Origin of the sequence: Erwinia sp. HDF1-3R, from assembly GCF_039621855.1 — a bacterium.
GTDB lineage: Bacteria > Pseudomonadota > Gammaproteobacteria > Enterobacterales > Enterobacteriaceae > Erwinia.
In genome coordinates this window covers 632,622-688,619 of sequence record NZ_CP155071.1, presented here as the reverse complement: position 1 = coordinate 688,619, position 55,998 = coordinate 632,622, and the positions used below count along the sequence as shown (strand labels likewise).

Sequence of the window (55,998 nt, the reverse complement as noted above, 5' to 3'; positions counted from 1 at the left end):
CAGCGCCTGATGCAGGGAAGCCTGGTTACACAGATTATGATTGGCCTGTTCGCTGGAATGGCGCTGGCGTGGTTTTCGAAGGAGAATGCGCTGGCTGTGGGTCTGTTTGGCGAGCTGTTCGTTAGCGCACTCAAGGCCGTCGCCCCCATCCTGGTGATGGTGCTGGTGATCGCCTCGATTGCGAACCATCAGCAGGGGCAAAAAACCAATATCCGCCCCATTATTGTGCTTTATCTGCTGAGCACTTTCTTCGCCGCCGTCGTGGCGGTCGTCTTTAGCCATCTGTTTCCACAGACGCTCACGCTGGCTGACCAGGGACAGACCATCGCCCCGCCTTCCGGCATTCTTGCCGTGCTGCACAGCCTGCTGATGAGCATGGTGGCTAATCCCATTGATGCACTCATGCACGCCAACTATATCGGCATTCTGGTCTGGGCCATAGGTCTGGGCTTTGCCTTTCGCCACAGCAGCGATACCACGCGCGCCTTTCTTAACGATGCGTCAGAAGCGGTTACCGGGCTGGTGCGTATCGTTATCCGTTTTGCGCCGCTGGGGATTTTTGGCCTGGTGGCCTCAATCCTTGCCTCGACCGGCTTTGCCGCACTGTGGGATTATGCCCACCTGCTGGCGCTGCTTTTGGGCTGTATGGTACTGATGGCGCTGGTGTTTAATCCGCTCCTGGTATGGTGGAAAATCCGCCGCAATCCTTATCCTCTGGTATTTACCTGCCTGCGCGAAAGCGGGGTGACCGCATTCTTCACCCGCAGCTCGGCGGCCAATATTCCGGTGAATATGGCCCTGGCGAAAAGGCTACAGCTGGATGAGGACACCTATTCCGTTTCCATTCCCATTGGGGCGAATATCAGCATGGCTGGCGCCTCCATCACCATTACCGTGCTGACGCTGGCAGCGGTCCATACGCTGGGGATCCACGTTGATAGCGGAACGGCCATTCTGCTTAGCCTGGTCGCGTCAATTTGTGCCTGTGGCGCATCTGGCGTGGCGGGGGGGTCTCTGCTGCTGATCCCGGTGGCCTGCAATATGTTCGGTATTCCTAATGATGTCGCCATGCAGGTGGTGGCCGTTGGCTTCATTATTGGCGTGCTACAGGATTCTGCCGAAACGGCGCTGAACTCCTCCGCCGATATTCTGTTTACCGCCGCCGCCTGTATGGCAGAAGATCGTCGGGAACAGCAAAAGAGCCTTTAATCTCGCCAGCGCGGTCGGGTATCTGTCCCGACCGCTTCACCTCTTTCGCGTCAACGTAGCAGCAGCCACGTAAGAGACTCTTCTTAAGTGTCAGTCTGTGTAAAGCGCCTTTCCGCTCACCGCCCACCCCTGTAAAACATTCTGGCAGAGAGTTTCTGCTGTCTCACCTGTCGGGATTTTGTTACATTTAGCGGCATTTTCTTACCGTCAGGCAGGAACGCAATACCTCATCCCCTTGCCAGATTTCGGAGATTAACGCCTTTGTTCAGCGCAGTTCTGCACTCAATATTATAATAATAAACTCGTTGTGACGGACACCGCCCGAACACGGCTAACAATGATGTTCAGGAATACCTTATGGATATTTTTAAAGCACTGATACAGGCTCTCTGGCAGCAGGATTATGATTCCCTGGCCGATCCGACGCTGGTATGGGCGATTTACGCCGTGCTGTTTATGATTTTATTCCTCGAAAATGGTCTGCTCCCCGCGGCATTCCTGCCGGGCGACAGCCTGCTGATTCTGGTCGGGGTGCTGATCGCCAAGGGCACCATGACCTTCCCCATGACGCTATTTATTCTGACCACTGCCGCCAGTCTGGGGTGCTGGGTAAGCTATATTCAGGGCCGGTGGCTGGGCAATACGGCGACCGTACAAAAGTGGCTGTCGCATCTTCCCGCTCAGTACCATCAGCGCGCGCACAGCCTGTTTCATCGCCACGGTCTTTCCGCGCTGCTGGTTGGTCGCTTTATTGCCTTTGTCCGTACGCTGCTGCCCACCATTGCCGGCCTGTCCGGCCTGAGCAATGCGCGCTTTCAGTTATTTAACTGGATGAGCGGGCTGCTGTGGGTCTTAATCCTCACCGTTATGGGCTTCGCGCTCGGCAAAACGCCACTTTTTCTCAAATACGAAGATCAGCTGATGTTCTGTCTGATGCTGCTGCCCCTGGTGCTGCTGGTTTTCGGACTGGCGGGATCGCTGTACGTACTGTGGCGGAAAAAAAATAGCTCTGATGCTAATAAGGGATAATCCGGATGCGCAAATTTCTCAGGTCCTGCGCTACTACGCGGATATTTTCGATACTTTTACTGGGCGCGGCTGCGCTGGTGGCGATCTTTTTTCTGCCCACGCTGTTTCACAGCGAAAGTGCGCTGCAAATTCGCGCTTCACGGCAGGGCATCACGCTGCCCGATGGCTTCTACGTTTATCAGCGGCTCAATGCGGAGGGCATACATATCAAAAGTATTACTCCGGATAACAACGCGTTATTGATAAAGTTTGACTCCGTTGAGCAGAGCAACGCTGCGGAAAAGGTGCTTCATGAGCTGTTACCCTATGGTTTCAGTATTGGCCGACCAGACGCGCCAGGCACGATTGAGTGGATGCACCGCCTCAGCCAGAATAAACAGGCCGTCGGCTAACATTAACGCCCTGTCTTCGGCAATTTTTGCAGGCTATCTCTAAGAATATTCTCTCTTTTTGAGCTTTTCAGGATTTCTGACTATGCTTAGTAAGCCAGACTAACCCGGATAGCCATGACAGGATCATGGGTGTCGTTCCTGCGGCCCCAAAATTAGAAAGGAAAATCTGATATGAAATACCGCACGATTCTCGGCTTAAGCCTGTTAACTCTGACCACTTTCTCCCATGCGGCTGCTTCCCTTTGCCAGCAAAAAGAGCAGGCCATTCAGCATGAAATCGATCTGGCCCGCCAGCATGACAATCAACGTCGCGTTAACGGACTGGAACGGGCTCTGACTGAAGCCCGCGCTGGCTGCACGGATGAGAAACTGAAATCGCTCCATCAGGAGAAGATCAAAGAACATCAGCAGAAAGTGGAAGAGCGGCAGAAAGAGCTGGATAAGGAAAAGGCGGATGGCGATGACCGTAAAAAAATCACCCGGCGTGAACAGAAACTGGCAGAAGCAAAGCGCGAATTAAAGGAAGTTCAGGCGGCTCGCTATTAAGCGCTGCATGACTCTCACAACAAAATTTAAAGGAGTTTGTTATGTCTAAAGACACCACATCTGAGCATCTGCGTGCGGAACTGAAAACCCTGGCGGATACGCTGGAAGAAGTCCTGAGCCACACTGGCGAAAAATCAAAATCCGAACTGGATAAGCTTCGCAGCAAAGCGCAGAGCGCGCTAAAAGATACGCGTGCACGTCTTGGCGACTCCGGCGAGCGTATTGCACAAACCTCACGTGAAGTAGCCGACCAGGCCGACGTTTACGTGCGTGAAAATCCATGGACCAGCGTGGGTATCGGTGCCGCAATTGGTGTGGTACTCGGTGTCCTGCTGACGCGTCGTTAAGATGGCGAATCTTCAGCAAAGCCAGGGCCCCGGCAAAGGGGTCATTAACATTGGCCAGCGTCTGATCACCACGCTGGTAGGCCTCGTAGAAACGCGCGTCCGGCTGGCGGTCGTCGAGCTTGAAGAAGAGAAAGCGAATCTCATTCAAATGCTCCTGATGACCGGCCTGACCATGCTTTTTACCGCATTTGGCCTGATGAGCCTGATGATCCTCATTATCTGGGCGGTGAGCCCGCAGTATCGACTGATGGCTGTGGCGATCACCACTGGCGTGCTGTTTGGACTGGCGGTTATTTTCGGCCTGTGGACGCTGGCCAAATCACGCCGCTCGACGCTGCTGAATGCCACTCGTAAAGAGCTGAAATCCGATCGTAAGCTGCTGGAGGAAGAAAAATGAGCAGCAGCCGGGAACGTGCCGAACATAAAGCGGAGCTGCTGCGTCTGGTACAGCAACAGCGGCTCGATTTAAGCGCTGAAAAAAAGCTGTTTCTGGAAGCCACCGCTCGCTACGACCGTGGCTGGCTTAAGCTGGTCAGCCTGCGTCGCTTTGCCGTAGTCGGCAGTGGCCTGATGGCCATCTGGTCCGTACGCCATCCCCGCCGCATTACCCGCTGGGCAAAGCGCGGCCTGGGCTTATGGAGCACCTGGCGCGTCGTACGCAATTATCTTCCTAATCGCTGATTCTGCGCTTTCACCCTGATTCATCCTGCCGTTTTGACGTCTGTGGCCCAGTAATCACTGGGCCTGCGTCACATTCAATTTTACTGATAAACTCCGACAATTTATCTCGCTTACAATAGTTTCGCCTGGCGAATATTATCTTCAGTGACAAAGGTGGGTCAGGGCTAATCTCCTGACAGGCCTGAACTTAATGCGGCGAACCGGTGTTCGTTGAGATAATTCCTGTTGGGGTGATTGATGAAAAAATTAGAAGACTTTGGCTTTCTGCTGGCACGGATCCTGATGCCAGTGCTGTTTATCGTGGCGGGCTGGGGCAAAATTAACGGCTACTCCGCCACGCAGCAATATATGGAACATATGCACGTACCCGGCTTTCTGCTGCCGCTCACTGTCCTTCTGGAGTTCGGGGGTGGCCTGGCCATTCTGTTTGGTTTCCTGACCCGTTTTACCGCAATCATTACCGCCATCTTCGCGATTATTACCGCGCTGATTTTCCATAGCGATGCGTCAGTGGCGGGCAGTTCTATCAACTTTATGAAAAACCTGTCTATATCTGGCGGCTATCTGCTGCTGTTTATTACCGGTCCGGGCGCGTACAGCCTCGATCGTCTGCTCAACAAAAAGTGGTAAAAACGTTGTCTGCCTCTGACGCCCGAGTGCAGGGGCAGATAACGATCCGACACGCAGTAAGGCGCTATACTCTTAGGCATTTACAGCAAGGGGGATGACACAATGGGCCAACTGATAGATGGCGTCTGGCACGATAACTGGTATGACACGGCATCCACAGGCGGTCGTTTTCGCCGCTCTGAGTCTGCCTTTCGCAACTGGGTGACCGCCAGCGGTGACGCCGGGCCAACCGGGAAGGGAGGATTTCGCGCCGAAGCGGGCCGCTATCATCTCTATGTTTCCCTTGCCTGCCCCTGGGCGCACCGCACCCTGATTATGCGTAAGCTGAAAGGCCTGGAGTCGCTGATTTCCGTCTCTGTTGTTCACCCTCTGATGCTGGAGAACGGCTGGACCTTTGATAAGTCCTTTCCGGGTGCCACGGGCGATGATCTTTACCAGCACGACTATCTCTACCAGCTTTATCTCCAGGCCGATCAATCCTACACCGGACGAGTCACCGTCCCGGTTCTGTGGGACAAACAGCAAAACACCCTGGTCAGCAATGAGTCAGCCGATATTCTGCGGATGTTAAACAGCGCTTTTGACGCCGCTGGCGCACGGGCGGGAGACTATTATCCAGCGGATCTGCGGGATAAAATTAACCAGGTTAACGGCTGGATTTACGACACGGTCAATAATGGCGTTTATAAATCTGGCTTCGCCACCACGCAGGACGCCTATGACGAAGCCGTAACGGCTCTGTTTAATTCCCTCGAGAGGCTTGAACAGATGCTGGGGCAGCACCGTTATCTGACGGGCGACCGCCTGACCGAGGCCGATCTGCGCCTGTGGACCACCCTGGTGCGCTTCGATCCCGTTTACGTTACTCACTTCAAATGCGATAAGTATCGCATCAGCGACTATCTGAATCTGAATGGGTTCCTGCGTGAGATCTATCAGATGCCCGGCCTGGACGAGACGGTAGACCTGGCGCACATTCGTCATCATTACTATTGCAGCCACAAGACCATCAACCCCAGCGGGATCATTTCACTGGGGCCGGCCTTTGACTGGGATGAACCGCACGGACGTGATGAGCGCTTTCGTTAATCGCTAACATGCGCAGCTCCCCAGACCAGTTATCCCTGCCGCTTCGCCAGTAGCTTAGGGATTTCCCGCAGGCACCAGGCTTTCGCTTCGCCCATGCTGTCGCGACGCCATGCCATAATAATGTCCACCTCCCGGGTATATTCCGGGCTGACCACCCGCAGGCGTCCTTCGGCAATATCCTTTTCCACCAGGGGATAGGGCATTGAAGCCACGCCCAGCCCGGCCAGCAGCGCCCGGTGTTTATCCGCAATTGAGCTGACGGTCAGCCGCTGCTGCTTGTCCAGCAGCTGTACGGTGAGCACCGGACGCTCGCGGGCAGTATCCGCCACCGCGATACCGCGATACTTCACCCGCGTCACCTCAGAGAGCGGTTCAGGCTCGTCATGAATAGGGTGCTCGGGACTGGCAACAATCACGCTAATCATGCTGTACAGTTTGCGGGTATTAATTTCCGACGAGGCACGAAAGTGCATATCCGGCGCGATGACGATGTCTGCCCTGCCCTGCTCCAGCCGCTCCCAGGCCCCCGCCAGCACTTCTGTTATCAGCGATATTTGGGTATTCGCTTTCGCGGCGAGCTTATCGATCAGGGGAAAGAGCGATTCACAGGGAACCAGCGCCTCATTGACAATAGTCAGATGCGTTTCCCACCCCCGCGCCAGCGCCTCTGCATCGGTGGTAAGCTTATCGGCCGCCTCCAGCAAGACCCGCCCTCGTTCCAGCAGCATGCGGCCAACGTTGGTGAATTTTGTGCGGTGTCCGGAGCGGTCAAACAGCACCACGTCCAGCTCCTCCTCCAGCTTTTGCATGGTGTAGCTGAGCGCAGAAGGCACCCGGCCCAGCTCATCCGCCGCCGCCGCAAAACTGCCCCGGCGATCGATAGCATCCATGACTCGTAACGCTTCCAGCGTCAGAGCGCGATCTTTAGCCATCTCAATTCTCTGTCAGGAATTTTGAATGTAGTAAGCAGATTAACTGGCTAACAATCCGGCGTCCAGAAACTTACCATAGCAGCATTGTCGGGGCAGCAGACCGACTGTTGAGGAGAGTCACATGATTACCCGTCGCATAGCGAAAGCCTGTGGCAAAGCAGATTACGGTTGGCTACAGGCGCGCTACAGCTTTTCTTTTGGTCACTACTTCGATCCTGATCTGCTGGGATACGCATCGCTACGCGTGCTTAATCAGGAGGTGCTGACGCCCGGGGCCGCTTTTCAGCCCAGAACCTATCCGAAAGTCGATGTTTTAAACCTGATCCTACAGGGTGAAGCGGAATATCGTGATAGCGAGGGGAATCATCATCGCGCGCGAGCGGGGGAAGCCTTACTGCTCGCGACCCAGCCTCATATCAGCTACAGCGAACATAACGTCAGTAAAGAGGCGGCGCTGACGCGCATGCAGCTCTGGCTGGATGCCTGCCCGTCCCGGGAGATCTCGCCGATTCAGCGCCTAAGCCTCTCCGACGGTGACTGCACGCAGCTGCTTGCCTCACCGGACGGCGCTGAGGGCAGTCTTCAGCTTCGTCAGCAGATCTGGATACATCATCTGGATCTGGCACCGGGTGAAACGCACACCGTCCGGCTTAATGGTCCCCGCGCCTATTTGCAGTCCATTCACGGCGCGCTGCATGCCGATACGGGCTCGCGGGCCAGAGAAGACCTGGTTTGTGGCGATGGTGCCTTTATACATCAGGAAGGGAGCGTGACGCTTACCGCCGCCACGCCGCTGCGGGCGCTGGTCATTGATCTGCCGGTCTGAACCGGGCACAGGGCCCGGAACGGAACGAAACGGAACGGAACGGAACGGAACGGAACGGAACAGGTTAGTGTAATGTGTCCGTTCGCTGTGCAAACCAGTATTGAAAAAGACGAAGCGCAGCGGGACCGATGGCAGCCTGACTGTGGTCATACGCCTCCTGCGTCATCTGCTCCAGTACCGAAAGATTATCGTCCTCACCGTGCAGGGCAATGGCGTCCAGCGCGGGTTGCAGGCTTTCAGGCAGTGCGGACCAGTCACCCAGCGCGACTCCACGCAGATAGCCGATACACCACTCCTCCACAACGAGATACTCCTTCCCCTCAATTTCATTGAAGCCAAACAGGGGATCGAACTGCTCGGGCGCATGGCGCAGCCGCTCTCCAATGTCGTTCATATGCTGAAAAGTTAGCTCGGTAAAGCGCGTGAACTCCTGTTCAGACGCCCACTCGGGAAGGTGTTCCTTACCGCCCCATATCATTGGCATCCATTGGGAAGGCATGATGACATCAGGGCCGGAAAGAAGGGCCGTCGTCATGCCGTCCAGTTCAGAGACGTCCAATACAGAGGCATCATTGCCATACTTAAGCAGGATATCATCCAGCCATTCCAGATCGTCTTCTGAGAGCGGTCCGTTTTCCATGCTGCGGTCTCCTGTGGCATGTAGCAAAATCATCAAGCTATATCTTAGCGCGTTTAAAAATGAAAAACCCAGGGGTTCAACACAGATGCTGGCGACAGTGCCCGCTGGCTGGCTGGATACCGTGCCGACGACTGACTGTGCCATACCAACTGGTTAGCCCACTGGCGTGCGTCTGGCGTCTGGCGTCTGGCGTCTGGCGTCTGGCGGGCGCATCTTCGTCATCCGCTTGCAAAATTCAATTGTGAATAATCACGCACCTTATATTGTGGCATATCGTCATCACCGCGATACTGATAATATTCACATGGCATTAAAAACAGTATTGACTCTTATTTTATAATGCGTAAAGTGGATTTCAACGGCACGAGAGAAGTTTTCGCCCGTTAAGTTGAAAGAGTTAATAAGTTGGATTTTTTAATATATTGCGATAAAGGCCACGAAGTTTGTTGTATGGGTTAGTCGCTGTGAATATTTTTTTCATTCACAGGACAATGCTTTCAGGCCATGCAGTGAGCATCACCAATCGCAACGGGTGTAAATAAGCGCGATGATGTAAGGCTATGATTTAAAAAGTAAATATCTTTGCTAACAGTGTTTTATCGTTACCTGTTTTGCAATGAAAGTAAAGCCACGCATCAAAGAGTCTATATCGCGAGGGGAGTGTACTTGTTTAACCTGCCGTGACTCATGGTTCAAAAGGTTAGCAGGCTATTATTAACCGGTAAATATATGGGAGGTTCCACTGGATTTCTTAATCCCTAATATTATCTTTAATAAACATGTGCATTTAGAGTAGTACCAATAGCAGTAAAAACGTAATTAAGCCCATTAATGTTAAAGTTTGATTCTGTAGTACCTTAAAAGCCCTGACCGTTTCTGTCAGGGCTTTTATCATTGTGGCGTACCTGACCCGGCCGTTGCGCGACCCGATCGTTTTCCTCCCTTTATAGCTACCTTTATAGCAACCTTCCGTTACGTGCTTTCCCGCTCGAAAAATAAAAAAAATTAACCCTTGCTTAATCAACCCGATTGGGGCTAGTATCTGGTCATCGGTTTGGTACACAGACCTTATGAAAGCAGTTTTAGTAAAGCAGTCCTCAGTTCAAGTGTTATCTTAGATACCCTTCATCGTGAGCCTCCTCCTAAGTGCCCAATAAGTTTAATTCTGCTAAGCAGACCATCTTCGCCACAGTAAGTGGCTCAAAAAATGATAGGAAATATCTATGTCTAACAAAATGACTGGTTTAGTAAAATGGTTTAACGCTGATAAAGGTTTCGGCTTCATCTCTCCAGAAGATGGCAGCAAAGATGTATTCGTACATTTCTCTGCAATCCAGAGCAGCGATTTCAAAACCTTAGATGAAGGCCAGAAAGTTGAGTTCTCTATCGAGAACGGCGCTAAAGGTCCATCAGCTGTAAACGTTGTCGCGTTATAATTCGCGAAACACACTAAAAATTACGATAGCGATGACGGCATTTGCCTGAGCAGTTGAAATTTAGTGATAAAAAAACCGCCCTGTGCGGTTTTTTTTTGCCTGAAATTTGAGTAAAAGATCGCCTCCCCTGCATTTGTCATAACTGACGCCTGAATCACCCCCGCTCCAGCCATCCACAGCGTTGACTGCTCTTCCAGTCCCCGCCTACGCTATCCGTTACTTTCTCAATGGCTTTGCCAAAGCGTAGGGAGCAAAACCCGAGTGAATAAAGCGTATTGAACGTGTGGAGCGTTGGAGGGTAAAGCGTGATGCCCCGAGTGCCAGCCGATGTGGCTATCGCAAGCCGGGGTGGCTAACGTAAGCGGAAGTGGCTATCGCAAGTCGAGGTGGCTAACGTAAGCGGAAGTGGCTATCGCAAGTCGAGGTGGCTGTCTTAAGTCGAAGTGGCTAACGTAAAGCGATGTGCGGAATTAAAAGACAGCCGCTGATGCATCCCGTTACCAGCCTCACATTTAATGTGAGCGACGGGGATACACCAGCGCCTTGTTTCTGAATGAGTTGAAGCTGACCGGTAAGCCGGGTTCTGTCGTGGACAGTCATTCATCTAGGCCAGCAATCGCTCACTGGCTCAAGCAGCCTACCCGGGTTCAGTACGGGCCGTACCTGGTGAACCCCTATTTGGCCTTGCTCCGGGTGGAGTTTACCGTGCCGCGAACTGTTGCCAGCCGCGCGGTGCGCTCTTACCGCACCCTTTCACCCTTACCTGATCCCATATCCCCTTTGTCTTTCAAGCTGCGGCTATTGCTGCATCCTGAAATCTGCCGGGGGGGCCATCGGCGGTTTGCTCTCTGTTGCACTGGTCGTGGGCTTGCGCCCCCCAGGCGTTACCTGGCACCCTGCCCTATGGAGCCCGGACTTTCCTCCCCTCTGTCTGTCTCCCCCGAAGGAGGACGGCAACAAAGCGGCGACTGTCTGGTCAGCTTCGGCGCGGATAATAGGGCATTCGGCGCGGTTTGTCACCCCTCTTGCTGATCCAGTGCGTACTTATAGAGCGCATTCTTTTTAACACCGTGAATTTCGGCGGTCAGCTGCGCGGCTTTTTTCAGCGGCAGCTCTTTTTGCAGCAGGCCCAGCGTGCGGAGCGCTTCAGGCGGTAGCGCATCCTCTTCAGCGTGAAAACCTTCCACGATCAGCACCATCTCGCCCTTACGCCGGTTCTCATCCTCGCGCACCCACGCCAGCAGTTCTCCTACCGGCGCGCCGTGAATGCTTTCCCATGTTTTAGTAATTTCACGGGCCAGCACCACATAGCGATCCATTCCCCATACCGTCACCATATCCTGTAGACTCTCCAGCAGGCGGTGGGTGGATTCGTAAAAAATCAGCGTGCGCGGCTCCTGCTCAAGAGCACGAAGCGTATCGCAGCGCCCTTTGCTTTTGGCGGGCAGAAACCCCTCGTAACAGAATCGATCGGACGGAAGTCCGGCCGCGCTTAATGCTGTAATGGCTGCGCAGGCACCCGGCAGGGGTACAACACGAATGCCTGCTTCACGGCACAGGCGAACCAGGTGATAACCCGGATCGTTGATGAGTGGCGTACCCGCGTCGGAAACCAGCGCAATGCTCTGCCCTTCCCGCAGCTTAGCCAGCAGCGATTCTGCTTTGTGCTGTTCATTATGATCGTGCAATGCGAACAGGCGCGCATTGATGGCGAAATGTTGTAGCAACAGCCCGGTATGACGTGTATCTTCCGCTGCGATCAGATCGACGCCCGCGAGTACCATCAGGGCACGCTGGGTAATGTCACCCAGGTTACCGATCGGTGTGGGAACAATATAGAGCGTGCTGGCAGAAATATCTGCCCGATCGTGTTGTTTCATTGTGAGATCCGAATTGCCGATTTAATATTGAGCATCTTGAAAAAAACATCACTGGATACAGTATGCTTCCTTCGAAAGTCATTCATAACAAAGCAGGACGCTGCATGCCTGTTCTGCTGGCCGCCCTGATTTTTGCCGGATGTACCGGTCAGGCGCCGCAATCACCGACGGCAAACGTGCAGGGCAGCGCCCAGGGCACGTCCGACTACTACCTTCAGCAGATGCAGCAAAGCTCAGATGATAACAAGGTTGACTGGCAATTACTCGCAATCAGGGCGTTGTTGAAAGAAGGGAAGCTGCCCCAGGCTAAGGACCAGATTGGCCAGCTGCCGCAAAAGCTCAGCGATAAGCAGCGTCAGGAGAGCCTGCTGCTTCAGGCAGAACTGCAAATAACCCAGCAGGACGCCAACGGCGCCAGCGCACGGCTGAAGCAGATTGACGCGGGCTCATTGTCAAAAGACCAGCAGGTTCGCTACTACCAACTGCAAATTGCCGCGGCCCAGGGGCATCCATCGCTGGATCTGCTGCGCGCCTTAATCGCGCAGGAGCCGCTGCTGACAAATGCCGACAGACAAAAAAATATTGATGCAACCTGGCAGGCGCTGGTACAGCTCACGCCTGAACAGCTCAGCAACATGGTGATCAATGCTAACGAAAATATCCTTCAGGGGTGGTTGGATCTGCTGAGCGTCTACCGGACTAACGGCAGCAACCCGGATATGCTCAAAGCGGGTATCAGCGACTGGCAGAAGCGCTACCCCTATAACCCGGCGGCTAAAATGCTACCATCGCCCCTGAGCCAGGTGCAGAATTTCCAGCAGTCGTCTACCGGTAAAATCGCCCTGCTCCTGCCGCTGAGCGGGCAGGCACAGGTGTTCGCTAATGCCATTCAGCGCGGCTTTAACGACGCAAAAAATGGCGTACTGTCGCAGTCGCAGGCACCTGCTCAATCCTCAGCGCAGCCAGCGGCACCGTCAGCCTCCTCTGCGCCAGCCAATACCCCTGCCGTACAGACAGCCGCAGGTACATCAGCGCCGGCCAATCAGGCTGCTGTCAGTACTTCTGCCGCTCAGGCTAATCAGCCAGCCGCCAACCCGTCGGGTGCGTCGGTTCAGACGCCAGCCGGAAATGCAGACAATGCTGCTGCTCAGGGCCAGCCTGCTCAGCAGAGCAGCCTTGCCGCACAGACCGCTCCGCCTTCCAGCGCGACGCAGGTTCAGGTTTACGACACCAGTTCTCAGCCCATTGACCAGGTGCTGGCAAAAGCCCAGCAGGATGGCGCAACGCTGGTGGTCGGTCCGCTGCTGAAAAGCAACGTAGAGCAGTTAGCTAACGTGCAGACTCCACTGAACATTCTCGCCCTGAACGAACCTGAGTCTGTCCAGAACCATCCGAATCTCTGTTACTTTGCGCTTTCTCCTGAAGACGAAGCCCGCGCTGCCGCCCATCATATGTGGGACCAGGGCAAACGTGCTCCGCTATTGATGGTGCCACGCAGCTCGCTGGGTGACCGCGTAAGCAAAGCCTTCGCAACTGAATGGCAGAAGCTGGGCGGGAACACCGTTCTGCAACAGCAGTTTGGTTCAACGGGAGAACTGAAGCAGGGTATTAACAGCGGAGCAGGCCTGCGCCTGAGCGGTACGCCGATTACGACTCAGCCGCAGCAGCCGCAGGGCGTGACCATTGCCGGTCTGACCATTCCTGCCCCGGTGCAGGATACTTCGCCCTCTTCTGCCGACGGCGGCAGCGTAGATTCGGTGTATATCGTCGCGACGCAGGGGGAGATGGCGCTGATCAAGCCGATGATTTCAATGCGCACCAGCAGCCGCAGCATGGTACAGCTCTATGCCAGCTCACGCAGCAACCAGGCCGGTGCCGGTCCGGACTATCGTCTTGAAATGGAGGGTGTGCAGTTTAGCGACGCGCCGCTGCTTTCAGGCAGCAATCCGGCGCTAATGCAGCAGGCAGCGAAAACATTTAACAATGACTACTCGCTGGTTCGCCTGTATGCCATGGGCGTTGATGCCTGGACGCTGGCTAACCATTTTAATGAGATGCGTCAGCTGCCCGGCTTCCAGATCAAAGGAGAAACCGGTAGCCTGAACGCGTCACAGGACTGCGTGATCAACAGGAAGTTGATATGGAACCAGTATCGCCAGGGGCAAATCGTTCCGGCATCCTGAGTCGCCAGCAGACAGGGGCGGGCTTTGAACAACAGGCCCGCCGCCTGCTGGAGAATGCAGGATTAACGTTTGTTTCAGCCAACGTTCGCTTTCGCTGCGGGGAAATTGACCTGATCATGCGGGATGCGCATACGTGGGTTTTTGTGGAAGTACGCTACCGTCGCAACGCGCTGTATGGCGGCGCAGCGGCAAGCGTGACGCGAAGCAAACAGCAAAAGCTGCTGCGCACTGCCGCGCTGTGGCTACGCGGGCATGGAGCCAGCCTCGATACCACTGACTGCCGCTTTGACGTGGTGGCGATGACCGGGACACAGGTCGAGTGGTTGCCCAATGCATTTACGGCAGCGTAGCTGTCCGCCAATACGAGCCAGGTGAAAGAAGTGCTGGAAAGAATAAAAGTCTGTTTTACCGAGAGTATTCAAACACAGATTGCTGCAGCAGAAGCGCTGCCGGATGCGATCTCCCACGCGGCTATGGCTATCGTTCAGTCGCTGTTAAATGGCAACAAAATTTTGAGCTGCGGCAATGGCACCTCAAGCGCAAACGCCCAGCACTTTGCCGCCAGCATGATTAACCGTTTTGAAACCGAACGTCCAAGCCTGCCTGCGATTGCACTCAGTGCTGATAATATCCTGCTGACGGCTATCGGTAACGATCGTCTGCACGATGAAGTTTACGCCAAGCAGGTTCGGGCGTTGGGCCACACTGGCGATATCCTGCTGGCTATTTCAACGCGCGGCAACGGCCGTGATATTGTGAAAGCCGTAGAGGCCGCCGTAACGCGGGATATGACAATAGTGGCGCTTACCGGCTATGACGGCGGCGAGCTGGCCGGGTTACTGGGGCCACAGGATGTAGAAATTCGTATTCCCTCGCACAGAAGCGCGAGGATCCAGGAAATGCATATGTTAACCGTAAATTGCCTGTGTGATTTAATCGATAACACGCTTTTTCCCCAGCAGGACGTTTAAAGGAGCTTAAATGAAGGCATTCTCTGCACTTGCCGTTATTCTTACCGCGCTGATGCTTCAGGGCTGCGTGGCCGCCGTAGTAGGCAGCGCAGCGGTTGCAACTAAAACCGCAACCGATCCCCGCACCGTGGGCACCCAGGTGGATGACGGCACCTTAGAGTTGCGCGTAAGCAACGCGCTGTCCAAAGATCAGCAGATCAAAAACGATGCGCATATTTCCGCTACCGCATACCAGGGCAAGGTTCTCCTCAGCGGGCAGGCACCCACTGCTGACGTTGCCAGCCGGGCCAAACAGATCGCCATGGGCGTAGATGGCGCAACGGAGGTCTATAACGAGATCCGTACCGGCGATAAAGCCACCTTCGGCACCGCCTCTTCGGATACGTGGATAACCACCAAAGTGCGTTCGCAGCTGCTGTCGAGCGATCAGGTGAAGTCTTCTAACGTTAAGGTGACCACCGAAAATGGCGAAGTTTTCCTGCTGGGTCTGGTAACAGAGAGTGAAGCCAAAGCGGCAGCAGATATTGCCAGCCGCGTTGGCGGCGTGAAACACGTCACGACGGCTTTTACAATTCTTAAATAGCCTGACAGCCGCCCGTGTAGCGTTTTACACGGGCGGCCACGCTGCCGCTGCGCTTTATAACCGACTCAAACAGTCCATTGCCACCGCCTTGAAACTGTCGAAATCCGTGCTGTCCCGCAGCCGCACCATCGCCCTTTCGCGCATAAACGTCACAAACAGATCGTATATGGCCATCGCCTCTTCATATTCCGTCTTGCTGATCGCCAGCAGAAAAATGACGCAGGCCGTTTCATCCCCCCAGCTAATTCCCTGCGGAGCCAGCACGGTGTAAACCACCGTTTTCTTGGCTAACAATCCTAACGCGTGCGGCAGGGCGATCCCCTCGCCCAGCATGGTGCTGACGATGGCCTCACGCTCCTCCACCGAGGGGAAGAACGCTGCATCCACCACGCCTTCCTGTTCCAGCTGATCGCAAAGCGATCGGAACAGTTCGGACTGGGTCATGGGTCTGTCGATGATGCGGAAGTGGCTGGCATCAAAAAACTTCTCCAGCATATAAGGCCGGGTGCGATCGACCAGCACCAGCTTGCCAATCTGCTCCAGCTGATAGTCGGTGGGAAAAGGCGACATCACCACGACGGGCTTGTCCTTTTCGCTCAGGCGGGCTGTGGAGATAACAAAATCCTCCTCAACGCTACCCTGCTGCTCATATTGTCGAAGCGAAACAATATTACTGACCACGATCTGCGGATATTTCCGCATCAGCATGGCCTGGATCATCCGCACGGTGGAGTTACCCGTATCGCATACCAGCAAAACCTGCGGATGCCGCTGATAGCCCACGTTGTAATGCCGTTCCAGCCCCACGCCGATATGCAGAACCAGAAAGCCAATCTCGTTTTCGCTAATCACATAGGGGGTGTATTTCCCCCAGCTTGATACCGCCGCCAGCGTCACGTCGTACGCCAGCGGGTAGTGCTGCTTGATATTGGTCAGCAGCGGATTAGGAATATTAATCTGGTAGCGCATCCGCGTAATCATCGTTTTGATATGCGTCAGCAGGTCTGCACGAAGCTGTGGATCGTTTTGCAGATTGAAATTGTACTGGGTATTGATATAGCTAAGAATGTAGTTAACCAGCGATTCGCCATCGTCCGGGCTGATGGCGCTGGGAGCAATCTCCTCAATTCGCCTTGCGGCAATGTTCACCCGCAGATAAGCCTCCTCGGAGGGCGAGATATCCTTGCCGGTAACAGGCCGCAGCAGGTTGACGATGTGGCGGGCCGCATCCCGTACGTCTTCATCCACATCTTCCGCGCTAAAGTCAGAGAGCGGGTGACCTTCGCTGATGCGCCTTACCGCTACCGCACAGTAGAGGCGCAGATAAAACTCGCTGTCGTCAGTCATACGAATATGGAAGCGGCTGAAGCACTGCTGTAATAAAGGCTGTAGCTGGTCGAGAATACCGCTGTTCAGCGCCTCGATATTGAGCAGCGGGTTATCGCTGTCTTCCAGCGCAATCTGGTAGAGCAAATCGGTCAGACAGGTGCGAATCGCCACTTCACTGCCGAACAGCTTCATTCCATAGCGCGGCTTGGTTTCAACCGACAGTTTGTAGCGTCCCAGCCACTCTCTTACCTCAGCCATATCGCTCTGTAGCGTGGCGCGGCTGACAAACCATTCGTCCGCCAGGTCCTCCAGCTTAAGGGAGAAAGCAGAGGTGAGAAAACGGGTCAGCAGGTAGTGTACCCGTGCGGCAGAGGTACGCGGAACCCGCAGATGGGAAGGAGACTGCTGCTGTAGCAGGCTATAGCGGACGGCATCGTCGATCTTAAGCTGATAGCCTTCTCCGCGATTCAGTACAAAGCGCGCGCCGTGATCCACCAGCATCCCGTTGAGGGCTGTCACATCGGTGCGCACGGTGCGCGTCGAAACGTTGAAGCGGCGTGCCAGTTCATCCTGAGGCAACGTCTCGTTTTGGAGCAGGTCATACAGCTGAGCAAGGCGTTGGTTAGGAAATCTCACGATTTCTCCCGTCTTTATTGAGCCGGTCAGCGCGTCCGACTCGGGTTACAAAATGCTAAGGCGTGAGCACCAGCTGTGAGGGTGCGCCAACGGCCGTATAGTCCTGGGTAAAAGAGAGCGCGCCGCTGCTATCCACCCGGAAGCGCGTGATGTTATCGCTGCGCTGATTGATGGCGTAAAGCGTCTTACCATCGTGAGAGAGCGTAAGGGTGCGCGTGTAGTCACCTCGCGTCCAGACGTCATCTTTATGGCTCAGCGCACCACTGGATCCAATAGCAAAATGCGCAATGCTATTGTGCAGCCGGTTCGCCACGTAGAGATTCTTACCCGCTTTATCAATGACCAGCCCGGCGGCAAAGCTGGTGCCTTTATAGCCGTCGGGCAATGCAGAAACCGTAGCCCCCTCAGTCAGGACGCCGGTTTTCGCGTTAAGCCGATAGCGAGTTAACGTTGAAGCCTCTTCATTGATCAGATACAGCGCGCTGCCGTCCGGTTGGAAAACGAAATGCCGTGGGCCTGCGCCCGCAGAAGATGCCGGGATCCATGCGGGCGTATTAGCCTGTAGCTGGCCCGCGTTGTTCAGGCGATACTGATAGATGCGATCCAGCCCCAAATCGGTCGAGAAGACAAATTTTCGGCTGGGATCGCTGGCGATCATATGCGCATGCGGGCCGTTATGGTCGCTTGCCGCAAAACTCCCTTCGACCGCCGCCGCTGGGTGGCTGGCACCGGCTGGCCCACTGTCCTGCTGCGTATCGCTGGCTTCTCCCAGGCGGCCATCGGCCTGCACCGGCAGCACCGCTTTACTCCCACTAACGTAGTTAGCAACCAGCAAATACCTCCCGTCCGGGGTCAGAGAAAGGTATACCGGTCCGGCCCCCTGCGAACTGACCTCATTCAGCTTTGTCAGGCTGCCATCCCCATTGATGGTATAGGCAGCCACCGTCCCTTTCTCGCTCTCACTGGCAACGTAGAGCGTTTTCCCTTTGGCATCAAGGGTAAGCTGCGCCGCATTTGCCTGATGACTTACCAGGGTTTTATCACTCAGTGAGCCATCGTGCGGGCTAACCTGGAAGCGGTAGACGCCCTCACCGTTGGGATTATAAGTACCGACATAAGCATACTGTGCATGGGCCGCCAGCGAAGTGGCGGCCATCAGGGATAATGAGAGGACGGTAATTAACGGGCCGTTGCGCATGGTGATCCTCATTCAGAAAAGAGGCCGACCAGCCTCGGTCTGAGGCTGGTCGGGCGGGCTTATTTAACCCATTTTTTGGTCATTGCCAGCAGCGCACTGACATCGGCAGGGCGCGTATTACCCGAGGCTTTATCAATGATGGAGCTGTAGATATGCGGGATGATTTTGCTTACGCCAGCATCCAGCGCAATTCGCAGAATCGCCTCATAGTTTTCCAGATCGATTCCGCCGGTTGGCTCAAGCCAGAAGTCCTGCTCCGCACAGGCCTTCGCCACGGCGGTGAACTCATCAATAGCTTTCAGACCGCCCATTGGGAAATACTTCACCGAACTGCCACCCATATCTTTCAGCATAGCAATAGCGGTTGCCACCGGCACAATGGCATCAGCTGCCCTTGAGCTCAGCGGGCCGGTAGAGATTTTTACCAGGCCGGGCGTGCCGGTAGGCGAAATCAGACCGTTTACGACGGTTTGGTTCTGCCCCAGCAGCGCACGGCTGGTTGCCACGCCGGTAAAGACCTGATTAACGTGCTGCGGCTGAATTTCAGCGGAGATGGCGCTCACCATCGCCGACTGGTTAGGGTCGCCTGCGCCAAGGCCGACGGAGAGCGCATTGTCGATAAGCGCAGCGTATTCACGCATGTCGGCAACGGCGCTCGCTACGCTATCATAGTTTTTCGACAGGACGCCCACCAGCACATGGCCTTCAGCGGCCTGCCAGATCTCACGGGCATTCTCTTTTGAACCAGCCAGCACGTTGAGACACACGCGCTGTTGATAAAATTTAGGGTTCAGCATCATGCTTTTTTCTCTCCTGCTAACAACGCGTTAATACATGCATAGATGGTATCTAACTGCCCGACCGACACGCTGCGCACGTCGACCTCAATAATACTTTCGTTAGCTTTATAGCCGCGGAAGTAGATGGCGATTTCACCGGTTTTCAGCGCCTGCACCACATCGCCGGTGGTATAACCTATTGCCGTTTCATCCAGCTTTATCTCGGCTCGCGCAATGTCGCGCCCCGCCGAGTCCCACACCACGCGGGCGGTAATGCCATTCAGGCCGTTCAGATTGCTGATAAACGGAGTCATTTTTTCAACCATCTGCACGCCAGTGACCTTCTCCTGGGTCAGATAGCTTTCAATCGCCTGGGTCAGCCCCAGAATGCCCTCTTTGCCCACTTTCATGGCGCGACCAATACCCATTGACTGCCGCTTTACCCACTCAACAGGCTGCCTGCGTCCCATGACCAGGCCACTGGTAGGGCCTTCCAGCGCTTTGGCACCGCTGTAAATCACCAGGTCTGCGCCGTACTGGTAGTAGCACTTAAGATCTTCTTCTGCGGCGGCATCCACGATCAGCGGGACACCGTGTTTGCGGGCTACCGTGGCCGCCTGCTCAACGTTGAGGTGGCTTTTCTGTACGCAGTGGTGCGATTTAATATAGAGAATGGCCGCGGTCTGCGGCGTGATAGCCGCGGAGAGCTGATCGGCTGAGCACTCGTTAGCGTAGCCCGCTTCTACCAGACGTCCTCCGCCCAGGGCGACCATCGTTCCGACCGGCGCGCCGTAATTCACGTTATGGCCTTTAGGGACAACGATATCGTGTGGCACGGTTAGCGGCGCGGCGTGGAGGTTTTCCAGCAGCCAGTCGTTATCCTTCACAATCACCCCGGCTACGGCCTGAGCGATACCCGCAGACGCGCAGGAGACCACCACCGCATCTTCCGCCCCGAGCAGCCCGGCGATATACGCACCGGTCTTGTTAACCAGGTCTTTCATTTCAAAGTAGTGATTCAGCCCGTATTTGACCGTATCAACCACCTCTTCACCCGGCGTCGATACGCCCAGAATGGTCATGCGGCCTGAGGCGTTAATGACCTGCTTCAGGCCATATTTTTCATAAATTGACGACATGATGCTTTTTCCCTTCATCGGTAATAAACCACTCGCCACCCACAACGGCGGCCAGAGGTATCAGCTGTTTCTCACCGGCAACCGACTGCCCTTCGGAGTCGATAAACAGGCAGGGTTCTTCTTTGAGATCAAAAAGGGTCAGGTCGGCGTCAAGTCCCACTTCAAGCCGTCCTCTGTCGTGCAAACGCAGGCCCTGGGCAGCGTGAAGCGTCACACAGTCAATAATCTGCGGCAGCGTCATACCCACACTGAAGAATTTCGACATTACGTGAGCCAGCGAATGTACCGGGCCGTTAATGCGGTTGCGGCAGTAGATATCTGAACTGATGGTGTGCGGCAGAATGCCCTGTGCGATGGCCACGCGGGCGACCTCAAAGCTAAAGCTGGCGCTGCCGTGCCCCACATCCAGGCGTAACCCACGATCCAGGGCCCGTTTAACCGAGGCGCGAAGCTCTCCGGCGGGCGTCAGAATACGGTTAGGCTTACCGTTATAGCAGTGAGTAATGATATCGCCGCTGCCGAGCAGGTCGGTGATTTCGTCAAGGTCCGGCGGATTATTACCGATATGCACCATCAGCGGCAGATTGCCATTTTCCTGCTGGATCTCTTTGGCTCGCACCAGCGGCTGAATGCCGTTTGCACCCACCACGCTGCTGCTCATTCGCGCCTTAATACCGAGAATAAAACCTGGTAGCCGCTTAATGGCATCGCGAATGCCCACCCTGTCGATCTGACTCATATCCGCCAGCTCGTTTTGCGTCACGATGCCGGTGCGGGCAATATTGAGCAGAGCATGAACCCGCGTATCTGCCTCGCGGGTGATCTGATAAAAATCGTCGATATCGTCCGCGCCGGTACTGCCTGCATCCACGACGGTGGTGACGCCCATTGCCACGCCGATACGATCGGCCTCATCATGATAGATGGGCGATTTAGGGTAGCAATGGACGTGCGAATCGATCCAGCCCGCGCTAAGCCAGCACTGCCCGGCAAGATCCTTCTCAGTGGCCGCTTCCCCGCGCACTTCGCCGAGTGCAGCAATTTTACCGTCGCTTATGGCGATGTCGGTCAGGCTGCCATCGGGCAGACGCGCACGGCGGATAACAAGATCAAACATGACTGACTCCTTTAATACCGGATGCCGCAGCATCCACAACGCGGTTTGCCCATTCCAGGCAAACCGTCGTGACATCAGAGGGCTACCGGGAAAATCGCCCCCAGTAACATCGCCCCCAGAATGGCTCCGCCGGTAATGGGCTTATTCCACATATAGAACAGCAGCGACCCCAGCAGCGAGCCTAAGCCAATCGGTATTGAAGCCGTCATCGCAGAGAGAATAATCAACGGCCCCAGAAAGCGACCAGAGGTGTTCCCTGCCCCCATCATCACGTCTGCACCATAGGTGGAGTCGCTGTTATTGATGGTGAACCTGCGCGCCAGAATAATCACGTAACCCACCGCAACCCCAAGCACCAGTCCGGTTACCAGCGAGGCCGCAAAGTTCGTCACCGGGTAGATAATTCCGGCCCCCAGCAGCAGCGCCGGTACGCCCAGCCCGATGCCGGTCTGAATCGCGCCGCCAATATCCAGGATACCGACCAGTGAGCCTTCAATGATGCGGGCAAACAGAAAGCTGGCGCCAAAGGCTGCAACCGCGCCGTAGACGCCGGTTTCCATTCCCGACCGCAGCATGGAGACAAAGGCGACTTCATTGAATGCGCCCAGCCCGTAGACGTAGTACATGTGCGTCCCGGCGAATACTCCGGCAGACAGCAGGCCGACAAAAATCGGAAAGGACCAGTCTGCATACCAGAAACCGTTTTTTGACTCTTCCATCGTCATCGTCCTCTTATTTACCGCTCATGGCGTTATGGATCATTTCCAGCCAGCCCGGCACGCCCAGCTGGAAGGATTGCAGCATTTTCATGTCAAAACCGCGGAAGAAGCCGCTGAGCACGAAAAGCAGAACGATGGCAGCCATCATCACCTTAGTGACTTTATTCCAGCCGCTCTCTTCAACGCCTTTACCAATCAGGATGCCCAGCACCAGACCCGGTACGGCATTCCCCATCATCAGTTGCGCAAGACCGCCGAAAATCGTGGCCCAGAATCCCGACTTCTTACCGGCATCAATCGCAGCCAGCCAGAAGATCACCGGCATCACGGTATTCACCAGCAGATTCGCAGCAGGCACCAGTACCTTAACGGCGGTGACCTGTAGCGCAGCCGGAACGGCGGAGGCGGTTGAATTAAGGAAGGCAACCACGATCATGCCGATGATGCCGCAGGCAATCGCCATTTTTTTCGGATCGTGGAGGGTTTCAGCGACGTTACGGTTTTTCACCATCAGCGCAGCGGCACCCCAGTGGGGGATAATGCGGTGATCGACATCCTGAGTGAAGGAACCTGCCGCCACGGAAGAGGCCCAGGCATTAAAGAAAAAACCCAGACCAAAAGAGAAGTGAGAGGCCGGATCGCCTTCACAGGAGTTAAGTTCACCCAGTGTACGAAATGCACCCATTCCCTGCGTGGTGGGGGCGTGGAACATACGCGCAGCACCTGCGCCTACGCCGACACCAACCAGACCGCCGATGATGAGTGACTTAAATAAGATTATTAAAAACATCAGTCTTTCCTTTCAGGCTTGCGCCAACGTTTTTAAATCATGATTATTGCTGCCTCAGGGGCAGTGCTTTATTTCGTGACGAAATCGACCTTATCGGCGTCGATGACGGTCACGCTAACGGTAATATCCAGCTCAACGCTGTAACTCCGTCGTTCTCTCGCCAGAAAGAAAAACAAAAATTTCTCCTTTCTGACGCTCTGCTGTGCACGGACCACCCTGACATCCTGGGGTTCAATACGCAGCAGTACCTTGCTGGTCGATTTAAGTAGCGTGTTCTGTACCCGGCTTAACGCGTCAGCAAAGGCGCGGGACTTGCTGTCCCCTTTGCCGCTTACGTTTACCGTCGTGGTGAATTGCTCCTTCATCGGTCAGCCACCGTGTTTTTTTGTCCATGCCTGAACCAGACGTTCGCCCAATTCTTCTTTATCCATAAAGCCAAAACCCAGCGCGACGGCACCTTCGTTGATAGCGGTAACGCCTTCATCGACGGAACGCATCCCGTACTTTGCCTTATAGCCGTGTTTATTCTGTGCGGTGATCGACCCTGCGCCGCCGCTGCCGCAGAACGAGATGCCAAAGGACGCCCCTTCCGCTTTCATTACGTCGCCCAGCTTCATATCGGCCGCGACACCGGGGATGACGATAGCTTTCCCCCCCGCTTTCTCAACGCCTGCCGCAACTTTCTGGCCTTTACCTAAACGGTCACCAATGACCACGATTACCTGTGACATGCCTGCTCCTTGATTCAATGAATGATGTCGTTATCAATTACAAAATGCGTGACGGGGTGGCGACCACGCAGCGGTTTGGGCGTCCATCAAGACGCCGTCATCCCCCAGTTTCACTCCGGACCCGTATTCTCTTTCGCCACTTCAAAATGGACCGACAGCATCCAGGCTTCCTCCACGGGCAGGTTACCGAACAGATCAACAACCTGCTGTGCCAGTGCCATTGATGTAGCGGAGATATCTTCAAACAGATCGGCTTCTACTTCAGGCAGCGGCTCACCGGTAATCGAACGCAATGCCATTGCCCGCACGTGTGAGGTCAACATTTGCTGCTGAACCGGGTTGGGATATATATTTTTGGCGGTAAAAATATCTGCTATCTGCGCCATGACCTTCTCCGCCAGCGCCTGAATAGCCCGATCTTCATTAGCCGTATTAATCGATACCGCTGCATTGTCCAATTTACGTCCCTCTTTTTCCGTTTCTTCCCGGCCAGGAAATTTGGTGAATTTGTGATGTCCGTAAAATAGCGCCCTTGCCTGCTGGTGTGTAGAACGACTTTTTCCGTTTCAAAGTGGAAATACGCTGCCGAAATACGATCGAGTACGCAAAAGCGCTAATTCGTGCACGATCGGTGGAAACAGCCAGAGGAATATCACAGTCTGCTCGAAATTTTTCTAAAATCGTTAATTATCATTCAAAACAGGATGTTAAGCGCGAAGGGTGCGCATGTATCCAGAGGAAAAACTTATCGTTCTCGTATTATGGATGCTTTTATGGAAATAATAGGCGCTAACGATGATAAGGGGTAATGACTATAATATAAAATATAAGACCATTTTCCGCCATTGAGATAATGTTATTTTTTAGAATTTTATTTTTAGTGCCAGGTTAAATAAAAAATAGAAGCGTTATTTAATTAATAATAATGGCCCGAAAAAAAGCATCCCTTTTAACAGCCACTAAAAAAGGCTCCGCAGAGCCTTGCCGTTTTAGCGGAATTTTTTGTGATTAGCATCACGGGTGACGGCAAATTTTTTGGCCTCCGCCTTAGCACCCGCCAGGTCGCCCGCATCAACAAGTTTAATGCTGCTATCAATCTGGCGGGTTAGCGTCTCCAGCCCGGCACGGAAATCCTTCATTTGTGCGCTATCGGCGGGCTGGCCTTTGAGTTTATCAGGCGTCTGGGTTTTGGCATCACCGGCCGCCGCCCGCATTTTGGTCAGCGCCTGTTTCATTTCCGTCGCGTCGTCCGTTTTGGTCACGGTGCGCAGACCCGCATTCAGCGTATCCATATCCTCTTCCAGACTCGCCAGAGCAGAGAGGCTGGAACCCATCAGGGTCACGGTTAACAGGGCCAGTAAACTTTTACGCATTGCTCAATTCCTTATTTTTATTTAAAGAGAACAGCAAAAAGGGTGACCCTAAGGCCACCCTGATAATAGTACGCAATAACTGAGAAATTGCCGCAGCCGGAAATTACTGCCCGGCTATTTTCATTTCTGGCAGCAGCACGGAACCACACTGAATATTGCTGCGGGTTTCGATATCGCTACCGACGGTGACCATATTACGCCACATATCCTTCAGGTTTCCGGCGATGGTCACTTCACTGACCGGATACTGAATTTCACCGTTTTCCACCCAGAATCCCGCCGCACCGCGCGAATAGTCGCCGGTAATACCGCTGACGCCCTGTCCCATCAATTCGGTGACCACCAGGCCAGTGCCCATCTTCTTCAGCAGCTGATCGAAGCTGTCGCCCTGGCCGTTAATACGCCAGTTATGAATACCGCCCGCGTGGCCGGTGCTCTTAAGGCCAAGTTTGCGGGCCGAATAGTTGGTCATCAGCCAGGTCTGGAGAATGCCATCCTTAATAATGTCGCGATCGCGGGTCTGCACGCCTTCGCTGTCAAACGGCGTGGAAGCCAGACCTTTCAACAGGTGTGGCCGCTCCTGAATGGTCAGCCACTCAGGCAGGATCTGCTGGCCCATCGAATCCAGCAGGAAGGTGGATTTACGGTAAACGCTTCCACCGCTGATGGCCCCCACCAGGTGGCCAAACAGGCCGGTCGCCACTTCGGCGGCAAAAATGACCGGGGCTTTCATGGTCGACAGCTTACGCGGTGAAAGACGCGACAGGGTGCGACGGGCGCACTCTTCGCCCACCCACTCCGGCGACTGTAAATCCTCCATCGCGCGGCCGATGGTGTAGGCGTAGTCACGCTCCATATCGCTGCCCGCGCCTGCTATCACGCTACAGGAGATCGAGTGGCGGCTGGAGCTGTAACCCTGGATCATACCGTGACTGTTGCCAAACACCTTCATGCCGACATGGCTGTTAAAACTGCCACCCTCGGTATTGGTGATGCGCGTATCGCTTTTTAGCGCCGCCTGCTCAGCGCGGGCAGCCAGTTCGATCGCCCGGTCCGGATCGAGATCGGAAGGGTGAAAAAGATCGAGATCCGGTGCATCAAAGGCCAGCAGCTCGCGATCGGCTGGGCCCGCGTAAGGATCCGGCGAGGTGTAGCGGGCAATATCGATGGCTGCCTGCACGGTGCGTTTGATCGCGTCCGGGCTAAGATCGGTCGATGACGCGCTGCCTTTACGGTTCTGATGATAGACGGTGATACCCAGGGCGCCATCGCTGTTAAATTCTACATTTTCCACCTCACCGTAGCGCGTACTGACGCCAATACCGGTGGTTTTGGTCACGGCGACTTCCGCCCCATCGGTGCTGGCCTTCGCCAGTTCGAGTGCTGTCGCTACCGCCTGTTCGAGGGTTTTACGCTGTTCTGCAACTTGGGAGAGTAATTTCATCGACCTACCATATAATTAACAGAGGGCTTTCTGACCGCGTAAAAGCGCCAGATTTCCAGACTCTTTGGTGATTAAGGTTCATTTCAGTCTAACAGACTCGGAGAACAATTTCGCAGTAGCCGCTTAACCTGATAGCATTAGCCTCTTTTTTAGGGAGCCTCCCATGACTAAACAGCCCGACGACTGGCTCGATGATGTACCGGATAATGAAGAAGAAGAAGACGACGAGATTATCTGGGTCAGTAAAAGTGAAATTAAACGTGACGCCGAGGAGCTAAAGCGCCTGGGCTCAGAGCTGGTCGAGTTAAGTAAAAACTCGCTGGATAAGATCCCGCTGGATGAAGATCTTCGTGCGGCCATTGAGCTGGCGAAGAAGATCAAAAAAGAGGGCTACCGCCGCCAGATCCAGCTGATTGGCAAGATGCTGCGCTCGCGCGACGAAGAGCCGATCCGCCTGGCGCTGGATAAGCTGAAGAATCGCCACAACCAGCAGGTTGCGCTTTTCCACAAGCTGGAGATGCTGCGTGATCGCCTGATTGAACAGGGTGACGAAGCGATCCCGGACGTGCTGACGCTTTACCCGCATGCCGATCGCCAGCAGCTGCGCTCAATGATCCGCAACGCGCAGAAAGAGAAAGCGTCTGAGAAGCCGCCAAAGTCCAGTCGCCAGATCTTCCAGTATCTGCGCGAGCTTGCCGAGTCCCGCTAACCAGCCCGCTCGCCAATACAAAAAGGGCGGAGTCCCCTCCGCCCTTTAACTGCTTTGCCCACCGGAAAGGTCGCTCCGGTTCAGCCCGCTGATTCAGCGCGCCAGCTTTTCCAGCAGCTTCTGATGAATCCCGCCAAATCCCCCATTACTCATCACCAGGATGGTATCGCCGGGCTGCGCGGTTTTAACGATCATTTCCACCAGCGTATCCACCTCCGCACTCCAGTGCGCCGGCTGCACGCACGCCTCAGCAACGTCTGAAACCTGCCAGGGAATATGGTGCGGCTGCAGCAGGAAGACTTCATCAGCACGGGCCAGCGCCGGAGCCAGGTCGTCCTTACTGACCCCCATTTTCATGGTGTTGGAGCGGGGTTCCAGTACGGCCAGAATACGTGCCGTACCGCCGACCTTGCTGCGCAGCGCGGTCAGCGTCGCGAGAATGGCCGTTGGGTGATGAGCAAAATCATCGTAGACCTTAATGCCATTCGCTTCGCCGCGCAGTTCAAGACGTCGACGCGCATTGATAAAGTCATTCAGCGCCCGTCCGGCATCCTCCGGCCTGATGCCAACGTGACGCGCGGCGGCGACCGCCATCAGCCCATTATGCATATTATGCTCGCCGACCAGCGCCCAGTTAACCTCCCCCACACATTCGCCATCCAGCCAGATTTCCCACTGGGAGGCATCAGGCACGCGCTTTTTAGCCCGCCATCGCCCGCCATCGCCCAGGCTCTCCTGCTCGCTCCAGCAGCCCATGGCGATTACCTGTTTCAGGTTGTGGTCCTGCTCTGGCAGCAGGATTTTTCCCTGGCCCGGCACGATGCGCACCAGATGATGGAACTGACGCTGAATAGCGCGCAGATCGTCAAAAATATCGGCGTGATCGAACTCAAGATTGTTGAGAATCAGCGTGCGTGGACAGTAGTGAACAAACTTAGAGCGCTTATCAAAGAAGGCGCAATCGTACTCATCCGCTTCAATGACGAAGAATGGGCTTTTTCCTAAAGTGGCGGATACATCGAAATTTCCGGGTACGCCGCCGATAACAAAGCCCGGTTCCAGCCCGCAGGCCTGTAAAATCCACGCTGCCATGCCTGCCGTGGTGGTTTTACCGTGCGTTCCGGCCACCGCAATCACCCAGCGATCGCGCAGGACAAAATCATGCAGCCACTGCGGGCCTGAGAGGTAAGGAATATTGCGTTCCAGCACCGCCTCCACGCAGGCATTGCCCCGCGTCATGGCGTTGCCAATAATTACCAGGTCGGGAGCGGGATCGAGCTGGGAAACATCATAACCCTGAATTAAATCAATACCTTGCTTTTCTAAAAGCGTGCTCATTGGCGGATAGACGTTGGCATCTGAGCCCGTCACTTCATGCCCGAGCGCGCGGGCAAGCGTCGCCAGGCCCCCCATGAAAGTGCCACAGATACCGAGGATATGAATGCGCATAACAGGTCCGTTTACAGGAAAGTTCGGCGCACAGTGTAACGCCCTCACCGTACGGAATAAACGGATTTGCCCTATGTTCTTTCGTCTTCATTCGGCTAAACTGCGTACGCATACGTTGGCAGTTTGTAAATCAGGCTGCTGCTCAACCGCAGATTCAGGGATTGTGTTATGAAAACGTTAGGCGAATTCATCGTCGAGAAGCAACACGACTTTCCTCACGCCACAGGTGAACTGACGGCACTGATTTCCGCCATCAAGCTGGGCGCAAAAATCATTCACCGCGATATCAATAAAGCCGGACTGGTCGATATTCTGGGCGCCAGCGGTGCCGAAAATATTCAGGGCGAACAGCAGATGAAGCTCGATCTGTTTGCCAATGAAAAACTCAAAGCGGCCCTGAAGGCGCGCGGCATTGTGGCCGGTATTGCTTCGGAAGAAGAAGACGAGATTGTCATCTTTGAAGGCGTCGAGAACGGTAAATACGTCGTTCTGATGGACCCGCTGGACGGCTCGTCGAATATTGACGTTAACGTTTCGGTCGGTACGATTTTCTCAATCTATCGCCGCATTACCCCGCCAGGTACGCCGGTGACGGAAGAGGACTTCCTGCAGCCCGGTAGTCAGCAGGTTGCGGCTGGCTACGTGGTGTATGGTTCTTCTACCATGCTGGTCTACACCACCGGCTGTGGCGTACATGCCTTTACCTACGATCCCTCACTGGGTGTGTTCTGCCTCAGTGCGGAAAAAATGGCGTTCCCGGAAAAGGGTTATACCTATTCGATCAACGAAGGAAACTATATTCGTTTCCCGAAAGGCGTGAAAAAATACCTGAAGTTCTGTCAGGAAGAAGATCAGCCCACCCATCGTCCATATACCTCCCGCTATATTGGATCACTGGTTGCAGACTTCCATCGTAACCTGCTGAAAGGCGGTATTTACCTCTATCCGAGCACCGCCAGCCACCCGAAAGGTAAGCTGCGGCTGCTGTATGAGTGTAATCCGATGGCGTTCCTTGCCGAGCAGGCCGGTGGTAAAGCCAGCGATGGCGCACAGCGTATTCTGGACCTGGTGCCGGAAACCCTGCACCAGCGCTCGCCGTTCTTTGTCGGCAATACCGATATGGTTGAAGACACCGAACGCTTCCTGCGCGAGTATCCTGACGCCTGAGCACCTGGCCTAACGCCAGCAATTCCGGCGGTTGCAGTCAGCGGATAATGCGTCAGTAAACCTGGTGACATAAGCCAGATGAGAATGCGTCAGTAAACCTGGCCATTGCAGCCGAAAGCTGTCAAAAACAGGGCGATCTTACGATCGCCCTGTTTTTTTATTCCGTGGTTATCGCCCGCCGCTGTCCGCTGGCGGGATTTTACCACCGTGGCTAAAGAGGATAACGGGGTAACATCAGGCCGGACTCACCCGGAATGCCGCCATCGACTGAACCAGCTGCTGTGACTGCTCTTCGAGTGACTGCGTTGCCGCCGTCGCCTGCTCTACCAGAGCCGCGTTCTGCTGGGCGACTTCATCCATCTGCGTCACTGCCAGATTAACCTGTTCAATTCCACGACTCTGCTCCTGCGACGCGCTGGAGATCTCTTTCATCAGCTCCGTGACGCGCATCACCTCCGTGGCTATCTCGTCCATGGTTTCCCCCGCTCTGGTCGCCATCTGCGCCCCTTCACTGACGCGGCTCTGAGATTCAGTAATCAGCGAGCGGATCTCCGTGGCGGAGGTCGCGCTGCGCTGCGCCAGGTTGCGAACTTCTCCGGCTACCACCGCAAACCCCCGCCCCTGCTCGCCAGCCCGCGCCGCCTCTACGGCCGCATTCAGCGCCAGAATATTCGTCTGGAAGGCGATATCGTCGATCACCCCAAGAATATCGCCGATACGCTTTGAACTGTGGGTAATCTGCTGCATCTTCTCCATCACGTAGCTAACGACCTCGCTACCGCGATCGGCGCTGTCTGAGACTGAGCGTGCCAGCTGATGCGCCTGGCTGGCATTGTCGGCATTGAGCTTCACCGTGGCGGTCAGCTGCTCCATGCTGGCGGCGGTCTGCTCCAGCGATGCGGCAGACTCTTCGGTACGCTGTGAGAGATTCAGGTTGCCAGAGGCCAGTTCGCGGCTGCCCACGTCAATTTGCAGGCTGGCATCCCGTACGCGGCTGACCGAAAGCTGGAGCGAAGACTGCATCGCCGTCAGGGCCGCATTCAGACGTCCCAGCTCATTCTCCCCGCTTTCAGGTAGCCTGCGGGTCAGGTCACCCGCAGCCACAAACTCAAGATGCGCAATGGCGGTATTCAGCGGTCTGAGCAGGATAGCGCGTAGCAGCATCCAGGCCGCCGCCAGCAGAATGATCGTCAATACGCCGCAGAACAGGATCAGCACGGTGAGGATGCGTTCATTTTTTTTCGCCTCCATCAGCTGAGCCTGGGTGACCTGGTTGGCATAGAGACTGAAATCGTCCACCGCTTTAGCAAAGGCAATATTTAGCGAGCCCAGCTTCTCCTCAAGCAGGGTGTAATAGCCGTCAGGATCCTGTTTCTCCAGGGCTTGCTGCATCGGGACGATCCCTTCGCTCAGATACTGGTTATAGCGGGCAATCAGGGCGTCCGCCAGCGCCTTACCGTGAGTGGTGACGGTCCCGGCGTCGACGAAACGCTTTATTTCAACGTGCGAGTTAGCAACATTATTTTTTACCAGCAGGGTGATGGCACTGGATTCGTCTAACATACCGATTTCCATTTTCCGGGTCGCCAGCGCGGCGCTCGCTCTGGCGCGCAGCAGGCTGTTATTAGCCAGAAACAGGCTGTTAAGTTCCACTCCCTGAATGCGGTTAACCACATCAAGCGAACGATTCCCTTTATTAATGGCAAAAATACCCATCACGCTAACGCTAAGCAGCATTAGCGTCATCAGGGCGAGAAGCACGATCAGGCCGGTGCGTATTGAAATTTTTCTTAGCATGGTTTGAATGACCTTTAATTAGACGGTATGCCTGAAAGCCAAAAAGAGATTAAGGTATCGGCAGCCGAAGGGTCATTCTTTAGAAAAGATGATGAAAGGAGACGTAAACAGAGCGTCAGCTTTGACAGGGATCACTTTTTCCCCCGCTGAAGAGAGAGGAGGCATCCATTCGTTATAAGTAGTTAATTAACAGGGGATTCAGGGATTTTCAACGGTGATGACGGCGCGTAAGCGCAGAATGCCGTACATGCCGATAGCCGAATAAATCTTCACTCCTGACGCAATTTCACAGTGATTTCATACAGACCTAAACCTGTTAAGCAGTTAATCCCACCAAAAATCCGCCTATATAACAGTAAAAATGAACTTTGATTTTAAGCAAAATCACGCACTCTCGCGCTCTTTCGTTCAGACAAAGAGGTGTGAGGTCGGCACAGGCTATATGCCGCATCTGGCGCTGCGGCAACACTTAGTGCACGCGATTTGCATGCGGCGTTATCACCTGACCCGGCAGCCATTCAGGCAGCCCTTTACTGGCCCACCCTTTGCCTGACGTCAGCCAACGTATCACGCCATAACTGGAGCATTCTGAAAGGCCAAAAAGGGGGGATACTTTCATATTCAGTTGGCTATAATGAGCGACACATGATTTAAGACTGAATGAAGGAATTGACCATGAGTTTGAACCTGGTTCCAGCAGGTAAAGATCTGCCAGAAGATATTTATGTGGTTATTGAGATCCCGGCGAACGCCGATCCAATCAAATACGAAGTTGATAAAGACTCCGGCGCGCTGTTTGTTGACCGCTTCATGTCTACCGCCATGTTCTACCCGTGCAACTACGGTTACATCAACCACACCTTGTCTCTGGACGGCGACCCGGTTGACGTGCTGGTGCCAACGCCGCATCCATTGCAGCCTGGCTCAGTGATCCGCTGCCGTCCCGTGGGCGTCCTGAAAATGACCGACGAGTCTGGCGAAGATGCCAAACTGGTTGCTGTCCCGCACACCAAGCTGACCAAAGAGTACGATCACATCAAAGATGTGAACGACCTTCCTGAGCTGCTGCGTGCGCAGATCACCCACTTCTTCGAGCAGTATAAAGCCCTGGAAAAAGGCAAGTGGGTTAAAGTTGAAGGCTGGGATAATGCAGCAGCAGCAAAAGCTGAAATCATCACCTCTTTCGAACGCGCCGCGAAGAAGTAATCCTCTTCAGGGCAAAAAAAACACCGCTCACTGAGCGGTGTTTTTGTTTATCAGCCCATCAGGCCTGCCCTTGCGCATCGCGCAGCAGCCAGTCACCGCTGTCGATACGCTGTTTTCCCATCACCGATCGCTGATAGACGTACAGCCAGGCGCTGCCGTAAGGCGTCTGCACCAGCGCCCGCTTATACTCTCCCCCCTGGGTGCGTAGCGCATCCAGCTCGCCCAGCGTGGAGGCATCAATGCGGTAGACTTCGCAGTACACCTGACCCTCTCCCACCACTACGCCGGGGTAGTGCCCAAGATTGTATAGCGCATAGCCGCTAATCTGGTGATCGCCCAGCCACTGGCCGTTAGTCATCCAGTGACTGTTACCTTGCTTACGTCTTAAGCTGCCGTAGACAATTATTCGCATTGCTAAAACTCAAACTGATAAAGTAAATCCAGCGCCTGATCGATACCAGACACCGCTTCCAAATAGAGTTTAGGCATCAGGCGATAACGCAGGGTTAGCGTCGCCAGTGAATCAAATATGCCAACACCGTATTTTACCTGCAGACCCGGCAGTACATAGCCGCTAACCTGGACCTGCTGACTGTCACCGACGCCAGCCGTATCCAGCGCCAGATTACTCACGCCGAAGGTCTCCCCGATTTTACCCACAACCTGACCACTTTGTGCAAGCCCCAATCCTACCAGCGCTGAGGTTATTGCACTGCTATCGCTACCGCTCGCATCCAGTCCCTGTCCGCGAAGCAGATAAGAGAGCGCTTCCTGCTGTGACATGGTGGGGTCAGCGAAGACTTCGGCCTTCGGCTCATCTGCCAGCCCGGTTACGCGAACGCCTGCGGTCACGTCGTCTTCCGTGGCCTCCGGATTACGGATTGCCTCGATGTTCAGATAAGGCTGATCCGGCGGTCCGGCAAACTGTAGCTCGCCCTTACGCACGATAAGATCCTGTCCATAGGCGTGAAAACGGCCGGATGGAATATTGATCTGACCGTTCAACCCCAGACCGCGCTTATCCTGTACCAGCTTCAGGTCACCGTTCAGGCTGGCCTTCAGGCCGAATGCGCTGAGCCGCACGTCATCTCCGACGTGAATAACCAGATTACTGTTAATCGGGATCGCCGCGGTTTTCGGGGCCACCGGCTTCAGGTCTTTATCCAGCAGCACTTCGTCTGATGATACGCCTACCGCACTTTCGGGAACCTCCTGCACGGTGATACGCGCCCAGGGAATATCCACGCGCCCGTCAAGATTGAACATCTGCGGCGTCGCTTCAAATACCAGATCCGGAGAGACATCCATCCGCACCATCGGCGGCACGGTAACCCGGACCTTTTCGCCCTTCGCCGCCACGCGTGCACGCCAGGCGTCCAGCTGCCGCCAGTCGGCATCACCGTTAAGCGCAATCTGTCCGTGGGAGGTCTTAATCAGCCCTTCCAGCGTTGAGCTCATGCCGTTAAAGACCATGTTCAGGCTGGCTGAGGTCAGTTCGACCGGCATAAAGCTGCCCTGTACATCAACGTCCTTCAAGCCCAGCTGACCATATACCTGGGGCTGTTGCAGGTTTCCGCCCAGTCGCAGGTTGCTGTTAAGCAGGCCCGCGACCTTCTCACCCTTCATCAGTGCCGGATTCAGCATCGCCAGCGACAGGCTGGCAATATTAACGTTGCCGGAGAGGGTGCGCTTACCCTGCGGGTCGGCAATCTGCACGTTGCCGTTAAGCTGGCCGTTGTTCGCGATGCGGATCAGCCAGTCGAGCTGAGCACGACCGTCGTGCAGCCCGGCGTTAAGGTTTAGCTGGTCGAACGCAATGGGCAGTTTATTGCCCTGCACGTCCTGCACCACCTTCACCCCGTTACCTTTCAGCGTCACGCGCCCCTGTGGCAGACCGCCGTCAGCTTTCCAGGTGACGTCGGCATCACCGGTGAATACGCCGCTGAGTGCGGTCTCTTCGCCGAGGAAGGGTTTCGCCATCGCCAGATCGAAGCGGTTAAGCACCACTTTGGCATGGCCGGATGGACCTGCCTCAATGGTTTGCGGGACGCAGATCTGCGCATTCGGATTTTGCCAGCAGTGCGGCCCAATGCTCACCGTCTGCTTCGCGTTCAGATAATCCAGTGCGATGGCGCGGGTCAGGCGCCATTCCCCTACCGGCGTATCGAAGCGCGTATTATTCAGCGTCCCGGTCCAGCGCTGTGACTGACGATCAAAACTGCCGTTTAGCGCCAGCTGTCCGGAAACCGGCTGCCCGCTGATATTAAGCTTCAGCTGATGCTGCTTCTCATCGCCGCTGGCATCCAGCGTAACCAGAGAGAGGTTGAGCGCATCCTGTTTGATCCGCTCGACGCGCAGCGCCAGCTTACCTTTAATCTCATCCCCTGAGCTAACGTCGCCTTTTAGCGTCGCCCGGGCAATACTCAGCGCCTGCCAGCGCAGCCCGGCGGCAGTCACGTCGGCCAGCAGCTGCGGCGCCTTCAGATCGCCACGCGCTTTAATCGTCCCTTTCACCACGCCGCCCAGACCGGGAAGCGCGTTATCGAGGTGTGCGGCATCTATATTGGCATCCAGCGCCAGCTTGTCGCCAAGAGAACCCTTAACATCAAGATTATTACGCCCCAACACCAGCTTCAGGCCGGGTATATCCCACTGGTTGTAGCTGTTGCCATACAGGGAGCCGTCGGCGGTCACCGCATTCTGCTTCACGTTGCCGCGCAGCTTCAGCTCAGGCACGCGCACCTGCCAGCTGCCGCCATAGAGGCTGCCACGGGTGGTGATTTTCCCTTCCAGCTTCGCCGGCCAGTCCGGATACTGCTTCGCAGTATTAATCCCGGAGAGCGTCAGCTCACTGCGCCAGCTGATAGCTTTGCTCCAGTCCACCAGCGCCGTCAGATCGGTATTACCCTCCAGCGCCGCCAGCCTGAGCTTGTCCAGCGAGAAGTGTTCAACGTCGCCTTTGCCGTTCAGGGTGAGCGTCGCGGGGGGAATGCCCTGCCCTTTCAGGGCGGTCCTGAGCGACATCACGTAATCCGTCGCCTTACCCTTAAAGCTGAAGTTCAGGTTATCCGCCTGGTACTGGGTTTCCCCGTTCAGCGGCCAGCGCAGCTGCGCGCTTTGTAGCGCAAGCGACAGAGGCAGCCCGGCCTCGGCCAGCCTGGCACCGGCATCCAGCTGCGCCCGCAGCGGGCCGGAAAGGTTGAGCGCCAGGTTTAGCTGCTCGCGCAGGCCGCCGCTGACGGTCATTTTGATCTTCTCACCTTTGACCGGATCAAAATTCAGCGCGCTGTTGAGCGTGAAGCTGACCGGCCAGTTACCCGCCAGCGTAGCCTCTCCCTGTGCGTTGAGGCGTCCCTGAGGCGAATCCACCGCCAGCGTCTCCAGCTGTAGCTGGCGATCCTGGGTTTTGGCCTTCACCAGCAGGCGGTTAATGGCAATGTCGGTATCGCCAGTAATACGCAGCTGTTCGCCCAGCAGCTGCTGTACGTCGACGTCCAGAGGCATTTTGAAGTCGGGCAACTCCGGCAGCAGAGGCTTAGCAAACATCGCCTTTAGCGTCTCACCCAGCGGCTGCTCATCCGCTTTCGGCTGCTGTACCTTTGGCTGAACCACCTGCTTATCGGCCACCTGCGCAGCCTTAGGCAGCGCAATCAGCAGCCCCTGAATATGGGTCGGCATCAGGGTCAGTGCCCGCTGCTGCCAGTGCATACCCGAGGTGAAGTCGGCCAGTGAAATTGCCGTATCATCCACCTTAACGGTGATATTGTGCAGCGCCAGGCGGCGAAGCGTAATCGGGTAAGGCGTACTCAGATCGCCCGTCGACGTATCTTTATCCTGCGTCTCTGCTGCGGGGGTCATTTTTTTGCTATCAACCGCCACGTTAACGTCTTTCAGGGAGAAGTCGTTAACGCAGAATGCGCTGTGCCTCAGACAGCCCAGCTGCAAGGCCAGGTGAAACTCCCCGGCGTTAACCGTCACGCCCGGCATCTGATACTGCACGCCTTTGAGGGTCAGGTTTCGCCAGCCGCCGTCGATCTGTTTAATCTGCAATCCCGGCACCCAGCGCGATGCGCCGTTCAGCACCAGATGCAGGCCGGTTGTAGTGCCCACCAGGAAGGCGATTGTGCCCAGCAGCAGCATAATGAAAATCAGAATGCCGATCAGGACCTTTTTCCAGCGACTCATAGTTCAGGCCCCAGTCCGATATAAAACTGTATGTCACGATCTTCGTCATCACCCACCGGGCGGGCGATATCCAGCTTGATTGGCCCCACCGGTGACTGCCAGCGCACGCCAAAGCCCGCGCCCGTTTTTACGTTACTCTGTTTGATGTCGTTTACCGCTTCACCGGAATCAATAAACACCGCGCCCCACCACTTGCCGGTGACGTTGTACTGATACTCCAGCGATCCGGTTGCCAGCTTTGAGGCACCGGTCAGCTTACCGTCGTCATCGCGCGGGGAGATGCCTTTATATTTGTATCCACGGATGCTGCGATCGCCCCCGGCAAAAAAGCGCAGATCGGGCGGAACACGCTCAAAATCGCTGGTTTCAATCCAGCCAAGGTTGCCACGCACGACGAAGCGGTTTTTTTCTCCCAGGGTGCGGATCCAGACGTTCTGCGCCTGCACCACGGCGAAATCAACATCCGAACCCCAGGTGGTATCGGAGACGTCCAGGGAGTAGCGCTGGGAATCGCCCCAGACCGGCATCAGCCCGCCGCGCGAACGGGTACGGTTGATGCTCACGCCGGGGTAGATAAGCATGGTGGTATTGGTGACGTTACCCTGGGTAAAGTGATCCAGGCTCCAGCGCAGGTTTATGGCCCGCTGCCAGCCGGAGGAAGACTCCCAGTAGCGCGATGCCGCAAGGGTCGAGGAGTCTGCTTTGGTGTCATTCAGATCGGTACGCTTGAGTCCGCCCTGCAACAGGTAATACTGTTCGATCGGGCTTTTCAGCAGCGGGATCTTGTAGCTGAAATCCAGCTGCTGTTCGGGTGCGGAGATGTTTGCGCTGGTGGTAAAGCTATGGCCGTAAGAGTTAACCCAGGGCCTTTTCCACGTCGCCTTAACGCGCGGGCCCACGTCGGTAGAATAGCCCACGCCGGTTTCAATGGTATTTTCGGTCCGCGGGGTGACCACGCCCTGCAGCGGCAGTACTTTGGTCTTACGGGATTTGTCGAATACAGGTGCTACCACGACCGAGTTAAACCAGCCGGTAGCAGAAAGTCTGCGGTTCAGTTCGGCCAGATCGCGCGAGCTGTAGTAGTCGCCTTTCTTAAAGGGCACCAGATTCTGCAGGTACTCTTCCCGGATCTGTGAGCCTTCAAAGCTGACGCTGCCAAAGCGATACCGCTGGCCGCTGTCATAATCAATATCCCAGAACGCCTCGTGACGATCGACCGACACGCCAAGCTGGCTTTTGGTAAAGTCGCCGTCGAAGTACCCTTTGCGCAGGGCCATATTGCTGAGCGAGCTTTTGAATTTGTCGTATTCACCGTGATTGAGCACGCTGCCAATTTTGCTTTTGGCGCCCTGCACCAGAGCCTGATAGTCAGCGTCGGTGCGGCCTTCACCGCGAATAATGACCGTTTCGCCCGCCAGCTTAACGGGCTTACCCGGCTTGACGTTGGCCACCAGCAGCGGTCTTTTACCGCCTGCCGGGGGCGGGAGCAGGCTAAACTCGATGGTAGGCTCATAGTAGCCCAGCGCCTTCAGGCCCTCTTTGACCGCCTCGCTTACGCGCGCGCGAAAACGCCCATCGGCGGAGATTTCATCGCTGGAGATGGTCGAAAGCCTCGCCCGCACGTTTTTCTGTAATTCCCCGGATAACCCTGTCACCTGCAATCGCACGGTCGCTGCCTCTACAGCGGGTGCGGCAGCGATCAGACAGATCATGCAGTAAAGATGAATTCGTGGCACGCTTACTCCTGGTTTTATAGCCGTCCCCTGGTCCAGATGGGCATGACGTCTTCTGGTAACTCGTCCTGATGTTCAGGGTGGTGTTAATCATGGCAAAGTTTTGCCTGATTTCACCCTTATTTAACCGATAAAGCTAAAATTTTGACTTATTGTGCGTAAAGAATTGACATGATACAACATATGATCGTGATTGAATGTAAATCGGACGGCTATGGAAGGGAGATGCTCACCAAAGAAGCGCTCACTTCGTAAAGCTCGCCGTACGCGATCGCGGCAGGGACGAAAGCGGGTCTGTCGAGCGCCGCAATTGTAAGCACTCGCCACCACGGCTATAATCCCCAGCACGGACCGCAATGCGGACCGTCGATACAATTCTGCCCCGGCGTTATTACCCGGTGCAGACATTTTTGGCACGGACAGCCGACCCTGACTGAACGGGATCTCACGTTCGCAGATCCTTATGCGCTGCCCAGGCCAAAAATGACAGGTGATTAACCCAAGGCCAGGTTTCAGGCGCTTCACTCTGATTGCTACTGAATCGTGCCATATTATGGATGTTCTATGTTAGACAGCTTGCTTGTCATCTTACTGCTGATTGCGGTCAGTTCATTTTTCTCTCTTTCAGAAATCTCGCTGGCGGCGGCACGCAAAATCAAACTGAAACTGCTGGCTAACGACGGCAATGTGAATGCCCAGCATGTGCTAAAAATGCAGGAAACCCCGGGGATGTTCTTTACCGTGGTGCAGATTGGGTTGAATGCGGTCGCTATCCTCGGCGGTATCGTCGGTGACTCGGCCTTTTCTCCGGCCTTTCGCTCGCTTTTTCTGCGCATTGTCAGCCCCGAGCGCGCCGAGCAGCTGAGCTTTGTGTGCTCCTTCACCCTGGTGACCAGCCTGTTTATTCTGTTTGCCGATCTGTTCCCTAAGCGTTTGGGCATGATTGCCCCCGAGGTCATTGCCCTCAAAATCATCAACCCAATGCGGCTGTGCCTGTTTATTTTCCGCCCGCTGGTGTGGTTTTTTAACGGCGGAGCCAACATTATTTTTCGCCTGTTTAAAATCCCGCTGGTGCGTAAAGACGACATCACCTCTGACGATATTTACGCGGTGGTGGAAGCCGGTGCGCTGGCGGGCGTGCTGCGTAAGCAGGAACATGAACTGATTGAAAACGTATTCGAACTGGAGTCACGCACCGTTCCCTCGTCGATGACCTCGCGTGAAAATGTGGTGTGGTTTGATCTGCACGAAGACGAAGAGAGCCTGAAGAAAAAAATCGCCAACCATCCCCACTCCAAGTTCCTCGTATGTAATCAGGATATCGACCATATCGTAGGCTATGTGGACTCTAAAGAGCTGCTGCTGCGCGTACTGGGGCACCAGAGCATGGCGCTTAACAGCGGCGTACAGATCCGCTCTGCGCTCATCGTGCCGGATACCCTGACGCTATCGGAAGCGCTGGAAAGTTTTAAAACCGCCGGCGAAGACTTTGCGGTGATCATGAATGAGTATGCGCTGGTGGTGGGGATCATTACCCTTAATGACGTGATGACCACGCTGATGGGCGATCTGGTCGGTCAGGGAATGGAAGAGCAAATTGTTGCCCGCGATGAAAACTCATGGCTGGTCGAGGGCGGTACGCCGATAGATGACGTCATGCGCGTACTGGATATTGATGAGTTTCCTCAGTCTGGCAACTATGAAACCATCGGCGGCTTTATGATGTTTATGCTGCGTAAAATCCCCAAACGCACCGATTTCGTTAAGTTTCACGGCTACAAGTTTGAAGTGGTCGATATCGACAGCTATCGCATCGATCAGCTGCTGGTTACGCGCATCGTTGCGCGCCCACCGACGGCTCCGGTACTGCCTGACGCTGTCGAAGAATAATCAGTCTGTTGGAAATTCAGGTCTGGCAGAAACAAGTAAGGCGCGAAATTCGCGCCTTACTTTTTCCCCCCGCGCAGGCGGATGGAGGATTAGTTAAATTCTGTCTGCATACGCAGGACCTGACGGTTCACTTCTGACATCACGCTGTAGTGCTGTTTGTCTTTGATACGCGGGAGAAGAATTTTCCCCTTATCGAACTCGAAAGCGCCTACGTCTTTTATATACAGCCTGCCACGAAAGAGAATTTTAACGTATTTAGCAACCTGCAGCGGGTTATATCGCTGAAAGATCTTCATTGTGGTTCAACTCCTGAAAATGATGCTCGCTGCGTCGTGTCCAGGCTTGGTACGAAGCTTTGCAGCGAAAAGTGGATTTACTATAGACCAGGATCGTCTTCCTGAATTCCTAAAATCAAACTTTCTTACTGTTATTACATATCCTGACAGTACGCTCTGTCATATCAACGCGGGCAAAGAGTATAAACCTTCAAAGCGCACGGATTTGTGCAGTGTGTTGCAAAGATGTTATACCAATGCGACATAAGCATCATCTCCGTTTACTATTGCAATAACATGACCATCTGGTCGGATCAGATCCCAGGAGCCTCTATGTCGCCCATTCGCGCGTTTTTGATTCCCATTGCTTTACTGTTCGCCGTGCAGGCAGGCGCGCATGATTTTGTCCTGGGAGAGCGCGTATCACCCATCGGTATTGCGGATAAGGGTGAACTTGTCTACCAGCAGGACAGATTTAGCTACGCGAAATGGAACAGCGCCCACCTGGTGGGGAAAGTGCGCATCATTCAGCACATTGCAGGGCGTTCATCTGCCAAAGAAAAGAATGCGGCACTGATAGAAGCGGTGAAGGCCGCAGGACTGCCGCACGATCGCTACCAGACCACCACCCTGGTGAATACTGATGATGCTATTCCCGGTACCGGCATGTTCGTCAGCAGCAGCATCGAAAACAATAAAAAACAGTATCCCTGGTCGCAGTTCATCGTTGACGACCAGGGCGTGGCAAAAAAAGCCTGGCAGCTGCAGGATGGGGGGTCAGCCATTATCGTGCTGGATAAAGAGGGGAAAGTGCGCTTTGCAAAGGATGGCGCACTGACGCAGGATGAGGTGAAACAGGTGCTCGCGCTGGTGCGTCGTTTAGTCGGATAGCCAGAGGGTCAGCTATCCGAACAGTCGGGCAAATGAAGCGTCGCGGCTTGCCAGTCCGGACAACAGGCAAGCCGCCCCGCGCAGGCGGTCAGAATATTGATACGCGAAAGCCGGGATTGAGAAAAGATTCGCGTGGGGCATAATCCAGCGTACGGCCCTGCCAGTCATGGACATGCGCCCCGGCAGCTACCGCGACGGCATGCCCCGCCCCCGTATCCCAGATATTTGTCGGCCCAAAGCGGGGGTAAAGCTGTGCTTTCCCTTCTGCCACCAGGCAAAACTTAAGCGACGAGCCAATGGCGATGGTCTGGTGCTCGCCCAGCTGGCTCAAATAGTCCTCAAGTTCGGTATCGCTGTGCGAACGGCTGACAACGACCAGCGGCGGCCGCGCCTCGCGCACCTGAATCTGCTCCCGGTGACCGCCCTCTTCCTTCCAGGCTTTCCCCTCTGCTGCCGAGTACATCACGCCCAGCACTGGCGCATACACCACGCCCATAACCGGCCTGCCGTTCTCAATAAGGGCGATGTTTACGGTGAATTCGCCGTTGCGCTTGATGAACTCTTTCGTCCCATCCAGCGGATCAACCAGCCAGTAGCGCTGCCAGGCCTGACGGACATCCCAGGCTGGAGGATCTTCCTCAGAGAGTACCGGGATCTCCGGTGATAATGCTGAAAGCCCGGCGAGGATCACCCGGTGTGCGGCGATATCCGCAGCCGTCACCGGCGAGTCGTCCTGCTTATGAGAAATATCAAGCGGTGCCTGCCCATCATAGACCCGCATAATGGCGTCTCCCGCTTCCCGCGACAGCTGGCAAATTTTCTCTAACATGCTTCACCTCTTGATTTGCGTCTTATTTCCGGTATCAAAAGCATACTTTATTATTCATCTCAGAACCTGCGGTTTGTGGTCGTTCCCTCCCTTAAGACAAATAAAATCCGATTACCGCACTGTCATAAGACGTAAATATTTGTGTGAGATCACATATCTGTGAGACACCAGGTAACATTCCTTTTAAAAGCTGAGATGTTGATAGCCGAAAAACAGAGGGTATCGGCGATAAACAAGGAGAGAACGATGATAAAACCCTGCCTGACGCTGGCAGCACTGCTGGTCAGCACCACTATCCATGCGGCAACGGTAGATTTCCGCCTGCTGGAGACGACCGATCTGCACAGCAATATGATGGATTTTGATTACTACAAAGATACGCCAACTGAAAAATTTGGCCTGGTCCGTACCGCGACGCTCATTGAGGCCGCCCGAAAAGAGGCGACCAATAGCGTACTGGTTGATAACGGTGACATTATCCAGGGTAGCCCGCTGGGCGACTATATTGCCGCCAGAGGGCTAAAACAGGGGGAGGTGCACCCGGTATATAAAGCGATGAACCAGCTGGATTATACCGTGGGTAACCTGGGTAACCATGAATTTAACTATGGACTCGATTATCTTCATAAAGCGATCGACGGCGCCCGGTTCCCCTATATCAACGCCAATATTATCGATCTCAAAACCGGTAAGCCCCTGTTCACGCCCTGGCTTATCAAAGAGATACAGGTGACCGATCGGGAAGGGAAATCCCACCCGTTGAAAGTCGGCTACATTGGCTTTGTCCCGCCACAGATTATGGTGTGGGATAAAACCAATCTTAGCGGCAAAGTTAAAGTGGATGATATTACCGAAACGGCCAGGAAATGGGTGCCCATCATGCGTGCGCAGGGCGCTGATATCATTGTCGCCATCCCCCACTCCGGCCTGTCCGGCGATCCTTACAAAGCAATGGCAGAAAACTCCGCCTACTATCTGAGCCAGGTGCCCGGTATTAATGCCATCCTTTTTGGACACGCTCACGCCGTCTTCCCCGGAAAAGATTTCGCGACCATCAAGGGGGCTGATATCAGCAAAGGTACGCTGAATGGTATTCCGGCCGTGATGCCCGGCATGTGGGGCGATCATCTCGGCGTCGTGGATCTGGTGTTAAACAACGATACGGGCCGCTGGCAGGTTAGCGAAGCAAAAGCTGAAGCACGCCCGGTATATGACAATGCCTCAAAGACATCCCTGGCGGCTGAAGATACGTCGCTGGTGAAGGTGCTGGAGGAGGATCATAAGGCCACCCGCGCTTTCGTTGGCAAACCGGTGGGTAAATCAGCCGATGTGATGTACAGCTACCTGTCGCTGGTGCAGGATGACCCGACCGTCCAGATCGTTAATAACGCTCAGCGCGATTATGTGCAGCACTTTATCCAGGGCGACCCGGATCTGGCCAACCTGCCGGTGCTGTCGGCAGCAGCCCCCTTTAAAGCGGGTGGGCGTAAAAACGATCCCAGCAGCTATGTCACCGTAGAGAAGGGTGAACTGACCTTTCGTAATGCCGCCGATCTCTATCTTTACCCCAATACGCTGGTAGTAATGAAAGTGAGTGGCGCAGAGGTAAAAGAGTGGCTGGAGTGCTCAGCAGGCCAGTTTAACCAGATTGACATACACAGCAGCCAGCCACAGTCGCTGATCAACTGGAATTTCCGCACCTATAATTTTGATGTGATTGACGGAGTGGACTACCGCATCGACGTTACCCAGCCTGCCCGTTATGACGCCGAGTGCCAGCTGATTAATGAGAAAGCCTCGCGCATTCAGCATCTGACCTGGCAGGGCAAGCCTGTCGATCCTAAGGCCACTTTCCTGGTGGCGACCAATAACTATCGGGCCTACAGCGGGAAATTTGCCGGTACGGGTGAGTCACATATCGCCTTTGCATCACCGGATGAAAACCGTAGCGTGCTCGCCGCCTGGATCCGCGCGCAAACTAACGCGCAGGGAGAAGTTAAACCCCAGGCGGATAATAACTGGAAGCTGGCTACGATTAAGAGTTCAACGCCCTTAGATATTCGTTTTGAGACATCACCCGATGAAAAGGCCAGGCAGTTTATTCATCAACGCGCCCAGTATCCTGTTGAGTTAAAAGGAACGGACGAAACTGGCTTTGCTATCTATCAAATTAATTTGCAAAAATAGTGCGGGGTATCGAATAATTCCGATAAAATGAAACGTCCTGTACGGACGGATAAAGAGATAAATGAAAGCCAGCCCCAATTAATCTATAAGGGCTGGCTTTTATTTGGGCAGTAATTAACTTAGTTTTCGGTTTTTCCCTTAGCCCAGTCTACGATACCGCGAATACCCTGACTCATATTTTGTATCGCACCGATCACATTCAGCTCAAAAATATAGCCAATACCCTTACCCAGCATACCTGCGGCATCGGTCACAGCTGAACTGACTGCGGAGCCAATAGCTTTACCCAGCGCTTCGCCAATACGATCAAAGATCAGACCACCGGATACGGCAGAGACTTCATTTTTATTTAGTTCACGCATTATTTATCTTCCATAATATTTATAATCCCCAACCATTGGGGCAGGAGGGATAATAACTACAGCAACGTTAATGAGTCAATCGTATATAAGCGACAAGGAGTACGCTCGATGGTAAATAGAATATTATCTAAAGAAAATGGCCAGAGTAAACCCATTTTAAGGCGATAAAAAAGAGAGGATGAGATGATCATTCTCTCTTTTTCTATTATCGACTGGATAAAATACGTGGATTACAGAATTTCTAACAGTTCCACTTCAAACACCAGCGTACTGAGTGGCGGGATGGTTGCACCCGCGCCGCGTTCGCCGTAGGCCAGGTTCTGTGGGATAACCAGCTGCCATTTAGAACCAACCGGCATCAGCGTAAGCGCTTCGATCCAGCCGGGAATAACGCCGCTGACCGGGAACTCAGCCGGCTCGCCGCGCTGTACGGAGCTGTCAAATACGGTGCCATCAATCAGCTTACCGGTGTAGTGCACACGGACGCGATCCTGACGGGAAGGGATCGCGCCTTCACCCTGGGTCAGCACGCTGAATTGCAGGCCAGATTCGGTGGTACTTACCCCTTCACGCTGAGCATTTTCTTCGAGGAATTTTTGACCCTCAGCCGCCATCGCCTGCTGACGTTCAGTCCGAACGGCATCGGCACGTTCATGAACTTCACGTAGCGCACGATGAACAACATCAACAGGTACAGCCGGGGCATTCCCTTCCAGCGCGTCGCGCAGACCAGCCAGCAGGGCTTCTGGCTGCAGGCCCTGTAGTCCGGACTCCAGCAGCTGCTGGCCAACCTGTAAACCAATACCGTAGCTTGCTTGCGCTTCTACGCTGTCAAAAGAAGGGGTTGTCATGGAATTTCCTTTCATCATTGATAAAACAGAAGACGAAGCATAACAGCCAGTACTACCGCCGTAAAACCCCATCTTCTTAAGGTGACTTTTGCCGTTGAAAAGGAAACAATGCTTTGATCCCAATGACGGAATAAACTCCGCACGCACAACGCGTTATCAGCTATATTTGAGTCGAGGTTAACATGGGTTATTCTGCCCGCAGGCAAGGGAAAAGCCAGCCGCTTTCACTAAACGGTCTTGTCAACCGGATAGCCAGAAGCTCACTATTTGCGCGACATTCGCGCCAGGAGGCCGACGCCATGCCGAAAGCGTCTTCAGGAACACGATTACCCCATTTTTTCAGCCAGCTGTGGCATCTGCCGGATTCCGTACGCTGGATGGATCCGCTCCCTCCCTTCCATCGCCGCGGCATTATTGTTGTCATCGCGGTGGTGCTGCTGGCGTTTCTTTGGCCATCCCCCACGCCGGAGCCACAGCAGCGTCCGGTTAATACCGGCAGTACAGGCGGCACCGATCTGCCGCTACAGGCAGAAATCACAGACAGGCCAGCCCAAAGCTCCCCTGCTGCCCAGCAACCGGTCGCCTCGCCAGACTCACAGGGGCAGTGGCGCAACTATCAGATTGCTTCAGGCCAGACGCTGGCGCAGCTTTTCCGCGATAATAATCTGCCGGTTAACGACGTATTCGCGATGGCGCAGGTGGAAGGAAACGATAAGCCGCTGAGTAACCTACAGACAGGGCAAACGGTGAAGATTCGGCTGAATACGCAGGGCGTGATCACCGGGCTGACCGTCGACGGCAGCAGCGGACAGGTGCTGTTTACCCGCCAGCCGGACGGCACATTTCTGCGCGCACAGTAGTCTGGTCGGCTGAATAAAAGGCAAAAAAAACGCCGGCACAGGGCCGGCGTTTTTATTCGCTACTTAAACCAATCAGGCTTGAGCAACGATGTTAACAACCAGTTTAGCGACAACTTCGCTGTGAACAGCGAAATGCACTTCGTGGTCGCCAGTGGTACGCAGAACGCCGTTCGGCAGGCGAACTTCGCTCTTGTTCACTTCAACGCCAGCTGCAGTAACAGCGTCAGCGATGTCGCGAGCACCCACAGAACCAAACAGTTTACCTTCGTCGCCTGCTTTAGACGCGAGGGTAACGGTGCCCAGTGCGTTGATTTTCTCAGCGCGTGCATTAGCTGCGGTCAGAACGTCAGCCATTTTGGCTTCCAGTTCTGCGCGGCGAGCTTCGAAAAACTCTACGTTTTTCTTAGTCGCAGGAACAGCTTTGCCCTGTGGAACCAGGAAGTTACGAGCGTAGCCCGCTTTAACATTAACCTGATCGCCCAGGGTGCCCAGGTTTGCTACTTTATCAAGCAGAATAACTTGCATTACCTTATCCTCTTAAAGTCGTTATAGACGATTGCCGATTACTGATGACGATCGGTATATGGCAACAGGGACAGGTAGCGAGCACGCTTGATGCAGCGAGCCAGCTGACGCTGGTATTTTGCGCGAGTACCGGTGATACGGCTCGGGACAATTTTACCACTTTCGGTAATGTAGTTTTTCAGCGTAGCGATATCTTTGTAATCAATCTCTACAACGCCTTCCGCGGTGAAACGGCAGAACTTGCGACGACGGAAATAACGTGCCATTAGGCTAGTCTCCAGAATCTATCAATTCAATCTGCTCGGCATGCAGCACCGTTTTGTTCAGTCCATTACGCCCTTGATGGCAGCTAATGAAACCTGAAACGGTGATATGCGTACCGACCGTTATACTTTGAGTAATGGCCTGATGGGCTTTGCCGCTGATTACCACCGGCATACGACACCAGGCTTGCCGGGTAAAACCGGCTTCCACCTGCTCTGAACGGTGCTCAAGCACGAACTGGCAGTGTGGAATACCTGACGGGCTGACTTTTCGCATCGGCGTCTTGCACACGGTGCCAGACAGCGTCAGCTGATTAGCCGTCATGGTTAATTACTCTTCAGAATCCCCAGCATCAGCATCATCAGAGGTTTCGTTAGCAAAATCTTCACGACGCTCGCGGCGCTCGTCTTTCGCTTTAACCATCGGAGAAGCTTCAGTTACCGCGTGCTTAACGCGCATAACCATGCTGCGGATAACGGCGTCGTTGAAGCGGAAGTTAGTTTCCAGCTCATCGATCGCTTCCTGCGGCGCTTCCACGTTCAGCAGAACGTAGTGAGCTTTATGCAGTTTGTTGATCGGATAAGCCAGCTGACGACGGCCCCAGTCTTCCAGACGGTGGATCGTGCCTTCTGCACCAGTGATAGCACCGGTGTAACGCTCGATCATGCCAGGAACCTGTTCGCTTTGGTCAGGGTGAACCATAAATACGATTTCGTAATGACGCATCGAATTTGCTCCTTACGGATTATTCAGCCTCCTGTCAGGGTCAGCCGCGGCCCATGGAAGCAAGGAACGTGTATGTGTGTGCGGCCGAAAAATTGACGCGTAATCATACTGGCGGCCCGCGAAAAACTCAAGGCAAAGTCGCTGCGGACGCCACTTATTTTCAGGGGCGGGGGAGTTTTCGTAGGATAAAGGCCAGCAGCGGTTAAATTACCTGCGGTGAGGCGATAAAAAAGGCGTCGGTCGCCGGCGAATGCCCCCCTCCATGGATGCGGCAACCCCGTGTAACTTACAAATGACTACGGAAAAATGCCACCGTCTCCGTCAGTGCCAGTGGCGTGATGCGATGACCGACGCCCTGCTCAATAATAAATGTCAGATGACAGTCTGTTTTTGCTTCGCGCAGCGCGCTGGCCAGCCTGACGCTTTCAGCAACAGGCACCAGATCGTCAGCATCACCGTGCCATACCAGCAGCGGTCTGTCGGCGACTTTTTCTAACTGGTGGCTGACATCACAGGCGGCCAGCGGGGCCATTCGCGCCTCAACTTCGCTTTTCTGCCACTCGGTATCGGCCACCAGCGGGGGAAACAGATGGTGAGACAGTGACATAAAATAGCCCGACCCCATCAGGCAGGCGACGCAGGAGAGATGCGGGTAGCGCGTCATGGCACCGATCGCCGTCATTCCGCCCATTGACGCTCCCGCCACGGCAAAGCGATCTTTTTCAATCAGCCCCTGTTCGCGCAGCGCCGTTTCCAGCGCGGGCAGTTCATCAATGTTCGTTTTCAAAATATCCCAAAAATGGCCCAGCCGCGCCTGCGCGTCGCCATCATAACGCGCGCCGTGTTGACAGGCATCGGGCATCACTACGCGAAAACCCGCCTGCGCCAGCGCGACGGCAAAGTACGCGTACACCTCTTTGGAAGAGGTAAAGCCATGATAAAAAATCACGGTGGGTAACGGCTGCTTCTGCTGGCCTGAGGGGGTCGCATGCAGGCAGTCGATGCCGGCGAAGGTGTCAGTACTGAGTTCAATCATAAGCTATCCCGTTACCTTAAGACGGCTCCACAGGCGCAAAACGCCCCTGGCGTCGCGGTGAGAAGAAAGTGATTCAGTCAGTATGCCTGCTCATACCCTTAAATAATAAATATTAAATATTGATTAAGGTTTGCCGTTAACCGTTGTAACCCCCTTATACATCAACAGGCTAAACCATGATCCTTTTTTCATTGCGCCGCTGGAGCCTTGGCGCAAAATTATCAGTAATGGCATCACTCACCGTCACCCTACTTTTTCTTGCCCTGACGCTTTCCCTGACGCATAACGCTTCCCGTCAAATAGAGAATCTGACGTTAGAGAATATGGAAAACCAGGTGAGCGGCATGGGAGATATGGCGACCATGTTTAAAGGAACGCTGACTGAAGAGGTCGCTAACTACAGCGCCCTGTTTCGAAACTTTCTGCCAAAGCGCTTTTCGCGGGATGAAAATCAGCGGGTAACCATTGGCAGCGAACAGGCTCCAACTCTGCGGGCCGGCGTAAAGACGTTGAATCTGGACCAGGGGCTGGTTGATGACTTTCAGCAGCGAACCGGGGCCATTTCTACGATTTTTGTTCGTACGGGTGACGATTTCCTGCGCATTTCCACTTCGCTGCGTAAGGAAGATGGCGAACGTGCCATAGGTACACGGCTCGACCACAGCAGCCCGGCCTGGAAGCGGGCGCTACAGGGGGGATCCTATGAAGGCGTCAGCATCCTGTTCGGTAAACGCTATATTACGCAGTATCAGCCCGTCACAGACAGCGGTGGCATGGTCATCGGCATACTTTTCGTCGGGGTGGAGATCACCAAACCCTTTGCGCTGATGCGCAATAAGGTACTGGATAAAAAATTGGGGGAAAGTGGGCATTTCTACGTTTTGAACAGTGCCGAAGGGAAAAGTCAGGGCCAGTTTCTCTTTCACCCCACGCTGGAAGGCCAACGCCCGGCGTGGAGTGAGGCACTACAAAAACAGCTGCTAAGCCAGACCAGCGGCAGTGCAGAGTTCACCTCTGAGGATGGGAAAATGCGGATGATAACCTGGCAGAGGCTGCCGGGCTGGAACTGGGTCATCATTGGCGAGGTGGATAAGAGCCTGATGCTGGCCCCCATCGATCACACCCGTAATCTGTTTTTACTGATTGGTGCGACGCTGGTGATGCTGTTTACCCTGTGCTTTTTGCTTATTACCCGTCGCTGGCTCAGCAAGCCGCTAAAGCAGGTTATTGATCTGGCGCGCCACTATGCGGCGGGCAATCTGCGGGCTACGCTGGAGACACACCGCGATGATGAGGTAGGGCAGCTGATTAACGCCATTAACGGCATCGGTGACGGGCTGGATCGCATTGTATCCCAGGTGCGTGAGGCGGCGCAGGAGATCAGTACCAGCAGCGATGCTATCGCCGTTAGCGGCGAAAATATTAGCGAACAGATTTCACGCCAGGCCAGCAGCGTCGAGGAGACCTCGGCCAGTCTGGAGCAGCTGAGTGCTACCGTGGCGCAAAACTCCGCTAACGTGTCGCAGGCGCTGACGCTGGTGGGCGAAACCACGCATGTCATCAGTAAGGGGGGCGATACCGTTTCGCGTTCGGTGGTGACCATGACTGAGATTAACAGCGCGTCGCAGAGCATTGCCGCGATAACCCACGTCATTGAGTCTATTGCTTTCCAGACCAATATTCTGGCGCTGAATGCAGCCGTTGAAGCGGCCCGCGCCGGTGAGCACGGTAAGGGTTTTGCCGTAGTTGCCGCGGAGGTCCGGGCGCTGGCCCAGCGCAGCGCGCAGGCGGCAAAAGAGATTGACGGCCTTATTGATAGCTCTCTGAATAAAATAGTTCAGGGGCACGCGCTATCTGAACAGACCCGTGGGGCGATGGAGGAGATTATCGATCGCATTGGCCAGGTTAATGTGCTGATGGGTGAGATTGACGTCGCGTCCAGGGAGCAGGCGCTGGGGATAGGTCAGGTGAATCTGGCCATGAATCAGATTGGGCAGGCAACGCAGCAGAATAGCGATTTGGTGACCACTTCCGGGCAAACAACTCAGGATTTGAGTCGTAAGGGGCATGCTCTGAACAATTTAGTCAGCGTGTTTACCATAAGGACGTAGTCTGACTGGCTGCTGGGGGGCCCGGTGCTGCACAGGCCCGCCCGTGTGGTCGCCAACGAGTGGGGCCCGGTGCCTGGCGGTCCTCGCGCCGCGCGTGGCGCGGTACCTTCGCTCCGCTCGTCGACCTTTCGGACCGGGCATGACGGGACATCCCTGTCCCGGCATGCCCTTGGGCCAGCATCCCTGCTGGCCCATCCGGGTCTTCCTCCCTGCGCTCAGCGCTGCGGAATGCCTGTCACCGGGCCCCACCCGCCTGCTCCTTTTGCATTGTGCTGGCTGCGGGTAAGAGCGGTTCCGAATATTCCAGTGAAATCATCGCCTGGCCTGAAAGCGGAAATAATGATGCAAATAAGAAAATCCATGCGCTAAAGACTTAATGCCTTCGCCTGTCAGTGTGCCTTGCACTGCATAGGTCCGGGGTATCGCCTACGTGTGGTCCTTTTGCATAGTGCTGGCTGTGGGTAAAGGCAACTTAGAAGCCCGAGAGGTGGACAATCCCTGCGATTGACGGGCAATCCGCAGCGCTGCGGCGCAGACGGAGGGCCAGGCGAGGGCAGCAGGGATGCTGCACTCAGGGAGCGGCGGGCAGGACGCCCGCTCGCGACCGGGCCGTCCGGCCTGGCGTCGGAGCCAAAGGCACCAGGCAAAGCCTGGCGTGAGGACGCCCGGCAAACGCTGGGATTATCCACCGGTATCGCAGATATCACAGCCTGCACGATCGGCCTGCCAACAGGCAGGGTGTCGGATTGCCTGTCACCGGGCCCCACCCGTCTGCTCCCTTTGCATTGTGCTGGCAGTGGATAAAAGCAGTTTCACTAAAAGCAGCGCAGAAGCCCGCGCATTTACTGGGCTTAACTTGAAGCAACTCCGAAGCCCGAGAGGTGGACAATCCCTGCGGTTGACGGGCAATCCGCAGCGCTGCGGCGCAGACGGAGGGCCAGGCGAGGGCAGCAGGGATGCTGCACTCAGGGAGCGGCGGGCAGGACGCCCGCTCGCGACCGGGCCGTCCGGCCTTGAGTCGGAGCCAAAGGCACCAGGCAAAGCCTGTAGCTGCGACGCCCGGCAAACGCTGGGATTGTCCACCGGTATCGCAGGTATTGCCGCCTGCACGACCGGCCTGCCAACAGGCAGGGTGTCGGATTGCCTGTCACCGGACCCCACTGGTTTGCTCCTTTTGCTTTGTGCTGGCTGTGGATAAAAGCAGTTTCACTAAAAGCAGCGCAGAAGCCCGCGCATTTACTGGGCTTAACTTGAAGCAACTGCGAAGCCCGAGAGGTGGACAATCCCTGCGATTGACGGGCATTCCGCAGCGCTGCGGCGCAGACGGAGGGCCAGGCGAGGGCAGCAGGGATGCTGCACTCAGGGAGCGGCGGGCAGGACGCCCGCTCGCGACCGGGCCGTCCGGCCTTGAGTCGGAGCCAAAGGCACCAGGCAAAGCCTGGCGTGAGGACGCCCGGCAAACGCTGGGATTATCCACCGGTATCGCAGATAGCACAGCCTGCACGATCGGCCTGCCAACAGGCAGGGTGTCGGATTGCCTGTCACCGGACCCCACTGGTTTGCTCCTTTTGCTTTGTGCTGGCTGTGGGTAAAGGCAACTCCGAAGCCCGAGAGGTGGACAATCCCTGCGATTGACGGGCTATCCGCAGCGCTGCGGCGCAGACGGAGGGCCAGGCGAGGGCAGCAGGGATGCTGCACTCAGGGAGCGGCGGGCAGGACGCCCGCTCGCGACCGGGCCGTCCGGCCTTGAGTCGGAGCCAAAGGCACCAGGCAAAGCCTGTAGCTGCGACGCCCGGCAAACGCTGGGATTGTCCACCGGTATCGCAGGTATTGCCGCCTGCACGACCGGCCTGCCAACAGGCAGGGTGTCGGATTGCCTGTCACCGGACCCCACTGGTTTGCTCCTTTTGCTTTGTGCTGGCTGTGGATAAAAGCAGTTTCACTAAAAGCAGCGCAGAAGCCCGCGCATTTACTGGGCTTAACTTGAAGCAACTGCGAAGCCCGAGAGGTGGACAATCCCTGCGATTGACGGGCATTCCGCAGCGCTGCGGCGCAGACGGAGGGCCAGGCGAGGGCAGCAGGGATGCTGCACTCAGGGAGCGGCGGGCAGGACGCCCGCTCGCGACCGGGCCGTCCGGCCTTGAGTCGGAGCCAAAGGCACCAGGCAAAGCCTGGCGTGAGGACGCCCGGCAAACGCTGGGATTATCCACCGGTATCGCAGATATCACAGCCTGCACGATCGGCCTGCCAACAGGCCTGGCGTCGGCGCCAAAGGCACCAGGCAAAGCCTGGCGTGAGGACGCCCGGCGAACGCTGGGATTGTCCACCGGCACAGCAGAAATTGCAGCCAGCACAACCCACCGTCACCGCTGGAATTATCCACCGGTATTGCAGGTATTGCCGCCTGAACATCAGACTCACGCCCAAGCTTATCACGCTACATTCCCTGACCAGGACAGCAGAGTTAAACCTGATCGCAATACCACGAACCAGGTCAGCAAATTTACTCTCTAAACCCAAAAAAAGCGGGTTAACGTATACACTGAGTAATATCCCACCTGTGAGAACTTACTATGCGTCGGTTAACCGCCCTGCTCGCCTGCCTGCTGCTGACCAGCTGCGCAATCTTTCAAACCGCTCCAGAATCGCCGCCGGCTGCGACGGCGCACGCGCAGGAAATTACCCGCGCCCAGAGCACAATGTTAACGCGGCTGGGCACCGTCAGCGTCCAGGAACGGGGTTCACCCGATGACGCCGAGCGGGCCATCGCCGTGAAAGCAAACCAGGCGGGTGCCGCCTATTATGTTATTCAGCTGGTTAGCGAAACGGTAATGCCGGGAATATGGTACTCCACGGCCATCTTATATGGCCCCTCAGCGTCCGCCCGCGGCGCGCAGCAGTAATCGCTGACAGACATCTTCTGGCAGGATTGTTCTACCACGCGGATCCAACATCTGGCGGCACCAGGCGTCCGCCAGCAAAGGCTCAAACTGACTTATTACCTGTACGGCGCTGGTAAGCGTAAAAAGTTCTTCACATAGCAGCCGCGCCTCTGCTGCCTGTGGCGCACGAAGCCGCAGTTTCAGCTGCTGCCAGCGGCGATCGAAATGCCTGTTCTGCCCCCTGACCGCATCAAACTCAGCGGTGAGCAACGCAATACTCTTTGGCTGCTTCGCCAGCACCCGCAGAACGTCCAGACACATTACGTTGCCCGCACCTTCCCAGATACTGTTAACCGGCATTTCACGATAAAGCCGGGGCAGCTCACTCTCCTCACAATAGCCAATGCCGCCGGTCACCTCCATCGCCTCCGCCACAAAGCGTATACCGCGCTGACAAATGACGTATTTCGCCGCCGGGGTTAACAGTCGGCTAAAGGCGCCAGCGCCCTCCTCTTCACCCTGTGACCAGGCCCGTGCCAGACGAAACAGCATCGCCGTCTGCCCCTCAAGCGTCAGCGCCTGGGTACTCAACACCTGACGCATCAGCGGCTGATCGGCCAGATTTTTACCCATCACCTGTCGCTGCTGTGCGTGGTGCAGCGCTATCGAAAAGGCACGACGCATCATGCTATGGCTGCCCAGCGCGCAGTCAAAGCGCGTCCGTCCGCCCATTTTAAGGATGATTCTCACGCCCTCGCCCTCTTCCCCGATAAGCCAGCCGCTGGCAGCGAAAAATTCGACCTCGCTACTGGCATTCGAGCGGTTTCCCAGCTTATCTTTAAGCCGCTGAATCTGTACCGCGTTCCTCTCCCCACCGGGCAGCAAACGGGGGAGAAAGAAGCAGGAAAGTCCGCCTTTTGCCTGCGCCAGCACTAGATGCGCATCGCTTTGCGGCACCGAAAAGAACCACTTATGGCCGGTCAGCCGGTAGCGTTCGCCGCTGCCCCGCGAGGCTACCGGCTCAGCGCGAGTGGTGTTACTCATGACGTCCGTGCCCCCCTGCTTCTCAGTCATTCCCATCCCAATCAGCAGGCCGCGCTTCTGTGCGCCATCCTGCAAATGTGGATCGTACGCGTCCGAAAGCAGGCCTGGCAGCCAGGACCGAAAAGCCGCGGGGAGCTGCGCCTGCAGCAGCGGGATCGCGCCGAAGGTCATCGTGACCGGACAGAGCGTTCCGGCTTCAACCTGCGCGTGCAGAATAAAGCGTGCCGTACGCGCCACAAAGGCCGAAGGGGAGGCATCGGCCAGCCAGGGAAGGTTATGTACCCGGCTCGTACACAGCCCCTGCATCAGCCGGTGCCAGGCGGAATGAAATCGGACGTCGTCCAGCCGTTCGCCGCGTGGCGAATAGGCAAGCAGTTCAGGAGGATGGCT

Annotated in this window: 57 protein-coding genes and 1 other RNA gene (2 of these 58 running past the window's edge); 26 read left to right on the top strand and 32 right to left on the bottom strand. The window is 55.2% G+C overall.

Features of this window, described 5'->3' with window-relative positions; genetic code table 11:
- From sstT to AAGR22_RS03055, 9 genes are all read left to right on the top strand, one after another.
- Positions 1-1,209: the 3' portion of a serine/threonine transporter SstT gene (gene sstT, locus AAGR22_RS03095; protein ID WP_067704639.1), read on the top strand. The gene continues 27 nt to the left of window position 1, outside the view; only the last 1,209 of its 1,236 coding nucleotides appear in the window; its start codon lies beyond the left edge, outside the window; it ends in the stop codon at positions 1,207-1,209.
- Between the two features lie 357 nt (positions 1,210-1,566).
- Positions 1,567-2,238, top strand: coding sequence for a DedA family protein (locus tag AAGR22_RS03090; protein WP_067703999.1), 672 nt, complete (start codon positions 1,567-1,569; stop codon positions 2,236-2,238).
- A gap of 5 nt (positions 2,239-2,243) precedes the next feature.
- Positions 2,244-2,630 (top strand): EnvZ/OmpR regulon moderator MzrA, encoded by a 387-nt coding sequence (mzrA, locus tag AAGR22_RS03085; RefSeq protein ID WP_345830212.1) that lies wholly within the window; start codon positions 2,244-2,246, stop codon positions 2,628-2,630.
- A gap of 171 nt (positions 2,631-2,801) precedes the next feature.
- Positions 2,802-3,176 (top strand): DUF1090 domain-containing protein, encoded by a 375-nt coding sequence (locus tag AAGR22_RS03080; RefSeq protein ID WP_067704003.1) that lies wholly within the window; start codon positions 2,802-2,804, stop codon positions 3,174-3,176.
- A gap of 41 nt (positions 3,177-3,217) precedes the next feature.
- Positions 3,218-3,523 carry a YqjD family protein gene (locus tag AAGR22_RS03075; protein WP_067704006.1) on the top strand — a complete coding sequence of 102 codons (306 nt, stop codon included), beginning with the start codon at positions 3,218-3,220 and terminating at the stop codon, positions 3,521-3,523.
- A gap of 1 nt (position 3,524) precedes the next feature.
- Positions 3,525-3,920 (top strand): phage holin family protein, encoded by a 396-nt coding sequence (locus tag AAGR22_RS03070; protein ID WP_345830208.1) that lies wholly within the window; start codon positions 3,525-3,527, stop codon positions 3,918-3,920.
- Positions 3,917-4,204, top strand: coding sequence for a YqjK-like family protein (locus AAGR22_RS03065; protein WP_067704012.1), 288 nt, complete (start codon positions 3,917-3,919; stop codon positions 4,202-4,204). The genes AAGR22_RS03070 and AAGR22_RS03065 overlap by 4 nt, the downstream gene beginning before the upstream one ends.
- A gap of 237 nt (positions 4,205-4,441) precedes the next feature.
- Positions 4,442-4,834 (top strand): DoxX family protein, encoded by a 393-nt coding sequence (locus AAGR22_RS03060; RefSeq protein WP_345830205.1) that lies wholly within the window; start codon positions 4,442-4,444, stop codon positions 4,832-4,834.
- Between the two features lie 102 nt (positions 4,835-4,936).
- Positions 4,937-5,923: a glutathione S-transferase family protein gene (locus AAGR22_RS03055; RefSeq protein WP_345830203.1), complete on the top strand. Its 987-nt coding sequence runs from the start codon at positions 4,937-4,939 to the stop codon at positions 5,921-5,923.
- Positions 5,924-5,952: 29 nt separating this feature from the next.
- Here AAGR22_RS03055 and AAGR22_RS03050 read toward each other — a convergent pair whose 3' ends face one another.
- A complete protein-coding gene (locus AAGR22_RS03050; RefSeq protein ID WP_345830201.1) occupies positions 5,953-6,855 on the bottom strand; it encodes a LysR family transcriptional regulator in 903 nt (300 codons plus the stop codon).
- Positions 6,856-6,976: 121 nt separating this feature from the next.
- Between AAGR22_RS03050 and AAGR22_RS03045 the strand changes: the two genes are divergently transcribed.
- The gene (locus AAGR22_RS03045) at positions 6,977-7,681 is read left to right on the top strand and encodes a pirin family protein (RefSeq protein WP_345830199.1); all 705 of its coding nucleotides are present in this window, start codon (positions 6,977-6,979) and stop codon (positions 7,679-7,681) included.
- A gap of 64 nt (positions 7,682-7,745) precedes the next feature.
- On the opposite strand, the gene AAGR22_RS03040 is transcribed toward AAGR22_RS03045, so the two are convergent.
- Positions 7,746-8,321 (bottom strand): YecA family protein, encoded by a 576-nt coding sequence (locus AAGR22_RS03040; RefSeq protein ID WP_067704026.1) that lies wholly within the window; start codon positions 8,319-8,321, stop codon positions 7,746-7,748.
- Between the two features lie 1,223 nt (positions 8,322-9,544).
- Between AAGR22_RS03040 and AAGR22_RS03035 the strand changes: the two genes are divergently transcribed.
- Complete coding sequence (locus tag AAGR22_RS03035) at positions 9,545-9,757, top strand: cold-shock protein (RefSeq protein WP_067704033.1); 213 nt, start codon at positions 9,545-9,547, stop codon at positions 9,755-9,757.
- Between the two features lie 556 nt (positions 9,758-10,313).
- Here AAGR22_RS03035 and rnpB read toward each other — a convergent pair.
- Positions 10,314-10,741: RNase P RNA component class A (gene rnpB, locus AAGR22_RS03030), an RNA gene on the bottom strand.
- A 32-nt stretch (positions 10,742-10,773) separates the two neighbouring features.
- A complete protein-coding gene (gene rsmI, locus AAGR22_RS03025; RefSeq protein WP_067704036.1) occupies positions 10,774-11,637 on the bottom strand; it encodes a 16S rRNA (cytidine(1402)-2'-O)-methyltransferase in 864 nt (287 codons plus the stop codon).
- Between the two features lie 62 nt (positions 11,638-11,699).
- Between rsmI and AAGR22_RS03020 the strand changes: the two genes are divergently transcribed.
- From AAGR22_RS03020 to dolP, 4 genes are read left to right on the top strand one after another with little or no spacing between them, the layout of a single operon-like run.
- Positions 11,700-13,820 (top strand): penicillin-binding protein activator, encoded by a 2,121-nt coding sequence (locus tag AAGR22_RS03020; RefSeq protein WP_345830196.1) that lies wholly within the window; start codon positions 11,700-11,702, stop codon positions 13,818-13,820.
- Entirely contained in the window at positions 13,778-14,170 is a 393-nt protein-coding gene (locus AAGR22_RS03015) for a YraN family protein (RefSeq protein ID WP_067704041.1), read from the top strand. The genes AAGR22_RS03020 and AAGR22_RS03015 overlap by 43 nt, the downstream gene beginning before the upstream one ends.
- Positions 14,171-14,200: 30 nt before the next feature.
- Complete coding sequence (gene diaA, locus AAGR22_RS03010; protein ID WP_067704043.1) at positions 14,201-14,791, top strand: DnaA initiator-associating protein DiaA; 591 nt, start codon at positions 14,201-14,203, stop codon at positions 14,789-14,791.
- A gap of 10 nt (positions 14,792-14,801) precedes the next feature.
- A complete protein-coding gene (gene dolP, locus AAGR22_RS03005) occupies positions 14,802-15,374 on the top strand; it encodes a division/outer membrane stress-associated lipid-binding lipoprotein (RefSeq protein ID WP_345830193.1) in 573 nt (190 codons plus the stop codon).
- A gap of 54 nt (positions 15,375-15,428) precedes the next feature.
- Here the strand turns inward: dolP and AAGR22_RS03000 are convergent, their stop codons facing one another.
- The 12 genes from AAGR22_RS03000 to pmbA form a co-directional block, all read right to left on the bottom strand.
- Complete coding sequence (locus AAGR22_RS03000; RefSeq protein WP_345830191.1) at positions 15,429-17,339, bottom strand: PRD domain-containing protein; 1,911 nt, start codon at positions 17,337-17,339, stop codon at positions 15,429-15,431.
- A gap of 55 nt (positions 17,340-17,394) precedes the next feature.
- Complete coding sequence (locus AAGR22_RS02995; protein WP_345830189.1) at positions 17,395-18,537, bottom strand: lactonase family protein; 1,143 nt, start codon at positions 18,535-18,537, stop codon at positions 17,395-17,397.
- A gap of 59 nt (positions 18,538-18,596) precedes the next feature.
- On the bottom strand, positions 18,597-19,337 hold the full coding sequence (locus tag AAGR22_RS02990) for a KDGP aldolase family protein (protein ID WP_345830187.1): 741 nt from the start codon (positions 19,335-19,337) through the stop codon (positions 18,597-18,599).
- Positions 19,334-20,455 (bottom strand): DgaE family pyridoxal phosphate-dependent ammonia lyase, encoded by a 1,122-nt coding sequence (locus AAGR22_RS02985; RefSeq protein ID WP_067704058.1) that lies wholly within the window; start codon positions 20,453-20,455, stop codon positions 19,334-19,336. Before AAGR22_RS02985 ends, AAGR22_RS02990 begins: the two co-directional genes overlap by 4 nt.
- On the bottom strand, positions 20,439-21,572 hold the full coding sequence (locus AAGR22_RS02980) for an amidohydrolase/deacetylase family metallohydrolase (RefSeq protein ID WP_345830185.1): 1,134 nt from the start codon (positions 21,570-21,572) through the stop codon (positions 20,439-20,441). Before AAGR22_RS02980 ends, AAGR22_RS02985 begins: the two co-directional genes overlap by 17 nt.
- 74 nt (positions 21,573-21,646) lie before the next feature.
- On the bottom strand, positions 21,647-22,291 hold the full coding sequence (locus AAGR22_RS02975) for a DUF4310 family protein (protein WP_345830184.1): 645 nt from the start codon (positions 22,289-22,291) through the stop codon (positions 21,647-21,649).
- 13 nt (positions 22,292-22,304) lie between these two features.
- Positions 22,305-23,081 (bottom strand): DUF4311 domain-containing protein, encoded by a 777-nt coding sequence (locus AAGR22_RS02970; protein WP_067704067.1) that lies wholly within the window; start codon positions 23,079-23,081, stop codon positions 22,305-22,307.
- Positions 23,082-23,149: 68 nt separating this feature from the next.
- The gene (locus tag AAGR22_RS02965) at positions 23,150-23,446 is read right to left on the bottom strand and encodes a DUF4312 family protein (protein ID WP_067704070.1); all 297 of its coding nucleotides are present in this window, start codon (positions 23,444-23,446) and stop codon (positions 23,150-23,152) included.
- Between the two features lie 3 nt (positions 23,447-23,449).
- The gene (locus AAGR22_RS02960) at positions 23,450-23,812 is read right to left on the bottom strand and encodes an SFCGS family glycine-rich protein (RefSeq protein WP_067704073.1); all 363 of its coding nucleotides are present in this window, start codon (positions 23,810-23,812) and stop codon (positions 23,450-23,452) included.
- Positions 23,813-23,922: 110 nt separating this feature from the next.
- The gene (locus tag AAGR22_RS02955; protein WP_231877596.1) at positions 23,923-24,198 is read right to left on the bottom strand and encodes a glycine dehydrogenase; all 276 of its coding nucleotides are present in this window, start codon (positions 24,196-24,198) and stop codon (positions 23,923-23,925) included.
- Positions 24,199-24,801: 603 nt separating this feature from the next.
- The gene (gene cybC, locus AAGR22_RS02950) at positions 24,802-25,185 is read right to left on the bottom strand and encodes a cytochrome b562 (RefSeq protein WP_345830182.1); all 384 of its coding nucleotides are present in this window, start codon (positions 25,183-25,185) and stop codon (positions 24,802-24,804) included.
- Positions 25,186-25,288: 103 nt separating this feature from the next.
- Positions 25,289-26,629, bottom strand: coding sequence for a metalloprotease PmbA (pmbA, locus tag AAGR22_RS02945; protein WP_345830181.1), 1,341 nt, complete (start codon positions 26,627-26,629; stop codon positions 25,289-25,291).
- A gap of 163 nt (positions 26,630-26,792) precedes the next feature.
- Between pmbA and yjgA the strand changes: the two genes are divergently transcribed.
- A complete protein-coding gene (gene yjgA / locus AAGR22_RS02940; protein WP_067704085.1) occupies positions 26,793-27,338 on the top strand; it encodes a ribosome biogenesis factor YjgA in 546 nt (181 codons plus the stop codon).
- A gap of 93 nt (positions 27,339-27,431) precedes the next feature.
- Here yjgA and mpl read toward each other — a convergent pair whose 3' ends face one another.
- Complete coding sequence (gene mpl / locus AAGR22_RS02935; protein ID WP_345830179.1) at positions 27,432-28,787, bottom strand: UDP-N-acetylmuramate:L-alanyl-gamma-D-glutamyl-meso-diaminopimelate ligase; 1,356 nt, start codon at positions 28,785-28,787, stop codon at positions 27,432-27,434.
- 168 nt (positions 28,788-28,955) lie between these two features.
- On the opposite strand from mpl, the gene fbp reads away from it, so the two are divergent.
- Positions 28,956-29,954, top strand: coding sequence for a class 1 fructose-bisphosphatase (fbp, locus tag AAGR22_RS02930; RefSeq protein ID WP_067704091.1), 999 nt, complete (start codon positions 28,956-28,958; stop codon positions 29,952-29,954).
- A gap of 234 nt (positions 29,955-30,188) precedes the next feature.
- On the opposite strand, the gene AAGR22_RS02925 is transcribed toward fbp, so the two are convergent.
- Complete coding sequence (locus AAGR22_RS02925) at positions 30,189-31,751, bottom strand: methyl-accepting chemotaxis protein (RefSeq protein WP_067704094.1); 1,563 nt, start codon at positions 31,749-31,751, stop codon at positions 30,189-30,191.
- Between the two features lie 675 nt (positions 31,752-32,426).
- On the opposite strand from AAGR22_RS02925, the gene ppa reads away from it, so the two are divergent.
- On the top strand, positions 32,427-32,957 hold the full coding sequence (gene ppa / locus AAGR22_RS02920; RefSeq protein ID WP_345830176.1) for an inorganic diphosphatase: 531 nt from the start codon (positions 32,427-32,429) through the stop codon (positions 32,955-32,957).
- A gap of 58 nt (positions 32,958-33,015) precedes the next feature.
- On the opposite strand, the gene AAGR22_RS02915 is transcribed toward ppa, so the two are convergent.
- Genes AAGR22_RS02915 through AAGR22_RS02905 form a run of 3 tightly spaced genes read right to left on the bottom strand, consistent with a single transcriptional unit; the run spans position 33,016 to position 38,854 of the window.
- Entirely contained in the window at positions 33,016-33,369 is a 354-nt protein-coding gene (locus AAGR22_RS02915) for a gamma-glutamylcyclotransferase (protein WP_067704098.1), read from the bottom strand.
- Positions 33,370-33,371: 2 nt separating this feature from the next.
- A complete protein-coding gene (locus AAGR22_RS02910) occupies positions 33,372-37,142 on the bottom strand; it encodes a translocation/assembly module TamB domain-containing protein (RefSeq protein ID WP_345830174.1) in 3,771 nt (1,256 codons plus the stop codon).
- The gene (locus AAGR22_RS02905) at positions 37,139-38,854 is read right to left on the bottom strand and encodes an autotransporter assembly complex family protein (RefSeq protein WP_345831537.1); all 1,716 of its coding nucleotides are present in this window, start codon (positions 38,852-38,854) and stop codon (positions 37,139-37,141) included. Before AAGR22_RS02905 ends, AAGR22_RS02910 begins: the two co-directional genes overlap by 4 nt.
- A gap of 585 nt (positions 38,855-39,439) precedes the next feature.
- Between AAGR22_RS02905 and AAGR22_RS02900 the strand changes: the two genes are divergently transcribed.
- Entirely contained in the window at positions 39,440-40,765 is a 1,326-nt protein-coding gene (locus AAGR22_RS02900) for a hemolysin family protein (protein WP_067704106.1), read from the top strand.
- Positions 40,766-40,854: 89 nt separating this feature from the next.
- On the opposite strand, the gene AAGR22_RS02895 is transcribed toward AAGR22_RS02900, so the two are convergent.
- A complete protein-coding gene (locus tag AAGR22_RS02895; protein ID WP_067704109.1) occupies positions 40,855-41,061 on the bottom strand; it encodes a DUF1107 domain-containing protein in 207 nt (68 codons plus the stop codon).
- A gap of 312 nt (positions 41,062-41,373) precedes the next feature.
- Between AAGR22_RS02895 and AAGR22_RS02890 the strand changes: the two genes are divergently transcribed.
- Positions 41,374-41,931, top strand: coding sequence for a YtfJ family protein (locus AAGR22_RS02890; RefSeq protein WP_345830170.1), 558 nt, complete (start codon positions 41,374-41,376; stop codon positions 41,929-41,931).
- A gap of 88 nt (positions 41,932-42,019) precedes the next feature.
- On the opposite strand, the gene cysQ is transcribed toward AAGR22_RS02890, so the two are convergent.
- Entirely contained in the window at positions 42,020-42,760 is a 741-nt protein-coding gene (gene cysQ, locus AAGR22_RS02885; protein WP_067704115.1) for a 3'(2'),5'-bisphosphate nucleotidase CysQ, read from the bottom strand.
- A gap of 246 nt (positions 42,761-43,006) precedes the next feature.
- Here cysQ and AAGR22_RS02880 point away from each other — a divergent pair, with 246 nt between their 5' ends.
- Positions 43,007-44,947, top strand: a complete 1,941-nt coding sequence (locus AAGR22_RS02880; protein ID WP_345830168.1) for a bifunctional 2',3'-cyclic-nucleotide 2'-phosphodiesterase/3'-nucleotidase — start codon at positions 43,007-43,009, stop codon at positions 44,945-44,947.
- A gap of 119 nt (positions 44,948-45,066) precedes the next feature.
- Here the strand turns inward: AAGR22_RS02880 and AAGR22_RS02875 are convergent, their stop codons facing one another.
- Both AAGR22_RS02875 and fklB read right to left on the bottom strand, forming a co-directional pair.
- Positions 45,067-45,309 (bottom strand): hypothetical protein, encoded by a 243-nt coding sequence (locus tag AAGR22_RS02875; RefSeq protein ID WP_345830166.1) that lies wholly within the window; start codon positions 45,307-45,309, stop codon positions 45,067-45,069.
- A 230-nt stretch (positions 45,310-45,539) separates the two neighbouring features.
- Positions 45,540-46,160, bottom strand: a complete 621-nt coding sequence (gene fklB / locus AAGR22_RS02870) for an FKBP-type peptidyl-prolyl cis-trans isomerase (protein WP_067704123.1) — start codon at positions 46,158-46,160, stop codon at positions 45,540-45,542.
- Positions 46,161-46,459: 299 nt separating this feature from the next.
- On the opposite strand from fklB, the gene AAGR22_RS02865 reads away from it, so the two are divergent.
- On the top strand, positions 46,460-47,020 hold the full coding sequence (locus AAGR22_RS02865; protein ID WP_067704126.1) for a LysM-like peptidoglycan-binding domain-containing protein: 561 nt from the start codon (positions 46,460-46,462) through the stop codon (positions 47,018-47,020).
- Positions 47,021-47,092: 72 nt separating this feature from the next.
- Here AAGR22_RS02865 and rplI read toward each other — a convergent pair whose 3' ends face one another.
- From rplI to yjfP, 5 genes are all read right to left on the bottom strand, one after another.
- The gene (gene rplI / locus AAGR22_RS02860; RefSeq protein ID WP_067704128.1) at positions 47,093-47,545 is read right to left on the bottom strand and encodes a 50S ribosomal protein L9; all 453 of its coding nucleotides are present in this window, start codon (positions 47,543-47,545) and stop codon (positions 47,093-47,095) included.
- A gap of 38 nt (positions 47,546-47,583) precedes the next feature.
- Complete coding sequence (rpsR, locus tag AAGR22_RS02855; RefSeq protein ID WP_002210155.1) at positions 47,584-47,811, bottom strand: 30S ribosomal protein S18; 228 nt, start codon at positions 47,809-47,811, stop codon at positions 47,584-47,586.
- A 4-nt stretch (positions 47,812-47,815) separates the two neighbouring features.
- Positions 47,816-48,133, bottom strand: a complete 318-nt coding sequence (gene priB / locus AAGR22_RS02850; protein WP_067704130.1) for a primosomal replication protein N — start codon at positions 48,131-48,133, stop codon at positions 47,816-47,818.
- Positions 48,134-48,139: 6 nt separating this feature from the next.
- Positions 48,140-48,535 carry a 30S ribosomal protein S6 gene (gene rpsF / locus AAGR22_RS02845; RefSeq protein WP_067704133.1) on the bottom strand — a complete coding sequence of 132 codons (396 nt, stop codon included), beginning with the start codon at positions 48,533-48,535 and terminating at the stop codon, positions 48,140-48,142.
- Between the two features lie 286 nt (positions 48,536-48,821).
- Complete coding sequence (gene yjfP / locus AAGR22_RS02840) at positions 48,822-49,571, bottom strand: esterase (RefSeq protein WP_067704136.1); 750 nt, start codon at positions 49,569-49,571, stop codon at positions 48,822-48,824.
- A gap of 176 nt (positions 49,572-49,747) precedes the next feature.
- Between yjfP and AAGR22_RS02835 the strand changes: the two genes are divergently transcribed.
- Together AAGR22_RS02835 and AAGR22_RS02830 are read left to right on the top strand one after the other, a co-directional pair.
- On the top strand, positions 49,748-51,682 hold the full coding sequence (locus AAGR22_RS02835; protein WP_345830160.1) for a Cache 3/Cache 2 fusion domain-containing protein: 1,935 nt from the start codon (positions 49,748-49,750) through the stop codon (positions 51,680-51,682).
- An 856-nt stretch (positions 51,683-52,538) separates the two neighbouring features.
- The gene (locus AAGR22_RS02830) at positions 52,539-52,880 is read left to right on the top strand and encodes a hypothetical protein (RefSeq protein ID WP_345830158.1); all 342 of its coding nucleotides are present in this window, start codon (positions 52,539-52,541) and stop codon (positions 52,878-52,880) included.
- Between the two features lie 441 nt (positions 52,881-53,321).
- Here AAGR22_RS02830 and AAGR22_RS02825 read toward each other — a convergent pair whose 3' ends face one another.
- Positions 53,322-53,576, bottom strand: a complete 255-nt coding sequence (locus AAGR22_RS02825) for a hypothetical protein (RefSeq protein WP_345830157.1) — start codon at positions 53,574-53,576, stop codon at positions 53,322-53,324.
- 89 nt (positions 53,577-53,665) lie between these two features.
- Between AAGR22_RS02825 and AAGR22_RS02820 the strand changes: the two genes are divergently transcribed.
- Together AAGR22_RS02820 and bsmA are read left to right on the top strand one after the other, a co-directional pair.
- Positions 53,666-54,196: a hypothetical protein gene (locus AAGR22_RS02820; protein WP_345830155.1), complete on the top strand. Its 531-nt coding sequence runs from the start codon at positions 53,666-53,668 to the stop codon at positions 54,194-54,196.
- Positions 54,197-54,255: 59 nt separating this feature from the next.
- Positions 54,256-54,585, top strand: coding sequence for a biofilm peroxide resistance protein BsmA (bsmA, locus tag AAGR22_RS02815; RefSeq protein ID WP_345830153.1), 330 nt, complete (start codon positions 54,256-54,258; stop codon positions 54,583-54,585).
- Here the strand turns inward: bsmA and AAGR22_RS02810 are convergent.
- Positions 54,556-55,998, bottom strand: the 3' portion of a protein-coding gene (locus AAGR22_RS02810) for an isovaleryl-CoA dehydrogenase (protein WP_345830151.1). Its footprint extends 189 nt past the window's final position; the window shows 1,443 of its 1,632 coding nt (coding positions 190-1,632); its start codon lies beyond the right edge, outside the window; the stop codon is at positions 54,556-54,558. The two genes, bsmA and AAGR22_RS02810, sit on opposite strands and share 30 nt — an antisense overlap.

Coding starts and splice junctions, on each gene's coding strand:
- rplI (WP_067704128.1), bottom strand. CDS start 47,545: ATGCAAGTTATTCTGCTTGATAAAGTAGCAAACCTGGGCACCCTGGGC.
- AAGR22_RS02980 (WP_345830185.1), bottom strand. CDS start 21,572: ATGTTTGATCTTGTTATCCGCCGTGCGCGTCTGCCCGATGGCAGCCTG.
- fbp (WP_067704091.1), top strand. CDS start 28,956: ATGAAAACGTTAGGCGAATTCATCGTCGAGAAGCAACACGACTTTCCT.
- pmbA (WP_345830181.1), bottom strand. CDS start 26,629: ATGAAATTACTCTCCCAAGTTGCAGAACAGCGTAAAACCCTCGAACAG.
- AAGR22_RS02910 (WP_345830174.1), bottom strand. CDS start 37,142: ATGAGTCGCTGGAAAAAGGTCCTGATCGGCATTCTGATTTTCATTATG.
- rpsF (WP_067704133.1), bottom strand. CDS start 48,535: ATGCGTCATTACGAAATCGTATTTATGGTTCACCCTGACCAAAGCGAA.
- cysQ (WP_067704115.1), bottom strand. CDS start 42,760: ATGTTAGAGAAAATTTGCCAGCTGTCGCGGGAAGCGGGAGACGCCATT.
- ppa (WP_345830176.1), top strand. CDS start 32,427: ATGAGTTTGAACCTGGTTCCAGCAGGTAAAGATCTGCCAGAAGATATT.
- AAGR22_RS02955 (WP_231877596.1), bottom strand. CDS start 24,198: ATGGCGCAGATAGCAGATATTTTTACCGCCAAAAATATATATCCCAAC.
- AAGR22_RS02875 (WP_345830166.1), bottom strand. CDS start 45,309: ATGCGTGAACTAAATAAAAATGAAGTCTCTGCCGTATCCGGTGGTCTG.
- AAGR22_RS02970 (WP_067704067.1), bottom strand. CDS start 23,081: ATGTTTTTAATAATCTTATTTAAGTCACTCATCATCGGCGGTCTGGTT.
- AAGR22_RS02880 (WP_345830168.1), top strand. CDS start 43,007: ATGATAAAACCCTGCCTGACGCTGGCAGCACTGCTGGTCAGCACCACT.
- AAGR22_RS03020 (WP_345830196.1), top strand. CDS start 11,700: ATGCTTCCTTCGAAAGTCATTCATAACAAAGCAGGACGCTGCATGCCT.
- fklB (WP_067704123.1), bottom strand. CDS start 46,160: ATGACAACCCCTTCTTTTGACAGCGTAGAAGCGCAAGCAAGCTACGGT.
- AAGR22_RS03045 (WP_345830199.1), top strand. CDS start 6,977: ATGATTACCCGTCGCATAGCGAAAGCCTGTGGCAAAGCAGATTACGGT.
- AAGR22_RS02965 (WP_067704070.1), bottom strand. CDS start 23,446: ATGAAGGAGCAATTCACCACGACGGTAAACGTAAGCGGCAAAGGGGAC.
- AAGR22_RS03050 (WP_345830201.1), bottom strand. CDS start 6,855: ATGGCTAAAGATCGCGCTCTGACGCTGGAAGCGTTACGAGTCATGGAT.
- AAGR22_RS03015 (WP_067704041.1), top strand. CDS start 13,778: ATGGAACCAGTATCGCCAGGGGCAAATCGTTCCGGCATCCTGAGTCGC.
- rsmI (WP_067704036.1), bottom strand. CDS start 11,637: ATGAAACAACACGATCGGGCAGATATTTCTGCCAGCACGCTCTATATT.
- mzrA (WP_345830212.1), top strand. CDS start 2,244: ATGCGCAAATTTCTCAGGTCCTGCGCTACTACGCGGATATTTTCGATA.
- AAGR22_RS02925 (WP_067704094.1), bottom strand. CDS start 31,751: ATGCTAAGAAAAATTTCAATACGCACCGGCCTGATCGTGCTTCTCGCC.
- AAGR22_RS02890 (WP_345830170.1), top strand. CDS start 41,374: ATGTCGCCCATTCGCGCGTTTTTGATTCCCATTGCTTTACTGTTCGCC.
- AAGR22_RS03055 (WP_345830203.1), top strand. CDS start 4,937: ATGGGCCAACTGATAGATGGCGTCTGGCACGATAACTGGTATGACACG.
- cybC (WP_345830182.1), bottom strand. CDS start 25,185: ATGCGTAAAAGTTTACTGGCCCTGTTAACCGTGACCCTGATGGGTTCC.
- AAGR22_RS02985 (WP_067704058.1), bottom strand. CDS start 20,455: ATGTCGTCAATTTATGAAAAATATGGCCTGAAGCAGGTCATTAACGCC.
- AAGR22_RS03090 (WP_067703999.1), top strand. CDS start 1,567: ATGGATATTTTTAAAGCACTGATACAGGCTCTCTGGCAGCAGGATTAT.
- AAGR22_RS02900 (WP_067704106.1), top strand. CDS start 39,440: ATGTTAGACAGCTTGCTTGTCATCTTACTGCTGATTGCGGTCAGTTCA.
- AAGR22_RS03075 (WP_067704006.1), top strand. CDS start 3,218: ATGTCTAAAGACACCACATCTGAGCATCTGCGTGCGGAACTGAAAACC.
- dolP (WP_345830193.1), top strand. CDS start 14,802: ATGAAGGCATTCTCTGCACTTGCCGTTATTCTTACCGCGCTGATGCTT.
- yjfP (WP_067704136.1), bottom strand. CDS start 49,571: ATGATTGAACTCAGTACTGACACCTTCGCCGGCATCGACTGCCTGCAT.
- AAGR22_RS02995 (WP_345830189.1), bottom strand. CDS start 18,537: ATGCGCAACGGCCCGTTAATTACCGTCCTCTCATTATCCCTGATGGCC.
- AAGR22_RS02895 (WP_067704109.1), bottom strand. CDS start 41,061: ATGAAGATCTTTCAGCGATATAACCCGCTGCAGGTTGCTAAATACGTT.
- yjgA (WP_067704085.1), top strand. CDS start 26,793: ATGACTAAACAGCCCGACGACTGGCTCGATGATGTACCGGATAATGAA.
- AAGR22_RS03065 (WP_067704012.1), top strand. CDS start 3,917: ATGAGCAGCAGCCGGGAACGTGCCGAACATAAAGCGGAGCTGCTGCGT.
- mpl (WP_345830179.1), bottom strand. CDS start 28,787: ATGCGCATTCATATCCTCGGTATCTGTGGCACTTTCATGGGGGGCCTG.
- AAGR22_RS02990 (WP_345830187.1), bottom strand. CDS start 19,337: ATGATGCTGAACCCTAAATTTTATCAACAGCGCGTGTGTCTCAACGTG.
- AAGR22_RS02865 (WP_067704126.1), top strand. CDS start 46,460: ATGCCGAAAGCGTCTTCAGGAACACGATTACCCCATTTTTTCAGCCAG.
- AAGR22_RS02835 (WP_345830160.1), top strand. CDS start 49,748: ATGATCCTTTTTTCATTGCGCCGCTGGAGCCTTGGCGCAAAATTATCA.
- AAGR22_RS02905 (WP_345831537.1), bottom strand. CDS start 38,854: ATGATCTGTCTGATCGCTGCCGCACCCGCTGTAGAGGCAGCGACCGTG.
- rpsR (WP_002210155.1), bottom strand. CDS start 47,811: ATGGCACGTTATTTCCGTCGTCGCAAGTTCTGCCGTTTCACCGCGGAA.
- AAGR22_RS02975 (WP_345830184.1), bottom strand. CDS start 22,291: ATGGAAGAGTCAAAAAACGGTTTCTGGTATGCAGACTGGTCCTTTCCG.
- AAGR22_RS03035 (WP_067704033.1), top strand. CDS start 9,545: ATGTCTAACAAAATGACTGGTTTAGTAAAATGGTTTAACGCTGATAAA.
- bsmA (WP_345830153.1), top strand. CDS start 54,256: ATGCGTCGGTTAACCGCCCTGCTCGCCTGCCTGCTGCTGACCAGCTGC.
- AAGR22_RS03070 (WP_345830208.1), top strand. CDS start 3,525: ATGGCGAATCTTCAGCAAAGCCAGGGCCCCGGCAAAGGGGTCATTAAC.
- AAGR22_RS02960 (WP_067704073.1), bottom strand. CDS start 23,812: ATGTCACAGGTAATCGTGGTCATTGGTGACCGTTTAGGTAAAGGCCAG.
- AAGR22_RS02915 (WP_067704098.1), bottom strand. CDS start 33,369: ATGCGAATAATTGTCTACGGCAGCTTAAGACGTAAGCAAGGTAACAGT.
- AAGR22_RS03040 (WP_067704026.1), bottom strand. CDS start 8,321: ATGGAAAACGGACCGCTCTCAGAAGACGATCTGGAATGGCTGGATGAT.
- AAGR22_RS03080 (WP_067704003.1), top strand. CDS start 2,802: ATGAAATACCGCACGATTCTCGGCTTAAGCCTGTTAACTCTGACCACT.
- AAGR22_RS03060 (WP_345830205.1), top strand. CDS start 4,442: ATGAAAAAATTAGAAGACTTTGGCTTTCTGCTGGCACGGATCCTGATG.
- priB (WP_067704130.1), bottom strand. CDS start 48,133: ATGACGGCTAATCAGCTGACGCTGTCTGGCACCGTGTGCAAGACGCCG.